General features: G+C 66.3%; 54 protein-coding genes and 1 tRNA gene (2 of these 55 running past the window's edge). 18 read left to right on the forward strand and 37 right to left on the reverse strand.

Annotation, left to right across the window (positions count from 1 at the left end; translation table 11 throughout):
* Positions 1-1,198, forward strand: the 3' portion of a protein-coding gene (gene bglX / locus AC07O3_RS10320; RefSeq protein ID WP_495339228.1) for a beta-glucosidase BglX. The gene continues 1,088 nt to the left of window position 1, outside the view; only the last 1,198 of its 2,286 coding nucleotides appear in the window; the start codon falls outside the window, past its left edge; its stop codon occupies positions 1,196-1,198.
* Between the two features lie 28 nt (positions 1,199-1,226).
* On the opposite strand, the gene AC07O3_RS10325 is transcribed toward bglX, so the two are convergent.
* Positions 1,227-1,604 carry a hypothetical protein gene (locus AC07O3_RS10325; protein WP_093055871.1) on the reverse strand — a complete coding sequence of 126 codons (378 nt, stop codon included), beginning with the start codon at positions 1,602-1,604 and terminating at the stop codon, positions 1,227-1,229.
* Positions 1,605-1,791: 187 nt separating this feature from the next.
* On the opposite strand from AC07O3_RS10325, the gene AC07O3_RS10330 reads away from it, so the two are divergent.
* The 4 genes from AC07O3_RS10330 to AC07O3_RS10345 are packed head-to-tail and all read left to right on the forward strand — an operon-like array spanning position 1,792 to position 3,638.
* Positions 1,792-2,475, forward strand: a complete 684-nt coding sequence (locus tag AC07O3_RS10330; RefSeq protein ID WP_495339229.1) for a class I SAM-dependent methyltransferase — start codon at positions 1,792-1,794, stop codon at positions 2,473-2,475.
* Positions 2,476-2,515: 40 nt separating this feature from the next.
* Complete coding sequence (locus AC07O3_RS10335) at positions 2,516-2,992, forward strand: GNAT family N-acetyltransferase (protein ID WP_495339230.1); 477 nt, start codon at positions 2,516-2,518, stop codon at positions 2,990-2,992.
* Entirely contained in the window at positions 2,989-3,291 is a 303-nt protein-coding gene (locus AC07O3_RS10340) for a hypothetical protein (RefSeq protein ID WP_495339231.1), read from the forward strand. The genes AC07O3_RS10335 and AC07O3_RS10340 overlap by 4 nt, the downstream gene beginning before the upstream one ends.
* Positions 3,288-3,638, forward strand: coding sequence for a VOC family protein (locus tag AC07O3_RS10345; protein WP_495339232.1), 351 nt, complete (start codon positions 3,288-3,290; stop codon positions 3,636-3,638). Before AC07O3_RS10340 ends, AC07O3_RS10345 begins: the two co-directional genes overlap by 4 nt.
* Positions 3,639-3,660: 22 nt before the next feature.
* Here AC07O3_RS10345 and AC07O3_RS10350 read toward each other — a convergent pair whose 3' ends face one another.
* The 9 genes from AC07O3_RS10350 to urtA form a co-directional block, all read right to left on the reverse strand.
* Positions 3,661-4,956 carry an aspartate carbamoyltransferase gene (locus tag AC07O3_RS10350; RefSeq protein WP_093055863.1) on the reverse strand — a complete coding sequence of 432 codons (1,296 nt, stop codon included), beginning with the start codon at positions 4,954-4,956 and terminating at the stop codon, positions 3,661-3,663.
* Between the two features lie 124 nt (positions 4,957-5,080).
* On the reverse strand, positions 5,081-5,431 hold the full coding sequence (locus tag AC07O3_RS10355) for an alpha/beta hydrolase (protein ID WP_093055861.1): 351 nt from the start codon (positions 5,429-5,431) through the stop codon (positions 5,081-5,083).
* A 157-nt stretch (positions 5,432-5,588) separates the two neighbouring features.
* Positions 5,589-5,930, reverse strand: a complete 342-nt coding sequence (locus AC07O3_RS10360) for a zinc ribbon domain-containing protein (RefSeq protein ID WP_093176044.1) — start codon at positions 5,928-5,930, stop codon at positions 5,589-5,591.
* 14 nt (positions 5,931-5,944) lie between these two features.
* The gene (gene fmdA, locus AC07O3_RS10365) at positions 5,945-7,177 is read right to left on the reverse strand and encodes a formamidase (RefSeq protein WP_093055859.1); all 1,233 of its coding nucleotides are present in this window, start codon (positions 7,175-7,177) and stop codon (positions 5,945-5,947) included.
* A gap of 38 nt (positions 7,178-7,215) precedes the next feature.
* Complete coding sequence (gene urtE / locus AC07O3_RS10370) at positions 7,216-7,905, reverse strand: urea ABC transporter ATP-binding subunit UrtE (RefSeq protein WP_093075114.1); 690 nt, start codon at positions 7,903-7,905, stop codon at positions 7,216-7,218.
* Between the two features lie 209 nt (positions 7,906-8,114).
* Positions 8,115-8,858, reverse strand: coding sequence for an urea ABC transporter ATP-binding protein UrtD (urtD, locus tag AC07O3_RS10375; protein ID WP_093055857.1), 744 nt, complete (start codon positions 8,856-8,858; stop codon positions 8,115-8,117).
* A gap of 25 nt (positions 8,859-8,883) precedes the next feature.
* Complete coding sequence (gene urtC / locus AC07O3_RS10380) at positions 8,884-10,083, reverse strand: urea ABC transporter permease subunit UrtC (RefSeq protein WP_093176050.1); 1,200 nt, start codon at positions 10,081-10,083, stop codon at positions 8,884-8,886.
* Positions 10,084-10,115: 32 nt separating this feature from the next.
* Positions 10,116-11,030, reverse strand: coding sequence for an urea ABC transporter permease subunit UrtB (urtB, locus tag AC07O3_RS10385; protein WP_093055853.1), 915 nt, complete (start codon positions 11,028-11,030; stop codon positions 10,116-10,118).
* Between the two features lie 85 nt (positions 11,031-11,115).
* Positions 11,116-12,381 (reverse strand): urea ABC transporter substrate-binding protein, encoded by a 1,266-nt coding sequence (urtA, locus tag AC07O3_RS10390; protein ID WP_093055851.1) that lies wholly within the window; start codon positions 12,379-12,381, stop codon positions 11,116-11,118.
* A 257-nt stretch (positions 12,382-12,638) separates the two neighbouring features.
* Between urtA and AC07O3_RS10395 the strand changes: the two genes are divergently transcribed.
* The 3 genes from AC07O3_RS10395 (at position 12,639) to AC07O3_RS10405 (ending at position 17,772) form a co-directional block, all read left to right on the forward strand.
* On the forward strand, positions 12,639-16,034 hold the full coding sequence (locus AC07O3_RS10395) for a hybrid sensor histidine kinase/response regulator (RefSeq protein WP_256330784.1): 3,396 nt from the start codon (positions 12,639-12,641) through the stop codon (positions 16,032-16,034).
* Positions 16,012-16,911 carry a response regulator transcription factor gene (locus AC07O3_RS10400; protein ID WP_093055847.1) on the forward strand — a complete coding sequence of 300 codons (900 nt, stop codon included), beginning with the start codon at positions 16,012-16,014 and terminating at the stop codon, positions 16,909-16,911. Before AC07O3_RS10395 ends, AC07O3_RS10400 begins: the two co-directional genes overlap by 23 nt.
* Positions 16,912-17,001: 90 nt before the next feature.
* Positions 17,002-17,772: a TIGR04325 family methyltransferase gene (locus AC07O3_RS10405; RefSeq protein ID WP_093176055.1), complete on the forward strand. Its 771-nt coding sequence runs from the start codon at positions 17,002-17,004 to the stop codon at positions 17,770-17,772.
* A gap of 24 nt (positions 17,773-17,796) precedes the next feature.
* Here the strand turns inward: AC07O3_RS10405 and AC07O3_RS10410 are convergent, their stop codons facing one another.
* Positions 17,797-18,276, reverse strand: a complete 480-nt coding sequence (locus AC07O3_RS10410) for a Spy/CpxP family protein refolding chaperone (RefSeq protein ID WP_495339233.1) — start codon at positions 18,274-18,276, stop codon at positions 17,797-17,799.
* A gap of 210 nt (positions 18,277-18,486) precedes the next feature.
* Between AC07O3_RS10410 and AC07O3_RS10415 the strand changes: the two genes are divergently transcribed.
* The 4 genes from AC07O3_RS10415 to AC07O3_RS10430 all read left to right on the forward strand — a co-directional run bounded on the left by AC07O3_RS10415 (position 18,487) and on the right by AC07O3_RS10430 (position 21,312).
* A complete protein-coding gene (locus tag AC07O3_RS10415; RefSeq protein WP_495339234.1) occupies positions 18,487-19,383 on the forward strand; it encodes an SPFH domain-containing protein in 897 nt (298 codons plus the stop codon).
* Positions 19,384-19,407: 24 nt separating this feature from the next.
* Entirely contained in the window at positions 19,408-19,608 is a 201-nt protein-coding gene (locus tag AC07O3_RS10420; RefSeq protein ID WP_093073590.1) for a type II toxin-antitoxin system antitoxin, read from the forward strand.
* Between the two features lie 99 nt (positions 19,609-19,707).
* Positions 19,708-20,538 (forward strand): substrate-binding domain-containing protein, encoded by an 831-nt coding sequence (locus AC07O3_RS10425; protein WP_495339235.1) that lies wholly within the window; start codon positions 19,708-19,710, stop codon positions 20,536-20,538.
* Positions 20,539-20,577: 39 nt separating this feature from the next.
* The gene (locus tag AC07O3_RS10430; protein ID WP_495339236.1) at positions 20,578-21,312 is read left to right on the forward strand and encodes a transporter substrate-binding domain-containing protein; all 735 of its coding nucleotides are present in this window, start codon (positions 20,578-20,580) and stop codon (positions 21,310-21,312) included.
* 19 nt (positions 21,313-21,331) lie between these two features.
* On the opposite strand, the gene AC07O3_RS10435 is transcribed toward AC07O3_RS10430, so the two are convergent.
* From AC07O3_RS10435 to alaS, 22 genes are all read right to left on the reverse strand, one after another.
* Positions 21,332-21,745 (reverse strand): hypothetical protein, encoded by a 414-nt coding sequence (locus tag AC07O3_RS10435; protein WP_093055835.1) that lies wholly within the window; start codon positions 21,743-21,745, stop codon positions 21,332-21,334.
* Between the two features lie 69 nt (positions 21,746-21,814).
* Positions 21,815-24,052: a M1 family metallopeptidase gene (locus AC07O3_RS10440; RefSeq protein WP_093176063.1), complete on the reverse strand. Its 2,238-nt coding sequence runs from the start codon at positions 24,050-24,052 to the stop codon at positions 21,815-21,817.
* Between the two features lie 653 nt (positions 24,053-24,705).
* Positions 24,706-26,040 (reverse strand): MFS transporter, encoded by a 1,335-nt coding sequence (locus AC07O3_RS10445; RefSeq protein ID WP_495339237.1) that lies wholly within the window; start codon positions 26,038-26,040, stop codon positions 24,706-24,708.
* A 42-nt stretch (positions 26,041-26,082) separates the two neighbouring features.
* Positions 26,083-27,189, reverse strand: a complete 1,107-nt coding sequence (locus tag AC07O3_RS10450; RefSeq protein ID WP_495339238.1) for a porin — start codon at positions 27,187-27,189, stop codon at positions 26,083-26,085.
* Positions 27,190-27,226: 37 nt separating this feature from the next.
* Entirely contained in the window at positions 27,227-28,195 is a 969-nt protein-coding gene (locus tag AC07O3_RS10455; protein ID WP_495339239.1) for a PDR/VanB family oxidoreductase, read from the reverse strand.
* Positions 28,196-28,214: 19 nt separating this feature from the next.
* Entirely contained in the window at positions 28,215-29,252 is a 1,038-nt protein-coding gene (locus tag AC07O3_RS10460) for a Rieske 2Fe-2S domain-containing protein (protein WP_495339240.1), read from the reverse strand.
* Positions 29,253-29,264: 12 nt separating this feature from the next.
* Positions 29,265-29,489, reverse strand: coding sequence for a recombinase-like helix-turn-helix domain-containing protein (locus tag AC07O3_RS10465; RefSeq protein ID WP_093055826.1), 225 nt, complete (start codon positions 29,487-29,489; stop codon positions 29,265-29,267).
* A 35-nt stretch (positions 29,490-29,524) separates the two neighbouring features.
* Entirely contained in the window at positions 29,525-30,682 is a 1,158-nt protein-coding gene (locus AC07O3_RS10470; RefSeq protein WP_093073573.1) for an FAD-dependent monooxygenase, read from the reverse strand.
* A 26-nt stretch (positions 30,683-30,708) separates the two neighbouring features.
* Positions 30,709-31,704, reverse strand: coding sequence for a Bug family tripartite tricarboxylate transporter substrate binding protein (locus AC07O3_RS10475; protein WP_093073571.1), 996 nt, complete (start codon positions 31,702-31,704; stop codon positions 30,709-30,711).
* Positions 31,705-31,727: 23 nt separating this feature from the next.
* The gene (locus AC07O3_RS10480; protein WP_495339241.1) at positions 31,728-32,699 is read right to left on the reverse strand and encodes a VOC family protein; all 972 of its coding nucleotides are present in this window, start codon (positions 32,697-32,699) and stop codon (positions 31,728-31,730) included.
* Between the two features lie 13 nt (positions 32,700-32,712).
* A complete protein-coding gene (locus AC07O3_RS10485; RefSeq protein ID WP_093176076.1) occupies positions 32,713-34,188 on the reverse strand; it encodes an aldehyde dehydrogenase in 1,476 nt (491 codons plus the stop codon).
* Positions 34,189-34,196: 8 nt separating this feature from the next.
* Positions 34,197-34,991 carry an aspartate dehydrogenase gene (locus AC07O3_RS10490; protein WP_495339338.1) on the reverse strand — a complete coding sequence of 265 codons (795 nt, stop codon included), beginning with the start codon at positions 34,989-34,991 and terminating at the stop codon, positions 34,197-34,199.
* A 14-nt stretch (positions 34,992-35,005) separates the two neighbouring features.
* Positions 35,006-36,724, reverse strand: coding sequence for a thiamine pyrophosphate-binding protein (locus AC07O3_RS10495; RefSeq protein WP_495339242.1), 1,719 nt, complete (start codon positions 36,722-36,724; stop codon positions 35,006-35,008).
* Entirely contained in the window at positions 36,717-37,550 is an 834-nt protein-coding gene (locus tag AC07O3_RS10500; RefSeq protein WP_093075104.1) for an SDR family oxidoreductase, read from the reverse strand. Before AC07O3_RS10500 ends, AC07O3_RS10495 begins: the two co-directional genes overlap by 8 nt.
* A 5-nt stretch (positions 37,551-37,555) precedes the next feature.
* A complete protein-coding gene (locus tag AC07O3_RS10505) occupies positions 37,556-38,392 on the reverse strand; it encodes an IclR family transcriptional regulator (RefSeq protein ID WP_093055816.1) in 837 nt (278 codons plus the stop codon).
* 42 nt (positions 38,393-38,434) lie between these two features.
* Positions 38,435-39,295 carry an alpha/beta fold hydrolase gene (locus AC07O3_RS10510; protein WP_495339243.1) on the reverse strand — a complete coding sequence of 287 codons (861 nt, stop codon included), beginning with the start codon at positions 39,293-39,295 and terminating at the stop codon, positions 38,435-38,437.
* An 11-nt stretch (positions 39,296-39,306) separates the two neighbouring features.
* Positions 39,307-39,855, reverse strand: a complete 549-nt coding sequence (locus AC07O3_RS10515; RefSeq protein WP_093073561.1) for a cupin domain-containing protein — start codon at positions 39,853-39,855, stop codon at positions 39,307-39,309.
* 25 nt (positions 39,856-39,880) lie between these two features.
* The gene (locus AC07O3_RS10520) at positions 39,881-40,696 is read right to left on the reverse strand and encodes an SDR family oxidoreductase (RefSeq protein ID WP_093073559.1); all 816 of its coding nucleotides are present in this window, start codon (positions 40,694-40,696) and stop codon (positions 39,881-39,883) included.
* A 22-nt stretch (positions 40,697-40,718) separates the two neighbouring features.
* On the reverse strand, positions 40,719-41,702 hold the full coding sequence (locus tag AC07O3_RS10525; protein WP_093073557.1) for a Bug family tripartite tricarboxylate transporter substrate binding protein: 984 nt from the start codon (positions 41,700-41,702) through the stop codon (positions 40,719-40,721).
* 177 nt (positions 41,703-41,879) lie between these two features.
* Entirely contained in the window at positions 41,880-43,139 is a 1,260-nt protein-coding gene (locus AC07O3_RS10530) for a D-amino acid dehydrogenase (protein WP_495339244.1), read from the reverse strand.
* A gap of 53 nt (positions 43,140-43,192) precedes the next feature.
* Positions 43,193-44,209 (reverse strand): 2-dehydropantoate 2-reductase, encoded by a 1,017-nt coding sequence (locus AC07O3_RS10535; RefSeq protein WP_495339245.1) that lies wholly within the window; start codon positions 44,207-44,209, stop codon positions 43,193-43,195.
* Positions 44,210-44,236: 27 nt separating this feature from the next.
* Positions 44,237-46,861 carry an alanine--tRNA ligase gene (alaS, locus tag AC07O3_RS10540; protein ID WP_495339246.1) on the reverse strand — a complete coding sequence of 875 codons (2,625 nt, stop codon included), beginning with the start codon at positions 46,859-46,861 and terminating at the stop codon, positions 44,237-44,239.
* 262 nt (positions 46,862-47,123) lie between these two features.
* Here alaS and AC07O3_RS10545 point away from each other — a divergent pair, with 262 nt between their 5' ends.
* Positions 47,124-47,948: a ferritin-like domain-containing protein gene (locus tag AC07O3_RS10545; protein ID WP_495339247.1), complete on the forward strand. Its 825-nt coding sequence runs from the start codon at positions 47,124-47,126 to the stop codon at positions 47,946-47,948.
* Positions 47,949-48,416: 468 nt separating this feature from the next.
* Here AC07O3_RS10545 and AC07O3_RS10550 read toward each other — a convergent pair whose 3' ends face one another.
* The gene (locus tag AC07O3_RS10550) at positions 48,417-48,704 is read right to left on the reverse strand and encodes a hypothetical protein (protein ID WP_093055798.1); all 288 of its coding nucleotides are present in this window, start codon (positions 48,702-48,704) and stop codon (positions 48,417-48,419) included.
* 274 nt (positions 48,705-48,978) lie between these two features.
* A complete protein-coding gene (locus tag AC07O3_RS10555) occupies positions 48,979-49,416 on the reverse strand; it encodes a hypothetical protein (protein ID WP_495339248.1) in 438 nt (145 codons plus the stop codon).
* A gap of 88 nt (positions 49,417-49,504) precedes the next feature.
* Between AC07O3_RS10555 and AC07O3_RS10560 the strand changes: the two genes are divergently transcribed.
* The 3 genes from AC07O3_RS10560 (at position 49,505) to AC07O3_RS10570 (ending at position 50,664) form a co-directional block, all read left to right on the forward strand.
* Positions 49,505-49,578, forward strand: a tRNA-Gly gene (locus tag AC07O3_RS10560).
* A gap of 143 nt (positions 49,579-49,721) precedes the next feature.
* Entirely contained in the window at positions 49,722-50,006 is a 285-nt protein-coding gene (locus AC07O3_RS10565) for a hypothetical protein (protein ID WP_093055786.1), read from the forward strand.
* A gap of 37 nt (positions 50,007-50,043) precedes the next feature.
* Positions 50,044-50,664 (forward strand): hypothetical protein, encoded by a 621-nt coding sequence (locus AC07O3_RS10570; RefSeq protein WP_495339249.1) that lies wholly within the window; start codon positions 50,044-50,046, stop codon positions 50,662-50,664.
* On the opposite strand, the gene AC07O3_RS10575 is transcribed toward AC07O3_RS10570, so the two are convergent.
* A complete protein-coding gene (locus AC07O3_RS10575) occupies positions 50,650-51,426 on the reverse strand; it encodes a Crp/Fnr family transcriptional regulator (protein ID WP_495339250.1) in 777 nt (258 codons plus the stop codon). The genes AC07O3_RS10570 and AC07O3_RS10575 overlap by 15 nt on opposite strands.
* 153 nt (positions 51,427-51,579) lie before the next feature.
* On the opposite strand from AC07O3_RS10575, the gene AC07O3_RS10580 reads away from it, so the two are divergent.
* Positions 51,580-53,745, forward strand: a complete 2,166-nt coding sequence (locus AC07O3_RS10580; RefSeq protein WP_495339251.1) for a DUF6351 family protein — start codon at positions 51,580-51,582, stop codon at positions 53,743-53,745.
* Here AC07O3_RS10580 and AC07O3_RS10585 read toward each other — a convergent pair.
* Complete coding sequence (locus tag AC07O3_RS10585) at positions 53,742-54,650, reverse strand: LysR family transcriptional regulator (protein WP_495339252.1); 909 nt, start codon at positions 54,648-54,650, stop codon at positions 53,742-53,744. The genes AC07O3_RS10580 and AC07O3_RS10585 overlap by 4 nt on opposite strands.
* A gap of 111 nt (positions 54,651-54,761) precedes the next feature.
* Here AC07O3_RS10585 and AC07O3_RS10590 point away from each other — a divergent pair, with 111 nt between their 5' ends.
* Positions 54,762-54,976 carry the 5' end (the start) of an SGNH/GDSL hydrolase family protein gene (locus AC07O3_RS10590; RefSeq protein WP_495339253.1) on the forward strand. It continues 1,060 nt past the right edge of the window, so only the first 215 of its 1,275 coding nucleotides appear in the window; the start codon lies at positions 54,762-54,764; its stop codon lies off the right edge, out of view.

Below are 54,976 nucleotides of genomic sequence, written 5' to 3' on the forward strand. Positions count from 1 at the left end.
CGTGCTGCGCGTCAAGCAGAAGCTGGGCCTGTTCGACGACCCGATGCACGGCCTCGACGGCCCACCCGCCTCGCAGCGCCCCGAGAACCCCGAATTCATCTCACTGGCCCGCGAGAGCGCGCGCCGCTCCATCGTGATGCTGAAGAACGAGCGCATGCTGCTGCCGCTGCCCAAGGCCGGCACGAAGATCGCGCTGATCGGGCCCTTCGCCGAGGGCACCGTCGACCTGATGGGCGCGTGGAGCCTGTTCCCCGGACAGTCGGCACCGGTGGGCATCGACCAGGGCCTGCGCGGGGCGCTGGGGCCCAACTCGTCGGTGAACGTGGTGCGCGGCTCGGGCATCGAGTCGACGCTGCCCGGCGGCATCGACGCCGCGGTGGCGGCCGCGCGCGATGCCGACGTGGTGGTGCTCGCCATCGGCGAGAGCGAGAAGATGTCGGGCGAGGCGCGCTCGCGCAGCGACATCGGGTTGCCGCAGGCGCAGCAAGACCTGGCCGAGGCCGTGGCCGCCACTGGCAAGCCCGTGATAGTGCTGTTGAGCAACGGCCGAGCGATGGCGCTCAAGGGCGCGGTGCGCAATGCGCGCGCCATCCTCGTCACGTGGTTCCTCGGCGTGCAGACCGGCAACGCGATCGCCGACGTCGTGTTCGGCGACTTCAACCCCTCGGGCCGCCTGCCCGTGAGCTTTCCGCAAACGGCCGGCCAGGTGCCCTACTACTACGCCCACAAGCGCACCGGCAGGCCGTCGCCCGAGAACGCGCCAGGCACGTCATTCAAGACGCGCTACCTGGACGCGACGAACGAAGCGCTCTACCCCTTCGGCTTCGGCATCGGCTATTCACCGGTGCGCTACGACAACGTCGAACTGAGTACAGAGCGGCTGCCGATGTCGGAAACGCTGCGCGTGCGCGCCACCGTCACCAACACCGGCCAGCGCGACGCGGAAGAAGTGGTGCAGCTCTACATCGGCCAGCGCGCGGCAAGCGTGACGCGGCCGGTGCGCGAGCTGAAGAGCTTTCGCAAGATCGGCATCGCGCCGGGAGCTTCAGCGGTCGTCGAGTTCACGCTCACGGCCGACGACCTCGCCTTCATCGGCCGCGACATGAAGTCGACCGTCGAGCCCGGCGAGTTCGACCTGTGGGTGGCGCCTTCGGCCGCAAGCGGCATCCGCAGGCGCTTCGTGCTCACGCGCGATTGACGCCGGGCGCGCGAGGCGCCGCGGCGGCTCAGTAGGTGGTCGCGCCAGTTGTGTTGGTGGCGTGTGTCATCGACGCATCCGGCTGGTTCGCAGAAGCCACCGGCGGCTGCACCTGCGATTCCAGAACTTCCGTCGGATGGATGCCGGTGTTCGCGCGAATCGCCTCGGCCTGCACCTGCGCACGGTCGGCGCCCGACACAGGCGCCTGCACCTGCGATTCCAGAACCTCTGTTGCGTGAATGCCGTTATTGGCGCGCATGGCGTCCTCGGCCACCGCATCGCGCGACTGGGTCGAATGCGAGATCTGCGGATAGTCGGGATCGGCCAGCCCGCCTGCGTGCGCGAGCGATGTCAACACCAGTGCCGGCACAGCGGCGATGCAGAGGGTTGCGATACGAAATCTCATGGTTGTCTCCTTGAGTGATGACGATGAATTCACTCTAGGACGCGGTACTTACCAGGCCATGAGAGGCCGCTTACACAGCAGTGAGAGTTTGCTTAGATGAGCGTGAGAAGGCGCGCAGCCGGCAAGGGCGCATACTGGCCCACCTTTGCTGCACCGGGGCCTCGCACGCGAGACCCTGCTCCCTTCGATGCCGGGCTATCTACTCAAGCTGGAGCGCATCGCCATCGCGGGTGCCGACGACCTCGTCATTCAATCGTTGCTCGATCGGCAACAGTTCTCCGACCCTTTGGGCACGGCTGCCGCGCAGGGAATCTCTTCCGCCTCGTGGCCAATGTTCGGGCTGCTGTGGCCCTCGGGCGCGCAACTGGCCGCGCGCATGGCATTGCACCCCGTGGTGCTGGGCGCGCGCGTGCTCGAAATTGGCTGCGGCCTTGCGCTAGCAAGCCTGGTCGGCCATCGGCGCGGCAACGACATGACAGCGAGCGACTGCCACCCGCTCGCTGGCGGCTTCCTGCTGGAGAACCTTCGGCTGAACGCCTTGCCGCCCATGAAATACAGGCGCGGCCACTGGGGCATGGAGGAGACCGGCGCCGACGGCGACGTGCACGGCCTGTTCGACCTCGTGATCGGCAGCGACCTGCTGTACGAACGCGATGCGGAAGGCCTGCTCGCCGCCTTCATCGCCCGCCACACCAGCCCCGCCGCCGAGGTGTGGATCGTCGACCCGGACAGGGGCAACCGGTCGGCATTCAACAGGCAAATGGCGGACGAAGGCTTCGGCATGTGCGAGGAGCGGCTGGACCAGATCGCAACCGTGAGCCGGGCGGCATACAGGGGGCGGTTGCTGACGTATCGGCGTGCGGCTGCTTGAGGCTCTATATTCGGCCGCTTCTGAATCGGAAGGCTGCCTTGTGGAGACAACGAACATCCGACGCGCCAGACCGGACGATGCCAAGGGCATCGAGGCGCTGTACTGCGAGCTGATCGGCGACACGCGCGTGTGCGTCCTGCCGGAGCACATCGCCGAACTGGCGAACGACTCTCGAACGGCGCTGCTTGTTCTGGAGCATGAGGGCGTGCTGCGCGCCACGGCCTTGCTGAACTTCTGCACCGATGTGATGTACAGGGCCCAGCCCTTCGCCGTGGTCGAGAACATCGTTGTCGGCGAGGCGTTTCGCGGCCAAGGCTCGGGAGCGGCACTCCTGCGGCACATCGAAGACGAATGCATCGTGCACGACTGCTCCAAGATCATGCTGCTCAGTTCAGTCGAGCGCGGCGAAGCACACCGGTTCTTCGAGCACTGCGGCTTTGCAGGCTCGAAGAAGAAAGGCTTCGTCAAGTACCGCAGAGACTTCCAGCGCGACGATGCGGGCATCCGAACACCATGACGATCACGCCGAACCACGCCCTGCCCATCGACCACTTCCTCGACCTCGTGTCCGACACGCTGGTCAACAGCTACTGCTTTCGATCGACGGGCCGAGTGACCGCGACGATCGGCAAGAAGAACGGCCCTCTGGCCGGGCCGCTGTTCAACTACCGCTTGATATCCGACGACAGCATCGAGATCATCCATTCGGACGGGCGCATCGAACGCTGGACCGGCATCCGCGTCGAAGGCGGCCTGCTGCACGTCGAGCGCGACGGCCAACTCCAAACCTTCACGATCAGAAAACCCGCCCCATGAAAGTCAAACGACTGGTCGCCAACTTCGCAACGCCCGAGCCCGCGCGTGCGGCTGTCTTCTACAAGGACATCCTCGGCCTCGATCTGCTCATGGACCACGGCTGGATCCAGACCTACGGCTCGCAGGCCGGGATGACGTTGCAGGTCAGCTTCGCATCGGAAGGCGGCTCGGGTACGCCAGTGCCCGATCTGTCCATCGAGGTCGACGACATCGACACGGCCTTCGAACGCATGAAGGCCGCGGGCTTCGCCATCGAATACGGCCCGACGGACGAACCCTGGGGCGTGCGCCGCTTCTACGTGCGCGATCCGTTCGGCAAGCTGGTCAACATCCTCGCGCACGCCTGACGGCCACGCGCTCTCGCGAGCCTCAATCGAGCCCGTGAAACACACTGTCGTCCGGCCCGATGTGCGAGGGTGGCGTCCAGGCAGCATCGCGCATCGAGCGGCTGACGAGTTTTTCAACGCCCAGCAGCGTGGCGAAGATCGCCATGCGCACCGGGATGCCGTTGTCGGTCTGGCGGAAGATGGCCAGGCGCGGGTCGTTGTTCAGGTCGACGCTCAGGTCGTGCGAGCCGGGGCGGCCATCGCGCGGCAGCGGGTGCATCACGACCACCTCGGGCTTGCAGGCCGATTCGATGAGCGCGCGGTTGATCTCGAATGCGTTGTCAAAGCCTTCCAGCACTTCGTCGTTCGCGAAGCGCTCTTTCTGGATGCGGGTGGCGTAGATGATGTCCGCGCCAGCAAGCGCCTGCGCGGGCGTGGCGGCAGTTTCGACCACGTGGCCGTTGCGGCTCACGGCCTCCACGATTTCCGCGGGCATTGCGAGCGACGGCGGCGAGATCAGCGTGAACTTCAGGCCCCGGTACAGCGCGAGCAGCTTGATGAGCGAGTGCACGGTGCGCCCGTACTTCAGGTCGCCGACCATCGCGATGTGCGCGCCGTCTACCAGCTTGCCCAGGCGCGAGAACTCGCGCTGGATGGTGTACAGGTCGAGCAGCGCCTGGCTGGGGTGCTCGCCCGGGCCGTCGCCGCCGTTGATGACCGGCACGTTGGTGGCGCGCGCGAATTCGGCGACCGAGCCCTGCTCCGGATGCCGCACCACGATCGCATCGGCATAGCCGCTGATGACGCGGCTGGTGTCGTAGATCGATTCGCCCTTGGCCATCGACGAGAAAGTGAAGCCCGTGGTGTCGCACACCGAGCCGCCCAGCCGGCAGAACGCCGCGCCGAAGCTCACGCGGGTGCGCGTGCTGGCTTCGAAGAACAGATTGGCCAGCACGGCCCCTTCGAGCACGCGGCTGACCTTGCGTCGGCGCGCGATGGGCTGCATCACGTCGGCCAACTGGAACAGTTCGTCGATGGCGTCGCGGTTGAACTGGCTGACCGACAGCAGGTGGTGCGAGCCTTCAGTGGCCAGCGCCTGGCGCAAGGCACCTTCATGTGCGCTTTGCGTATATTCACTGCGCCGCCCATCTGAAGCCAGGATCTCGCTCACGAAGCGCCGCGCGACTTCGGGCATGGCCCTGAATTCATTGGATTCGTCGGGCAGGAGCCAGGCGTCGAGCGCCCTTCTGCGGCTGCCGATGCGCTCTGCGAAAGCATCACGCGTCATGTTGAGTTGACGCATCGCGTCGCGAAGGAGCACCTGTTGCGGCATGTTCATGGGCCGCAAATATATACTCAATGCGTATATTTTGGCAACAACCACAAAGCGATCGGCCATGAAAAAACGGGCCCGAGGGCCCGTTCTTGCTCTTGCAACACCCGAAGGTGTCGTGGTCGGTTGCTTACAGGCCAGCTTGGCGCGTGAACGACACGCTGGGCTTCTTGTACGCAGCCGGCACTTCGTCGCGGTAGAACGCGCGGCGGTCGAGGCTGGCGAACGGGTCGTGTGCCTTGGCAACGGCTTCGGCTTGCACGGTCGCGCGGTTGGCGGTCGACGTGAAGGCTTGTGCGCCAGCGCCCGAGGCATCGCTGTATTCATTGCCAGCACGAGCGGCGGCAACGGCTTGCGGTGCGACTTCAGCGCGGGTCACAGAAGAGTTCACGACGTGCACGCCGTCGTAGGTTTCTGCGTGGGCTCCGGCAGCAGCCAGGAGCGAGAGGGCAGCAGCGGCGAGGATCTTCGAGGCATTCATTTCAATCTCCTTCAAGTGATGGGTTGGTGAGGAGAAGTTTGATCCTGAAGAGCCCTGAAAAACGCCGTCGAAATGAACCACGGCGTTCACAGGATTGAAACAATCAGGGCCTTGAAAAGAAGCCGGTCAATAGGGGTTGCCCCATGAAACGCCAGCCTCAGTGGCTGATCATCCACGGCCGCCTCGAAGGCGCGGACTTGGCCCCGTTGGGCGCCGTCACCGTCGCACCCCGCTTGCCCGAACTGCAGCAGCCGCAGCCCGCCGGATGCTTGAAGCGCGCGTAGTCGCGTGAACTGCCGGGCTCATGCCGTGCGCGCTCGTTGGTTTCCATGGCGCGGCGCGTGCCCGAGGCCATCAGCGCGAGCCGCGGTGCGGCTGAAAGTACACGCGGCGCGGCGCATCCGCAATCGGGGCATGCGGCAGGCTCGTCGCGCAGGCCCGAAGGCCGTAGCGCCTCGAAGCCGCCGCATTGCCCGCAGGCGTAGTCGTAAGTGGGCATGGCCAGGCTGTCTTTCAACGCAGGTCGTGCGACAGCGGCATGCTGATGCTGCCGTCGATCATCTTCACCGGGCCCGAGGCATTCGGGTTGATGTCGAAGTCGAAGATGCCCGTGGGCAGCCACAGCGTGGCGCACGAGTTGGGTACGTCGACCACGCCGCTGATGTGGCCCTGCACCGGCGCCGTGCCAAGAATCGAATAGGCCTGCGCACCCGAGTAGCCGAACTTCTTCAGGTACTCGATGGCATTCAGGCAGGCCTGGCGGTAGGCCACGTTCACGTCGAGGTAGTGCTGCTTGCCGCTCTCATCGACCGAGATGCCTTCGAAGATCAGGTAGTCGTTGTACTGCGGCGTGATCGGGCTGGGCTTGAAGATCGGGTTCTTGATGCCGTACTTGGCCATGCCGCCCTTGATGAGCGTGACCTTCATGTGCACCCAGCCGGCCATTTCGATGGCGCCGCAGAAGGTGATTTCGCCGTCGCCCTGGCTGAAGTGCAGGTCGCCCACGCTGAGGCCTGCGCCGTCGACGTACACGGGGAAGAACACTTTGGAGCCGCGCGACAGGTCCTTGATGTCGCAGTTGCCGCCATGCTCGCGCGGTGGCACGGTGCGCGCACCCTCGGCGGCGGCCTTCGCCCTCGCCTCGCCGGTCATCTTGCCCATGTGGGCGGTGCCGGCGAACGGCGGATTGGCAAGGCCGGGCACGCGATCGGGGTCGGTGGCAATGAGCGCCTTCTCGCGCTCGTTCCACATGTCGAGCATGGGCTTGTCGGGCAGGCAGCCGATCAGGCCAGGGTGGATGAGGCCCGCGAAGTTCACGCCCGGAATGTGGCGCGAACTGGTGAACATGCCCTTGAAGTCCCAGATCGATTTCTGCGCCTCGGGAAAGTGGTCGGTGAGAAAGCCGCCGCCGTTCTTCTTCGAGAAGAAGCCGTTGAAGCCCCAGAGGCTGTCCTGCTTGGCGCCGATGTCGAGCAGGTCGACCACCAGCAGGTCGCCAGGCTCGGCGCCCTTCACACCCACGGGGCCCGAGAGGTAGTGCACCGTGCTCAGGTCGATGTCGCGCACGTCGTCGGCGCTGTCGTTGTTCTTGATGAAGCCGCCGGTCCAGTCGAAGGTCTCGAGGATGAAGTCGTCGCCCGGGTTGACCCAGCAGGCCATCGGAATGTCCGGGTGCCAGCGGTTGTGAATCAACTCGTTCTCTGTGGGCGACTTGGTCAGATCGACCTTGATCAGCGTGTCCGTCATTTGCAGTGGCTCCTGGTTGGGTTGTGGTTGAACGGAAATCAAACGGAGAGGTAGGCCTTGATGTGGTCCACGTCGGTCTTGTCGCGCGCGGTCTCGTGCACGAGGCGGCCGCCTTCGATCACGAAGAGCCGATCGGCCACGTCCATCGCAAAGCTGAGCACCTGCTCGGACACGACGATGGTGATGCCGCGCAGCTTGCGGATCTCGTTGAGCGCCTTGGCGATGTCCTTGATGATCGAAGGCTGGATACCCTCGGTGGGCTCGTCGAGCAGCAGCACCTTGGGGTCGGTGACGAGGGCACGTGCAATCGCAAGCTGCTGTTGTTGGCCGCCCGAGAGGTTGCCGCCCTTGCGGCTCTTCATGTCCCACAGCACGGGGAACAGCGCGTAAATTTCTTCGGGAATGCGGCGGGTCTTCGAGTTCTCGAGCCCGGTCTGGATGTTCTCCTCCACCGTCAGCGTCGGAAAGATCATCCGGCCCTGCGGCACGTAAGCGATGCCCTTGGCCACTCGGCGAAAGCTCTCGTCGCGCGACACGTCCTGGCCCGCCACTTCGATGCGCCCACTCTTCAATGGCAGCACGCCCATGAGGCTCTTGAACAGCGTGGTCTTGCCCATGCCGTTGCGACCCATGATGGCGATGGTTTCGTTGGCATGGCCCTCGAAGGAGATGCCGTGCAGGGCCTCGCTCTGGCCGTAGGCTACGTGCAGGTCTTCTACCTTCAGCATGAGGTTGCTCATATCTTTGGACTCTCTCGGGTTGTGTTCGGGGTGCTTGCACAGGCCGTCGGTTCGCGGCCAATCAACAAGTGCTCTGAACGCTCACGACGGCGGGGTGCCTTGCGCAGCGAAATAAAGGAGGAGCCCGAAGGGCGGGGGACATTCGCGGAGCAAGGTACCCCGTCGTCGTGAGCGAGCCCTGAACGACAGCGCTTCATCTAGTGCCCCAGATAGACATCGATGACCTTGGGATCCGCCTGCACCTTCTCCATGGGCCCCTCGGCAAGGATCCTCCCCTGGTGCATCACGGTGACCTTGTGCGCGATCTGCTTGACGAAGGCCATGTCGTGCTCGATGACGATCACCGCGCGGTTCTGGCAGATGCGCTTGAGCAGGTCGGCCGTGAGCTCTCGTTCGCGCGCGCTCATGCCGGCAATGGGTTCGTCGAGCATCAGCAGCTCGGGCTCCTGCATCAGCAACATGCCAATCTCAAGCCACTGCTTCTGGCCGTGGCTCAGCAGGCCGGCCTCTGTGTCGAGGCGGTCGGCCAGGCCGATCTCTTCCGCAATCGCCTGCACCTTGGCCTTGACCTCGTCGTCGCACTTGAAAGCCAGCGCGCCGAACACCGAGCGGCCCTTCGGGAACGACACCTCCAGGTTCTGGAACACGCTCAGGTTCTCGTAGATGGATGGTGTCTGGAACTTGCGGCCGATGCCCAGCCGCACGCGCTTGTGCTCGGCCATCTTCGTGAGCTCGGTGTTCTTGAACTTGATGCTGCCGGCGCTTGCGCGCGTCTTGCCGCAGATCAGGTCGAGCAGCGTGGTCTTGCCTGCCCCGTTGGGACCGATGATCACGCGCAACTCGTTGCGGTCGATGTACAGCGTGAGGTCGTCGATGGCCTTGAAGCCGTCGAAGGAGACGGTGAGATCTTCCACGGCGAGCGCGAAGTCGGTGTTGCTCATGAGGGTGTGGCTCCGGGTTCAGTCGTCAGGCGCGCTGGCTGCCGACGCCTTCGGGCAGCGTGGGTTCGGGTTGTGCCGCGACTGGTGCCACGGGTGCAGGTGCAACAGCAGAGACCGGCGGCTTGACAGCTGCATCGCGCAGCGCCTGGCGACGCGACTTCCACCACGGCCGGATCTTTTCTTCCCACACTCCGGCAAGCCCCATCGGGAAGGCCATGGTCACGCCGATGAAGAGCCCGGCCATCAGGAACAGCCACAGGTCCGGAAAGCTCTCGGAGAACAGCGTCTTGCCCGCATTCACCAGCAGCGCGCCGTACACCGCGCCCACCAGGCTCATGCGCCCGCCTACCGCGCAGAAGATCACCATCTCGATCGAGGGCACGATGCCCACGAAGCTCGGCGACATGAAGCCCACCTGCAGCGCGAACATCGCGCCACCGATGCCCGAGAGCCCGGCCGCCAGGCAGAAGATGAAGACCTTGAAATTCGACACGTCGTAGCCCGAGAAGCGCACGCGGTCTTCCTTGTCCCGCATGGCAAGCAGCAGCGTACCCAGCTTGCTGGTCTGCACCCAGCGGCACAGCAGGATGCTCGCCACCAGCAAGCCGACGCAGACGTAATACAGCACGTACTTGGCGCTGTCGGTGCGCGTGTCCCAGCCCAGCATCGTCTTCAGGTCGGTCATGCCGTTCACGCCGCCCGTGTAGCCCTGCTGGCCGATGATGAGCACGGTGCAGATCAGCGCCACCGCCTGCGTGATGATCGCGAAGTACACGCCGCCCACGCGCCGCTTGAACATCGCAAAGCTCACGAGCCAGGCCAGTGCCATCGGCGCCAGCACTACCAGTGCAAGGCTCAGAGGCAGGCTCTTGAATGGCAGCCACAGCGTGGGTAGCTCGGTGATCTGGTTCCAGTCCATGAAGTCCGGAATGCCAGGCGTCGACTGGATCTTGGTCGTGATGGGGTCGGAGGCTTCGAGCTTGAGGAACATCGCCATCGCATACCCGCCGATGCCGAAGAACACGCCCTGCCCCAGGCTCAGCACGCCGCCGTAGCCCCACACCATGACGAGCCCCACGGCCACGAAGGCGTAGGTGAGGTACTTGCCCACGAGGTTGAGGCGGAAGATGTCGAGCGACAGCGGCAGCACCACCGCGAGCAGCAGCACCAGGAGCAGCAGGCTGCCGAGCTGGTAGCGCTGGATCGAGGCCTTGATGAAATTCATCGGAACGTTCTCCTGCAAGGGAATCGGGTTCATCAGCGGCGGACCTTGACGGCGAACAGACCTTGGGGGCGCATCATCAAGATCAGCACGATCAGCGACAGCGTCAGCACCTTGGCCATCGAGCCGGTCATGAAGAACTCGGAGATCGACTGCGTCTGCGCAATGCCAAAGGCCGAAACCACCGTGCCGAACAGGCTGGCCGCGCCGCCGAAGGTGACGACCAGGAAGGCGTCGACGATGTAGAGCGAACCCGAGGTCGGCCCGGTCGAACCGATGGTGGTGAAGGCCGCGCCCGCCATGCCGGCAATGCCGCAGCCGATGGCAAAGGTCAGGCGGTCGGTCTTCTTCGTGTCGATGCCGGTGGCGTTGGCCATCGTGCGGTTGGCCACTGTGGCGCGCACCCGCAGGCCCCAGCGGCTCTTGTGCAGAGCGATGAGCACGCCGCCCGTGACCAGCGCTGTGAGCGCCAGCACGAACAGGCCGTTGATCGGAATGTCGAGGCCTTCATGCGGCGTCCACGAGCCCATGAGCCACTCGGGCAGCGTGGGGCTCACTTCCTTCGGGCCGATGAAGGTGCGAAAGATCTGCTGCAGGCCCAGGCTCACGCCCCAGGTGGCGAGCAGCGTGTCGAGCGGGCGCTTGTACAGGTGGCGAATCAGCACCCACTCCACGATCCATCCGGTGATGAAGGCGAAGACGAAGGCCAGCCCGATGGCGATCGGGAAGTAGTACGGCATGAACGCCGGCGCCAGGCTTTCGGTGATGCGCGCGGCCAGGTAGATCGAATAGGCGCCGATGGTCATGAACTCGCCATGCGCCATGTTGATCACGCCCATCTGGCCGAAGATGATCGCCAGGCCCAGCCCCATCAGCAGCAGCACCGCGAAGAGGCTCAGCCCCGCGAAGCCCTGCATGAGGCCGATGTTCATCATGTCCGACAGAGTCATGGCGGGAAGTCCGGAATGTTGGAGTTGCCCCCTCTCCCGCTAGCGGGAGAGGGTTGGGGTGAGGGCCGACGGCCTGCTTGCTGGCTTACTGGTAGCCCTTCGGGAACGGATCCGGCTTGATCAGCTCAGCCGACTCCGCCACCACCTTGAACGTGCCGTCGAGTTGCCCCTGCCCGATGCGCGCCTTGCTCCACAGGTGATGGTTCGCATCCAGCTTCACGTAGCCTTCTGGCGCCGTCTTCAGCTCGATGCCCGGCGAGCCCGCCACCACCTTGTCCACGTCGAAGCTGCCGGCCTTCTCCACCGCCGCCTTCCACAGCCACGGACCGAGGTAGCCCGCCTGCGTCACGTCGCCGATCACCGCGTCCTTGCCGTACTTCGCCTTGAAGGCCTCCACGAACTTCTTGTTGTTCGCGTTGTCCAGCGTCTGGAAGTACTTCATCGACGAGTAGAAGCCCGCGAAGTTCTCGCCGCCCACGCCGGTCATTTCGTCTTCCGTCACGGCCAGCGTCAGCAGGAATTGCTTGTCGCCGGTGATGCCCGCAGCCTTGAGCTGCTTGTAGAAGGCCACGTTCGAGCCGCCCACCACGGCCGCAAAGATGCAGTCGGGTTTGGCCACCTTGATCTTGTTGATCAGCGAGTTGAAGTTGGTGTGGCCCAGCGGGTAGTACTCCTCGCCCTTGACCGAACCCTTCTGGAAGTTCTCGATGTGCTTGCGCGCGATCTTCATCGAGGTGCGCGGCCAGATGTAGTCGGAGCCCACCAGGAAGAAGGTCTTGGCCTTCTTCTCCTTCGCGCCCCAGTCCAGGCCCCAGATGATCTGCTGCGTGGCCTCCTGGCCGGTGTAGATCACGTTCTTGCTCTGCTCCAGGCCTTCGTAGAAGGTCGGGTAGTACAAGAGGCCGTTCTCTTTCTCGAACACAGGCAGCACTGCCTTGCGCGAGGCGCTGGTCCAGCAGCCGAACACGGCCGCGCAGTGGTCGTTGACCAGCAGCTTCTTCGACTTCTCGGCAAAGGTCGGCCAGTCGGAGGCGCCGTCTTCCTTGATGACCTTGATCTTGCGGCCCAGCACGCCACCCATGGCGTTGATCTGGTCGATGGCGAGCTGTTCGGCCTGGATGGAGCCGGTCTCCGAAATCGCCATGGTGCCGGTGGACGAATGCAGCTGGCCCACCGTCACCTCGGTGTCGGTCACGGCGAGCTTGGTGGTGTTGACCTTGGCCGTGGGGAACTGCCCCTGGCCGAAGCTCAGGCCGCTCAGGCCCATCACGGGCAGCGCGGCGGCGCCCTGCAGCAGACGGCGGCGGCGCAATGCCAGGGCATCGAGAGAAAGATCTGAATCACGCGACATCAGGAAACTCCAGGCAGGTTGTTGGAAAGTAGAGCCGCGCACCATCGCAGTGCATCGGACGGTGCCTCGAGCACCATGGCTGGTACTTTAGAAATCACCCGGGTTTGCGCGAATACGTCATTCAACGTAGCGGCGGGAGCCGGCCCTGCCCGCAGACTCGCGAGCCAGACATCGGTGGAAAACATCGAGGGGAAAGAAGCACAGGGAGCGCTTCTTGCTGTACCTGCCCCATGCCACCGCCGCCGCGAGAACCAGCCATGCAATCCGTCTCCGGACAGAAGATCTTTCGCATCCGCCGCGACTACAACGCCTGGGTCGCGAACGAAACGCTGGAGGACTACGCACTGCGCTACACGCCGCGCAGCTTTCGCAAGTGGTCGGAGTTCCGCGTGGCCAACGCGGCCTTCGGCGCCACCTCGTTCCTGGCGCTGGAGGCCATCGGCGGCGCCATCGCGCTGAGCTACGGCTTCTCGAATGCGCTGTGGGCCATCCTGGTGGTGGGGCTCATCACCTTCCTCACCGGCTTGCCCATCTCGTACTACGCGGCCCGGCACGGCGTAGACATGGACCTGCTCACGCGCGGCGCGGGCTTCGGCTACCTGGGCTCCACGCTCACATCGCTGATCTACGCAAGCTTCACCTTCATCTTCTTCGCGCTGGAGGCGGCCATCCTCGCGTTGGCGCTGCAGATGTACCTCGACTGGCCGCTATGGCTGCTGTACATGGTGTCGTCGATCGTCATCATTCCGCTGGTGGCGCGGGGCATTACGCTCATATCGGGGCTGCAGCTGTGGACGCAGCCGATCTGGATCGTGCTGTTCGTCTGCCCCTTCATCGCGGTGCTGGTGAAAAAGCCCGAGCTGTACGCCGACTTCACCAGCCTGGTCGGCCGCACCTCGGACAGCAGCGGCTTCGATCCGCTCATGTTCGGTGCCGCCGCCACGGTGGCCTTCTCGCTGGTGGTGCAGATCGGCGAGCAGGTCGACTACCTGCGCTTCCTGCCCGAGAAGACCGCCGCCAACAGCGGCCGCTGGTGGACCGCGGTGCTCATCGCCGGGCCGGGCTGGATCGTGCCGGGCATGCTGAAGATGATGGGTGGCGCGTTCCTCGCCTTCCTGGCCCTGCAGCACGAGATACCGGCCAACCACGCGATCGAGCCCACGCAGATGTACCTCACGGGCTTCTCGTACGTGCTGCGCGACCCGGCCTGGGTGCTGGGCATCACGGTGCTGTTCGTGGTGATCTCGCAGATGAAGATCAACCTGACGAACGCCTACGCAGGTTCGCTCGCGTGGTCTAACTTCTTCGCGCGGCTCACGCACAGCCACCCGGGGCGCGTGGTGTGGCTGGTGTTCAACGTAGTCATCGCGATATTGCTGATGGCGCTGGGCGTGTTCGCGGCGCTGGAGCACGTGCTGGGGTTCTACAGCAACATCGCCATCGCCTGGGTCGGCGCGCTGGTGGCCGACCTGGTCATCAACAAGCCGCTGGGCTGGAGCCCGAAGACCATCGAGTTCAAGCGCGCGCACCTGTACGACATCAACCCGGTGGGGCTGATGGCGATGCTGGTGGCGGCCGCGCTGGCCATGCTGGCCTACTCCGGCGTGCTGGGGCATTGGGCCCGCGCCTTCTCGCCCTTCATCGCGCTGGTGACGGCCATGGCCGTGTCTCCGCTGCTGGCCTGGCGCACGCGCGGGCGCTACTACCTCGCGCGCACAGACATCGACCGCTGGAAGCCGGGCCAGAGCGTGAAGTGCTCGGTGTGCGACAACAGCTTCGAGTCTGAAGACATGGCGCACTGCCCTGCGTACAGCGCGCCGATCTGCTCGCTGTGCTGCACGCTCGAATCGCGCTGCCACGACCGCTGCAAGACCAACTCGCGCGCGGCCGAGCAGATGAGCGGCTGGCTGCAGGCGCTGCTGCCGCCGGCGCTGTCGGCGCGGCTGAACTTCCGCGTGGCGCACTACCTGCTGATAGCCGCCTCGCTCATCGCGTTGCTGGCCACCGTGGTCGGCGTGGTCTACGCGCAGGAGGCGCTGGCGGGCACCAGCGATTCGGTCATGGCGACGGCCTTCCTGAAAGTGTTCGCGCTGCTCTCGGTCGTGGCCGCTGTGGCCGCGTGGTGGGTGGTGCTGGGCAGCGAGAGCCGGCAGATGGCGCAGGAAGAATCGAACCGCCACAACAATCTGCTGGCCCTCGAAATCGAGGCGCACCGCCGCACCGATGCCGCGCTGCAGACCGCCAAGGAAGCCGCCGAGGCCGCGAACCAGGCCAAGACGCGCTATGTGGCCGGCATGACGCACGAGCTGCGCACGCCGCTCAACAGCATCCTGGGCTACTCGCAGATCCTGCTCAAGGGCGACGCCGTGACGCCGCCGCGCGAGGCGGTGCAGACCATTCACCGCAGCGGCGAGCACATGCTGGGCCTGATCGACGGCCTGCTCGACCTGGCGCGCATCGAGGCCGGCAGGCTGCAGCTCGAACCCGCGCCGCTCGCGCTGCCGGCCTTTCTCGACCAGCTCGTGCACATGGTGCGGCCGCAGGCGGAGAACAAGGGCCTGGCCTTCGTCTTCACGCACGCCGGGCAGTTGCCGCCATGGGTGCATGCCGACGCGAAGTGGCTGCGGCAGATTCTCATCAACCTGCTGACGAACGCGGTGCGCTTCACCGACAGCGGCACCGTCACGCTGCATGTGGATGCGCGGCGCGAGGTGCTGCGCTTCGACGTGGTCGACACCGGCATCGGCGTGGCGGCGCAGGACCACCAGCGCATCTTCCTGCCCTTCGAGCGCGGTGCGGCGGGCCGCCGCCGCGGCGAGCCCGGCACGGGGCTGGGCCTCACGATCACCGGGCTGCTCACTTCGCTGATGGGCGGCGAGCTCAAGCTGGCCTCGACCTCTTCGCAAGGCAGCACCTTCAGCGTGCGGGTGTACCTGCGCGAGGTGGCCGACCCCGGCCCGCAGGCCAGCAAGGCCGGCGCGCTGCGGCAACCCGTGTCGGGCTACATCGGCGCGCGCCGCACGCTGCTGGTGGTGGACGACCAGCCCGTGCAGCGCCAGATGCTCGCCGGCATGCTCGCGCCGCTGGGCTTCGAGGTGCGCGAGGCTGCGAGCGGCACCGAATGCCTCGACAGCCTGCGCGAGGAGCTGCCCTCGGCCATCCTGCTCGACCTGACGATGGACGACATGGACGGCTGGCAGACCGCCGCGTCGGTGCGCGCCTCGGGCTTTCGCGACGTCCCGATCATCATCGTCTCGGCCAACATGTTCGAGAACCAGAGCGAGCGGCTGCGCGCGGCCGACTGCCAGGCCTTCGTGGGCAAGCCGGTGATCGAGTCGGCGCTGATCGCCACGCTGGAGCGGCACCTCGGCCTTGAGTGGCTGTCGGGCAGCGACGCATTGCCGCCCGTCGCTGCAGAAGACGCGCCGCAGCGCCCGCGCCAGCTTGCCCTTTCGGAAGACGACCGCGCCGAGCTCATGCGCCTCGTGCAGATGGGCCATGTGCGCGGCCTGCACACGGCGCTCGACCGGCTGGCGGCCGCCTCGCCCGCAGCGGCATCGACCTGCACCTGGCTGCGCGGCATGGTCACGCGCTTCGAACTCGACAACCTCCGCAACGCACTGGCCGAAGATGCAGACACCCTCACCCCCTGAATCGCCATCATCATCCGAACGCCCCGTGGTGCTGGTGGTGGACGACGCACCCAGCAGCCTCGGCATGCTGTGCGACACGCTGGAGGCCAGCGGCTACACCGTGCTGGTGGCGGCCGACGGCGAGGCCGCGCTGCAGCGGCTCGAACTGGTGGTGCCCGACGCAATCTTGCTCGACGGCCTGATGCCCGGCCTCTCGGGCTTCGAGACCTGCAGGCGCATCAAGGCCAACCCGGCATGGGCGCACATTCCCGTGCTGTTCATGACGGGGCTTTCTGAAACCTCGCACGTGGTCGAGGGCTTCGAGTGCGGCGGCGTCGACTACGTGGTGAAGCCGATCCGCGCGCAGGAGGTGCTGGCGCGGCTGCACACGCACGCGCGCAACGCGCGCATCACGCGCATGGCCCGCGACGCGGTTGACGTGGCCGGCATGGGCGTGGTGTTCATCGACACGCGCGGGCGCATCGCGTGGCGCTCGCCGCAGGCCGCGCTGTGGCTGCATGCGCTGGAAGACCCGGTAGCGCCGGGCCTGCTGCCTGCTTCGCTGGAACCGGCTCTCGCGCCGGGCGCGGCCATTGCCATCGGCACCGCCACGGGCATGCGGCTGTCGGTGCGCAACCTCGGCGCAGCGGCGCTCGGCGAGACGATGCTGCTCTTCGCCATCCAGCGCGAAGGGCCGGCGGCCCGCCTTGCCGACGCCGCCCTTACGCCGCGCGAGACAGAGGTGCTGTCTTGGCTTGCCAAGGGCAAGACCAACCGCGACATCGGCGAGATCCTGGGCACCAGCCCGCGCACGGTGAACAAGCACCTGGAACACATCTTCGAGAAGCTGGGGGTGGAAACGCGGGCGGCTGCGGCGGCGCTGGCGAGCGGTATGTAACCCCCATGGGGTAACCGCCCCAACGGCACTGGGCTATAGCCCTCGAATGCTCCGGTTGCACCCAGAATGGGCATGCCACCGGAGAAATAGATGCTTTCAGGCCTTCTGCAGTTTCCTCCCCGCGAAAGTGCGTACAGGCGCAAGTTCCTGAACAACACGGACGAGAACCTCTTCATGGGTTCGTTCGAGAGCTTCGCGGCGGCCGAGGCTGGCGCACCGCCCTCCAAGGCCGTTGGCTACGCCAATGCCGACGCGGGCGAGCTCTACAGCCCGCAGATCTATTTCTACGACTATCCCGGCCTCTTCTGGCTGGGCCGCTCCATCGATGCAGGCCTGACGCGCGTGTTCGACCTGGGCGGACACGTCGGCATCAAGTACTACGCCTTCCGCCGCGTGCTGAGCTACCCCGACACCCTGCGCTGGACGGTGTGCGACGTGCCTGGCGTGGTCGAGAGCGGCCGAGCGATGGCCGTCAAGCGCGAAGCGACCGAGCAACTCGGCTTCACCACCGACTACCGCGATGCGAGCGGCTGCGACGTGCTGTATGTGTCGGGCAGCCTGCAGTACCTGCCGACCCGCATGGACGCGATTCTTTCCGCACTGGCCGTGAAGCCCAGGCGCATCGTCATGAACACCACGGCCGTGCACCCCGAGCGCACGATCTACACGCTCAACAGCATCGGCGTGGCCGTGTGCCCGTACCGCATCCAGCACCACGACGAACTCCTGGCCGACCTCGCGCGCTCCGGCTACAGGAAGCGCGATGTGTGGCGCAACGAGGGCAAGCCTATCGAGGTGCCCTTCGTCGACGGCGGGGACAAGCCGTACTACGCGGGCTGCTGCTTCGACCTCATCACCTGATCGCCCGCCGATGCATCGGCCCGGTCAGGGAATGACGGCCGGCAGGTTCTGGTCGGCCGTGTGGCGCTGCTCGGGCGTCATTGCGTCGTAGAGCTTCGACAACGCATCGCTTACCGCCTGCGTGCGCCGGGCACGGTCTTGTGCCTGCATGGCGCGCTGCTGCGCGAACTGCACGGCGGTCAGGTCGTCTGGTGGCGCCGCGGCAGTCATGCCGGCGCGGCTGGCCATGTCCCACACCGCATCGGAGAAGCGGTCCCACAGCTGTGACTGCTCGGGCGTGATCATGAGTTGCACGCGCAAGTCATAGAGCTTGTCGCGGATCTTGCCCGCAGCGGTTGCCGGCGTGGACAGGCCATCGCCTGTGCGCGGGCTCGTCGTGCTGTCGGGCCGCGTGCCGCGCCGGCCTCCGCCCATGCCACCACCACCGCCGAACTGCGCAAAGCAATGGCCGCTCACGGCGACAAGGGCTGCGGCAAGCGCGAAGCGCTGCAGGGGTCGATTCATCATCATTGCGGGTTCCTTCGATGCCAGGCCCTCGAAGGACCACCGCGCATTTCAGGCGCGGCAGCTGTCCCGGGCGTTGCGAGCCCGTAAACCCGGGGTAAAGCAAGCCGTCTTTACTTCTAGATCGAGGCAGCGCCTCCATCGGCCTCGAAAACATCTTGACGGCCTTCAAAAAGATATTAAAGTGATATCACTTTTAACGGAGGCTACATGCAAGAGAAGACCCCCACAACACCGCGCAAGGTCCGCAAGGAGCGCCCATATCGGTCGATCAACGGCTACGGCGTGTCGGCCGTGGTGTTGCTGCTGATCGCTGTCGGCATATGGGCGCTGGTGCAGCGCCTGATGCCGCTGCCCATGAGCATTCTGCTGATCGTGATCGGCCTCGTGCTGATCCCCGGCCTCTACATGCTGCAGCCCAACGAGGGCATCATCCTCACGCTGTTCGGCGAGTACCAGGGCACCGACCGCGCCGAGGGCCTGCGCTGGACCAATCCGCTGCAAAGCGGCCAGAAGATCTCGCTGCGCGCACGCAACCTCAACACACCGCCGCTGAAAGTGAACGACAAGCGCGGCAACCCGGTGGAGATCGGCGCGGCAGTGGTGTGGAGGGTCTACGACACGGCGCAGGCCGTGTTCGAGATCGACGACTACAACAAGTTCGTCGCCATCCAGGCCGAAGCGGCCATCCGCCACCTTGCCACTCTCTATGCCTACGACAGCGGCGACGACCTGCAGAGCGAAGAAACCACGCTGCGCGCCGGGCTCGACACGGTGGCCGATGCACTCAAGGACGAGCTGAACCAGCGCTTTGCCAGCGCGGGAGTCGAAGTGCTCGACGCCAAGCTCACCCACCTCGCCTACGCCCCCGAGATCGCTCAGGTGATGCTGCGCCGCCAGCAGGCGGTGGCCATCGTCAGCGCGCGGCACCAGATCGTGGCTGGCGCGGTCGGCATGGTCGAGGCAGCGCTCAAGGGCCTGTCGGAGCGCAATCTCGTGGTGCTGGACGACGAGCGCAAGGCCTCGATGGTGTCGAACCTGCTGGTGGTGCTGTGCTCCGACCGAGAGACGCAGCCCGTGGTCAACACCGGTACGCTGTACACCTGAAGCCCGTCTCTCTACCCGCACCCGATGGCCAGTCCCGGAAAAAAATCCTACCCCCTGCGCATCGATCCGGCCCTGTGGGCCGAGATCGAACGCCTGGCGGCGCAGGAGCTGCGAAGCGCGAACGCGCAGGTCGAGTTCCTGCTGCGCGAAGGGCTGGCCAGGCGAGGAAGGCTGCCCGCCGCGGACGCGGGCAAGCCCGACGAGCCTGCGTCATCCCCTCAGTGATAACCCCGAATCCGCTGAAGGCCGAATGACAGCCACGGCTTCTACGATGGCAGTAGCAGGCGGCGCCCACGCCGCCGCTCCCTTCCTTCTGGAGACATCGTGACGAAGCCCATTCTTTTTTCTTCCTTTCGCACCCTCACCCGCCGCGCAGCCCTTCCGCTGATTGCGGCCCTCGCGCTCGCCGGCTGCGGCGGCCTCGGCGGCGGCAGCAAGCCCGCCGGTGGCGACATCCACGTCATGACCTCGGGCGGCTTCACCGCCGCCTACAACGACCTGCGCCCCGAGTTCGAGCGCAGCAGCGGCCGCACCGTGAAGACGGCATACGGCGCCTCGATGGGCAACGCCGACGACTCGATCCCCAGCCGCCTCGCACGCAACGAGCCGGCCGACGTTGTGATCCTCGCTCGCCCCGCGCTCGATGCACTCGTCGCACAGGGCAAGGTCGTGCCCGGCAGCCAGGTCGACCTGGTGCGCTCGGCCATCGGCTTCGCAGTGCGCAAGGGCGCGCCCAAGCCCGACATCAGTTCCGTCGATGCGCTGAAGCGCACGCTGCTCGCGGCCCCGTCCATCGCCTACTCGGCCAGCGCAAGCGGCACCTACTACGAGACCGAGCTGCTCAAGAAGCTCGGCATCGAAGACCAGGTCAAGCCCAAGAGCAGGCGCATCCTGAGCGAGCGCGTCGGCACAGTGGTAGCGCGCGGCGACGCGGCGCTCGGCCTGCAGCAGGTGAGCGAGCTGTTGCCCATCGCGGGCATCGACTACATCGGCCCGCTGCCGGCAGAAGTGCAGCAGGTGACGGTGTTCTCTGCCGGCGTGGCCACCGCATCGAAACAACCCGATGCGGCACGGCAACTGATCCGCTATCTCAACTCGCCCGCTGCCGCGCCCACCATCGCCAAGACGGGGCTAGAGCCGCTGACGGCACCGTAAACTGGCGCGCATCCCCCGCTCTCATCGACGAACCACGCCATGACGATCTCCCCCGCCCTCGTTTCCGCTTTCGCGCCCAGCGGCACGCTGCGCGCCTCGATCAACCTCGGCAACCCCATCCTGGCCAACAAGGACGCGGCCAGTGGCGAGCCGGTAGGCGTATCGATCGACCTGGCGCGCGAGTTCGCACGGCGGCTCGGCGTGGGCGTCGAGCTGGTGGTGTTCGAGAAGGCGGCGGCTTCGGTCGAGGCTGTCAAAAACGAAAAGGCCGACATCGGCTTCTTCGCCATCGACCCGGCACGCAGCGAAGGGCTGCTGTTCACCGCGCCCTATGTGCTGATCGAGGGTAGCTACCTCGTGCCCGAAGCTTCGGCGCTCGCCGACAACGCGCAGGTCGATGCGAAGGGCCATCGCATCTCGGTCGGCTCAGGCAGCGCCTACGACCTGTTCCTCACGCGCGAAATCAAGGCAGCCGAGATCGTGCGGCTGCAGGGCGCGGGGCCGGCGCTTGCTGCACTGCGTTCAGGCGAAGTCGAAGTGGCGGCCGGCATCCGCCAGATGCTCGAAGGCGAAGCGCAGCGCGCACCCGGCGTGCGCGTGCTGCCGGGCCGCTTCATGGTGATCCAGCAGGCCATGGGCACGCCGGCCAGCCGCGGCGCCGCGGCACAAGCCCTGCTCGCCGCCTTCGTCGAAGAGATGAAGGCCAGCGGCTTCGTGGCCGATGCGCTGAAGCGCCATCGCATCGAGGGCGCGAGCGTGGCGCCCGCGGCCTGACCTACCGGCGCTTCAGCCGTCAGAGCTTGTACGCCTCCACCGGCCCCCGCGAGTAGAAGAGAAAGTAGCCCGTCGAAGTCTGGAAGCCGTTCTTCTTCCAGCCCGCCGGCACTTTGAAGATGCCTAGCTGCTCGCTCGCCATGCCGACGAAGGCGGTGCTCTCCTTGTCGGTGGTGATGCGAGCCCATTGCTCGCGCGTGACCGGCTTCATCTGCATCTTCGGTTCGCTCCACTCGGGCGTGCGCACCTTGTCGCGCATCACGTAGCGGTCGCCCTGCTTCTCTATCTTGATCAGTTCCTTGAGCGCGCCGTTCTGCTTGACGGCGTAGGTGCCGACCAGTTCGGCCTCGGGGCCGCTGCTGCTGCTTGCGCCGCATGCGGCGAGCAGCAACGCCGATGCCCCGGCCGCCAGCCATTTCAATGCTGTGTTCATGTTGATCCTCGTGCGATGAGGCGCGCACCGACCGATATGCCGGGCGGCGCGCGCCGGTTCAAACAACGCTCAGCGCTTGTCGTTCTCGCGCAGCTTCAGGCTGCCCTGGAAGCGCAGCGCATGCGGGTACTCTTCCTTCTCGACCCCGGCATCTACCGCCGCCATCTTCTGCTGGCTCACCTGCGTCTTGGCCAGCAGGGTCGCCGGCAGGTTGACCACGCCCTTGATCTGGTCGTACTGCGCCTGCGTGATGCGCCCCACGCTCAGCAGCCGGAACGCATCGCGCTCGATATTCAGCAGCAATGGCTTGTTGCTCGCAAAGCTCTGCGCCTTGGCCAGCAGTGCGCTCCACGACTGCGCGCTGTAGTTGCTCACGTAGTAGTCCTGCCCGGTCGGCCCGGCCAGCACGGCCGTGCAGCCTGGTAGCTCGATCTGCGTGCTGTTGTTCGACATCACGAAGGTCTGGCGCTTTTCCATCGCGTCGCCGTATGCCAGCGTGACGGGAACGGTCCAGGTCGAGGCCGGGTACACGTTCTGGTTGGGGAACGACTCCTGCGTGATGTTCACGTAGGTGCTGTTGCCCGCGCACTGCGCATCGACCGTGAGCAGCGGAATGCCGGTCTGGCGGATGAGGCTGTCGCCGATGTCGCTCACCTTCTTGTCGGTGGCCTTCTCCAGCGAACTCCACAGCCGCGAAGGCGTGACGTTGCCGTACGCGTAGTCCTTCAGGTAGATCTGCAGGCCCTTCTGCATCGCCTCTTCGCCGATGTAGTTCTGGATGGTCTCCAGCACGTGGCTGCCCTTGTTGTAGACGAAGATCGACGGGCTGATGAAGCCGAACGAACCCGCGTCGTTGAGGTTGCGCTGCACCGGCACCGCCGTGTTCTTCAGGTCGGCCACGATCACGTTGTGCTTGTCCAGCACGTAGTCGGAGAAGCTGTAGTACTCAGGGTGGAACTTGATCGTGGTGCGCCTTTCGAACCAGCGCGCGAACGACTCGTTGAGCCACACGTTGTCCCACCAGTCGAGCGTGACCAGGTCGCCGAACCACTGGTGCGCCACCTCGTGCGTGACCACCGTCACCGAGTACAGCGTGGGCGTGTCGCCCGGCTTGGTGAGCACCGAATCGGCAAACTCGAAGATCGAGCCCCAGTTCTCCATGCCGCCGAAGCCGGTGTTGGGCTTGTTGTTGTAGCTGTCGTTAGCCGCGACGGTGTCGAACTTCTTGAAGGGCAGCGGGATGCCGGTGTACTTGTAGTAGTAGTCCATCGACACCTTGGTCCACTCCATCGCGAACTTGGCCCAGTCGGCGCGGCCTGGCGGCGTGAACCAGCGCAGCGGCATGTCGCTGCCGTCGAGCGGGTTCTTGAAGTTGTCGGCCAATATGTCGAACTTGCCGCCGCCGAAGAAGGTCAGGTACATCGGCATCGAAGGCGTCTTCTCGAAGGCCACGCGCTGGTAGCCGTCGGGCAGCTTCGTTGCCTCGGTCTGTGCGCCGTTCGACACCGTCTTCCAGTCGCCCGGCACCTCGGCCGAGATCTCGAAGGTGTGGCGGAAGGCCGGCTCGTCCCAACCCGGGAACCATTGCCGCGCATAGTTGGTTTCGCCCTGCGTCACGATGGCATCGCTGCTCACGCCCTCGGGCGTGGAGAGGCCCACCTTGAAGATGCCTGTGGCGGCCGAACAGAACGGGTTGCGCGCCACCTCCGCGGGCGGGCAGTACTCGGCGTCGGAGAACTGGATCTTGCCGTCCCACTCCATGTGCAGCAGGTACTTGCCCTTTGCGATCTGGCCGTCGTTCAGGCGCAGCTGCACGAAGTCGCCCAGCGTCTGCGGCGTGGGAATCAGCGGAATCGCCTCGGCAGGGCTCGACACCTTGCGCAGCGTGGTGCGGCCCTTTGCAAAGTTCAGGTTGTGCGCGGCAACGACGATGGCGTCGACCGGCTTGAGCACTTCGATCTCTACATCACCGCGGCCCACGAAAGTCTTGAGCGCCGCATCGGGACGGAACCATAGCTTGTAGTTGCTGGGCCAGACGGTGTCGGGCAGTTCCATCGGCTTGGCCGAACGATCGACCGCTGCAACGGCGGCATTCGCCGCGTTGGGCACGCCGTCGTCGGGCGTCTTCGAGGTGGGGTCGGACACGGGTGCCGAAACAACGGAGTCCGACGGTGCGCTGAGGCCGGTGCCGGCACCGCCGAGCGAAGCGCCGCCACTGTCTCCGCCGCCGCCGCATGCCGTCAGAACGGCAAGGGTCACTGCGGTGATGGCAAGATGATTGACCACCGGGGTACTGAATTTTTTCATGATCGCCTCTGAGTACTCTTGGTAAGAAGAAACATGCGCCGTCCCGCATGCGCCCGGCGGATAGCCGGCGATGCGCGTGACGCGCGCGGTGATGAGATGAACAACGGGGTTATCTGGGAAGAAAAACGGGCAACACACTGCCCTCCCGGCGAACGCTTTCGTTCGTCAGGACCACACAGTCATGCAAGGTCACACCGCGTGCGAGGCGGTGGTCCCAGGATGCGAGGCGTAAGAGGTTCCATTCCCGTCAGACGCGGGGTGATGGGATGCAAGCGCGGGGCTGTAGTGCGAAGGCTCGCGCTCAGTGCCGGCGCATCTGCGCGGTGCGTTTCCGCGAAGCGGAAGCGGCACGAACCATGTCGGTTATGGCAAGACTTTCTGCGGCTCTTGTCGTTGATTTCACGCGCATTCCCTCGTCCATTGATGTGCGCCAGTTTTAGCTGAACGAACAAGTCAGCTCAACGAATCGCGGAACTTTTCTCTCTCAAAATGTTCGCGCGCCATAGGCCGAATGGCGTCATGACATGCGGCGCACGCCGTGCGCTATGTAGATGGTTCTAGCGTCGAAACACCTGCTCACGCAGATGACAGAAATCGGCCCCATGCACTGTGACTGCGTGGCCACAGTACGAAGGTACAAGCCTTCGAAAAGCTCAGGAAAGCTGTGAACCTGAGACTGCTGCAGCGCCGTGCGTGCGGTCGCGCAGCCACAGCAAGAGGCCGCATGCGAACACCACGACCTGCGTGCCGATCAGCAGCGCAAAGCCCGCGAAGAAACCCGAGGCCGAAGCCGCCGATGCAGCGGCCGTGCTCGCGGTGCCCGAGACATGCGACACCGCGCTGATCACGCCGCCCATCAGCGCCGGCATGAAGCCCGCCACGAGGCTGCCCGCGCCATTGGTCACGCCGAACGCACTGGCCGTGTGCTCGGGCCGCGAGCAGTACTGCACCGTGCTCGGAATGGCTGGGCTCTGAAGGCCCCAGAAGAAGTTGGCTGCTACAAGGCAGCATGCCGCCGCATACGGATCGCGCGCGTTGATGGCCATCAGCACCGACAGCGCCACACCCGCGCTCGCGCCCATGAAGATGAATGGCACGCGCTCGCGTCCGACCTTGTCGATGAGCACGCCGCCCACGAACACCGCGAGCACCGTGGCGTATTGCGGCAGCGAGGCCAGCCAGCCCATCTCGCGCATCGAAAAGCCTCGCGCTTCGCGCAGATACGTCGGCAGCCAGTTGCTGCTGCCCCAGAGGTAGGCCAGCGCGGCCGAGGTCAGCAGCGTGATGAGGAACAGGTGCCGCGTGTGCAGCGCGCCCTTCACGATGCCGCCCACGCGCGCCATCGCCTCGCCGAACGACGAAGGCTTCACGCCATCGGCATGCACCGGCGGCATGCGCACGAAGGCCAGCACCAGCGGAATGCCGAGCACGATGTTCAGCACGCCGAGCACGTGGAACGATGTGTCCCACGCGAACTGCGTAAGCAGATAGCCAACCAGCGGATAGCCAATGGCCAGCCCCAGCCCCGTGCCCATGTTCACGAAGGCATTCGGCTTGCCGTTCTCGTCGCTGCGGAAATGTGCCTTGATGTACGCCGAGGCCAGCGAGAACAGCGGCCCCTCGGACACGCCCAGCAGGATGCGCGAGGCCAGCAACATGCCGTAGCTGTGGAACATCGGCGAGGCCCACGTCACCACGCCCCAGAGGATCAGGCCGTACACCAGGCTGCGCCGCACACCGAACAGCGCCGAGCAGAACGGCGTGAGCACGAAAGCCGACACGCCGTAGCCCAGCATGAAGGCCGTCGCCAGGAAGCCCTGGCTCACGCGGTCGGTGGCCGCGATACCCACATGGTTCAGGAACGCGGCATCGGTGATCAGCACCGCGATGTTGATGCGGTCCACGTAGGAGATCGCGACGATCACGAACAGCGTGATGACGCCGTACCAACGAAAGTTCTTGCTACTGCGGATGCTGTTGCTCTGCATGACCTGTCCTGCCGATGTGGGAGTGGTGACGCGCCCTTGCGCCTAGAACATGTGGCGCATGCCGAACTCGGTGCCGCTGGAGGCGCGGTTCGGCGCGGTGATAGCGCCCGAGAGGGCTTGCGACGCGCCATTGCTGTTGCTGATGCGCGCGATGGTCGCGTACAGCGCGGTGCGCTTCGACAGGTTGTGCACGTAGCCGATCGCCAGCTTCGACGAGGTGGGCTTCAGCGTTGCGCCGACAGGCTCCAGCCGGTAGCGCGCATACGAGGCCTTGATCTCGCCGGGCCCGATGGGCAGCTGCAAGCCGATGAGCGCGCCCTTGGCATCGGTCGTGCCCTTCGACTCCTTGTACAGCTCGCTCGTGAGCTTGAGGTTCATGAGCGACGCATCGAAGGTGTAGGACGCGCCGAGATTGGTCACGCGCAGGTCGCCGCTCGCATAACGCGTGCGGCCTGTGGCCAGTGCGATGTTGAGCCCGCCGCTCTGGTAGCCGAAGCGCGCGCCCGTGTGGTCGCCGTCATGCTCGTTCGACACCCGCGTGCCAGGCAGCACCGAGTTGGAATCGTTCTCGCCCATCGCGTACATCACCTGCCCGTAGAAGCCGCCGAGGCTGGCCGGCAGCAGGTAGCCGATGCTGTTCGAGGCACGCGTGCCCGTGGGCGCGACGAGGCCACCCAGGCCCGAGAAGTAGATCTGGTTCGCGCCGATGCCGCCGCCCGTGCCGAAGGGGTCGAAGATGGCGGTGTTCCAGAACGCCGGCACATAGTCGCGCCCCAGCCGCAGTTCGCCGAAGGGCCCTGCGAGGCTCACGGTGGAGCGGCGGTTGAAGCTCAGTACGCCCGCGGTGCCATTGCCGCTGGCCTGGTTGTTGGAGTTCGACGGAAAGCCCGTGCCGCTGTCGTTCTGCAGACCCATCTCCAGCCAGAAATTGGCCGAGTAGCCGCCGCCCAGGTCTTCCGTGCCTCGAAAACCGAGGCGGCTGAACATGTTGCCGCTGTTGGTCAGCTGCGTCCTGTGGGCCGAACCGTTGCCGCTGCCCTTGGTGTAGGTGACGGCTGCGTCGACCACGCCGAAGAGCGTGAGGGAAGATTGGGCCAGCGCTCCGCCAGCCGTGCTGGCCGCAGCCAGCGCGATCAAGTAGTTTTTCATTGGATTTTCGGGAGTGGTTTTTCTCTGGCCGCGGGCCTCAGATGTCGAGCACCAGCCTCTCGCCCTTGCAGCGGGAGACGCAGATCATCATGGTCTTGTTGGACGCACGTTCGATCTTGGTGAGGATGCCGTCGTGATGGTCGACCTCGCCTTCGAGCACAGCCGTTTCGCAGGCGCCGCAGACGCCCTCCTTGCAGCTGTGGTCGGGGTTGAGGCCGGCGTCGATCAGGCTGTCGAGAATCGACTTGCCCGCCGGCACCTCGACGCTCTTGCCGCTCTTCGCGCACTGCACCACGTAGCTCTGCGTGGCGCTTGGCGCCTCCGCATGCACGGCGGCGAAGCGTTCGATGTGCGCGTTGGCGTAGCCCAGTTGCTCGCAGCCCTTCTCGAAGGCATCGAGCATCGGCGTGGGGCCACAGCAGTAGTAGTGGCTGGCGCTGCCCTTACCCGACAACAGCTCGACGAGGTTGGGCGGCGCGCCCTTCTCGTCGTCGAAGTGCCAGGTCAGCTGCACCGATTTTTCTTTCGCCAGCGCTTCGATGCCGTCGCAGAAGGCAGCCTCCTTGCGGGTGCGTGCGCAGTACAGGATTTCAACTGGCTTGCCGATGGCCACCAGCCGCTGCAACATGCACCAGATGGGCGTCACGCCGATGCCGCCGGCCACGAGCACCGAGCGTTCCGCGCCCTCCTCCAGCTTGAAGTTGTTGCGCGGCGCCGAGATGGGCAGCGTCATGCCCACGCGCAGCTGCTGGTGCACGTAGCGCGAGCCGCCGCGGCTCTTGCGGTCGTTGAGCACGCCCACCACGTAGCGCTGGCGGTCGCTCGATGGGTTGCACAGCGAGTAGCTGCGCACAAGCCCGTTGGGCAGGTGCAGGTCGATGTGGGAGCCGGCCTCGAAGGCAGGAAAGTCCACGGCAGGCGTGGCCGGCCGGAACTCGACGCTCACGATGCCGTCGGCCTCGTAGCGCATGGTGTGCACGAGGGCGTTGAGCGTGGGAGAAGACATGGCTTCGCTCGCTTCCCGCTCAGGCCGCTGCGGCTTCCGCCAGCTGGGCCTGCGCCAGGTTGCGCATGTGGCGGCGCAGGCGAACGATGCCCAGGTCGTGCTGGTACAGGTTCTCGTGCTGGTTGGCGTCGGGCTCCATCTCTTCGAGCATCACGCGGTCCTGCTCCAGCACGTGCCAGTGGCGCGCTTCGAGACGGTTCTTGTAGAGGAAGCGCCAGGTGTCGCGCTGCCAGCCCGGCTCCAGCTTGCGCACGCGCCAGAAGAAGGTGGCCGTCATGCCCTTCACGATCGGCGAGAAGGCTCCAATGATGATGAAGTTGCCGCCAGGGCCGCCGGTCTTGGGGTACGGAATTTCCAGGCGCATCCAATGGATGCCGGTGTCAGCCCACTCGGTCCAGTCGAAGTTGACGTTGCGCTGGCCTTCCTTCTCGAACACGAAGCCGATGTCGGTCGGGCGAATGCCGAACTTCGCGCTCGAGTCGCCCTCGGCCATCGAATGCGACTGCTTGTGCAGGTACGTGCCGTGCATCGGGTCCATCACGTTGTCGAGCACGTAGCGGTAGTCGCCCTTCCACTCGGTGTAGCAAAGGAAGCTCGAATACCCGGCGTCGTCGGTCAGTTGCTCGGGCAGCATCAGCGGCGGCGCAATGTCGACCGGCTCCTTCGAGTTGTAGAGAAACACCGCACCCGCGCGCTCCTGCACGTGGAAGTGCCGAGTCGCCTTCGAGCCTTCGAGCTTGCAGCCGGGGCTGCCGGGCACGCGCGTGACGACGCCGTCATGCCGCACCTCGACGCCGTGATACGGGCACGAGAGGCGGTCGCCCAGCACCACGCCCTGCGACAGCGGCGCACCGCGATGCGGGCAGCGGTCTTCCAGCGCGTGCAGCACACCTTCGCCGTCGCGCCACAGGGCGATCTTGCGGCCGAGACGGCGCAGGGAGATGGGGTTCTCCTTGATGAAGTGCGAGGGGCAGATCGGATACCAGAGGTCCTTCAGGCCGATCTCGAGAAGATGATCGACCGGATCGGCGGGAACGGGTTGGATTGCGATGGTCATGGTGGGTACTCCTCAGGCGGCCAGCGCGGCCATTTCCTTGCGGTACAGCGCCTCGGTCCAGGGCTGGCCGCCCGGCGTGGCAAGGCCGCTGTCGTTGAGCCGCTGCACGAGCCCTGGCAGGTCGTGGATGCCGTCGCCGAAGGCGCGCTCGATCACGTCGCCCAGCAGGTCTTCGTAAGTGGTCGCGGGGCGCTGGCGCGCCTGGTGCGGTTGCAGGTAGCGGTCTTGGGGTTGCATCGTGAGCCTCCGTGGGGCGAGCGAGGTGAAGTGAATCAGGCGGCGGCCATGGCCGGGGTTGCGAGCGGCGCGGTCCAGGCGTCGTAGCCATAGACCCAGTCGGCATTGCCACCTTCGCGCAGCCAGTTGTTGCCGCGCGAGCCGAGCTGGACCTGGCTGGCGCGTTCGATGCGCGCCTTCTCGAAGCCTTGCAGTGCGGCCGGAACGTCGGCCATGGCCACGCCTTCGAGGTGGCGCGACAGCACCACCGCGTCTTCGATGGCCATGCCCGCGCCCTGCGCCATGAAGGGCAGCATCGGGTGCGCGGCGTCGCCCAGCAGCGCCATGCGGCCCTGCGCCCAGGCGGGCATGGGGTCGCGCTCGTACAGCGCGGTCTTCAGCACCGTGTCGCAGGCGTCGAGCAGGGCACGCGCCTCGGGGTGGTAGGCCACGTACTGCTCGCGCAGCTCGTCGACGCTGCCCGGCGCGGTCCACGACTCGAGATGCCAGGTGTCCTGCGGCGTGGTGGCGAAGATGAAGATGTCCTTGCCGCGGTTGAGCGGGAAGGTGACGATCTGGCTCTGCGGGTTGGGGCCCCACCACTTGGTGAAGGCGCCGAGGTTGGGCACGCCGGCCACGCGTTCGGCGGGCACCACGGCGCGGTACGCGACGATGCCGGTGAAGCGCGGGCTCTCCGCGCCGAACATCGCGGTGCGCACGCAGGAGTGGATGCCGTCGGCACCGATCAGCGCGCCGACGCGGGCGCTGGTGCCGTCGGTGAAGGCGATGGTCACGCCGGCTTCATCGGCGGCGATGGTCTCGGCGCGCTTGCCGAGCGCGACCTGCTCCGCCGGGAACATGTCGGCCAGCGCGGCCAGCAGGTCGGCGCGGTGGATGGTGAGCTGCGGCGCGCCATAGCGCTGCTCCGCCGAATCGGCCATCTCCAGGCGCGAGGTTTCTTCGCCGGTGTCGTAGGTGCGGCTGATGCGGTGCGACGGGCGTGCTGCCGTCACGCGGGCCGCCTCGCCCACGCCGAGGCCGTCGAGCGCGCGCACGGCATTGGGCGTGAGGTTGATGTCCGCGCCGACGCGGGCGAACTGCTTGGCCTGCTCGAACACGATCACGTCGTGGCCCGCGCGCCGCAGCGCAATGGCAGCCACGAGGCCGCCGATGCCGGCGCCGACGATGCCGATGGTTGATTCGCTTGTCTTCATGAGAGCTTCTTTCGCGTGCGGCCGGCTTATTCGGCAACGATGTTGCGGGCCTTGATGATCCTGGCCCATGTGGCCGTCTCATCGCGGATGTACGCGGCGAACTCGGCGGGCTTCATGGCCGCGTCGGTCATGCCCTGCAGCTTCAGGCGCTCGCGCACCTCGGGCTGCGACAGCATCTCGGCGGCGTCCTTCGCGAGCTGTTCGACCACGGCGGGCGGCGTGCCCTTGGGCGCCATCAGGCCGTACCACGAGGTCACGGTCACGCCCTGGATGCCCTGCTCCGCCAGCGTGGGAATGTCGGGTGCGGCGGGGCTGCGCTTGGCCTCCGTGATGCCGATGGCGACCAGCTTGCCCTGCTTCAGGAAAGGCAGCGTCGCGGGCAGGTTGCTGAACATCAGCGGCACCGAGCCGCCGAGCACGTCGTTGAGCGCGGGCGGCGTGCCCTTGTAGGGCACATGCAGCATGTCGATGCCGGCCTGCTGCTTGAACAGCTCGCCCGCCAGGTGCAGGCCACTGCCCACGCCGGGCGAGGCATACGACAGCGTGCCGGGCTTGGCCTTGGCCTGCGCCACCAGCTCCTTCGCATTCTTGATGCCCGATGCGGGCGACGCCACCAGCACATTGGGCGCCTTGGCCAGCATGGTGATCGGCACGAAGTCCTTCGCCATGTCGAACGGGAAGTTGGGCATCAGCGTCGGGTTGATGGTGACGTTGCCCGCGGGAATCACCAGCAGCGTGTGGCCGTCGCCCTTGGCGCGCTTGACCTTTTCCATGCCGATGTTGCCGGCCGCGCCGACCTGGTTGTCGACCACGGCCGCCTGGCCATAGCGCTTGGCAAGGCCATCGGAAAGCACGCGGGCCAGCGTGTCGACCGGACCGCCGGGCGGGAACGGCGAGATGATGGTGAAGCGCTCGCTGGCGAGCTGCTTCTGGGCCTCGCTCTGCTGCGCGTGCACGGGTGCGGCGAGCGTGAAGGCCGCCAGCGCGGCGAACAGGACGGAGAAGGAGAAACGTCGTTGCATGAGATTCGAGGGATTCGAGGGGTTCATTTCTTTTCGGTGAGGAAAGCGCCCTTCGGGCCTTCCGCGTTCTTCTGGCGTCGGGTGTTGCCGTCTAGGCCGCCGTCCACCGCCCATTCGGCGAACACCGTCGGGCCCGGCTCGAACTCGCGCGGCTGCCATTCGGCGGTGAGCTGGTCTTCGTCGGCGTAGTACTCGATGAGCCCGCCGGCCGGGTTCTTGAAGTACCAGAAGTACGCCGACGACACCGGGTGGCGGCCCGGGCCCAATTGCGTCTCCCAGCCACGGCGCGAGAAGTGCAGGCCACCGCCGAACACTTCGTGGATGTCGCGCACGGTGAAGGCCACGTGGTTCAGCCCGCGCTTGCCCGAGGGAATCTGCAGCAGGAACAGGTCGTGGTGGCCGCCCTCTGCCGCGCAGCGCATGAAGGCGCCGCGGTTCGGGTAGCTGTCTGACGCCACGAAGCCGAAGCGCTGCGCGTAGAACGCGCTGGTGGCCTTCACGTCGCTCACGAAGAACACGACATGGCCGACTTCGATGGGTGTCGCGCGTTCGTAGATCGGCGCGGCCTGGTTGATGCGCAGCTTGGCATTCCAGGTGTTCATGGCGGCGCAATCGACCTGCACCGCGCGCTTGCGGCTGACCTGCAGGCGCACGGCCAGGCCGTTGGGGTCGATGCAGCCGATGCGGCGCGCGCCGTCGATCGTGCTGTCGAAGAAGGCCGGGTCTTGCACGATGGCGGCGGCGTAGCGGTCGAGATCCGCATCGCTCTCGACGCCCCACACCACTTCGCGCAGCGTCGGGCCCTCTTCCATCGCGGGCGGCAGGCCCGGCTTGTCCAACGCCGCGACGACCACCTTGCAGCCGTTGAGGCATTCGAAGACGAGTTCGTCGGAGGCTTCCGACTTCAGCGTGAGGCCCCAGTCCTCGAAGAACTGGCGGCATGCGGGCAGGTCGTCCGCGCCGTAGGTGATCTGGTCGATGCCAAGTACGCTCATGGTGCGGTCCTCTTCAGTTCGCCCATGGGAGCGGTTGTTCGTTCGTGCCCCAGTACATGCTCTTCTGTTCCATGTACTGGAAGATGCCTTCGCGGCCCTTCTCGCGGCCCAGGCCGCTGTCGCGCCAGCCGCCGAACGGCGTGGACACGGAGAACTGCTTGTAGGTGTTGACCCAGACCGTGCCGGCCTGCACCGCGCGGCCGAGCTTCCAGGCGCGCTTGAAGTCGCGACTCCACACGCCGGCAGCCAGCGCGTAGACGCTGTCGTTGGCCTGCGCGATCAGCTCTTCCTCGTTGTCGAAAGGCATCGCGACGAGCACCGGGCCGAAGATTTCTTCCTGGCTGATGCGGGCGCTGTTGCCCAGGCCTTCGATGATGGTCGGCTTGTAGAAATAGCCCCGGTCATAGCCATCACCATGCGGGCGTACGCCGCCCGTGCGAATCCTGCCGCCTTCGGACACGCCGAGGTCCACATAGCGCTCGATACCCTCGCGATGCTTCGCCGTGATGAGCGGGCCCATCTGCGTGCGCTCCGAAGCCGGGTCGCCCACGCGCAGCGCATTGGCGCCTTCCGCGAGGCGCGTCAGGAACTCGTCGTAGATGCCACGCGCCACGAAGAGGCGCGAGCCCGCGATGCACGACTCGCCCGACGAACTGAAGATGCCGTACAGCACGCCGTTCACCGCGTGGTCGAGGTCCGCGTCGTCGAGCACCATGGTCGGCGACTTGCCGCCGAGTTCGAGCGACACCGGCATCATCTTGTCGGCCGCAATGTGCGCGATGTGCTTGCCCGTGGTGGTGCCGCCAGTGAACGACACGCGCTTGACCAGCGGATGCTTGGTGATCGCATCGCCAATCACCGAGCCCTTGCCCGGCAGCACGCTGACGATGCCCTTCGGCACGCCGGCCTGCTCGCAGATGCGGGCCAGTTCCAGCGCCATCAGCGGCGTCACCTCGGCGGGCTTCACGACCACCGCGTTGCCTGCAGCCAGCGCGGGCGCCAGCTTCTGCGCCTCGCTGGCAATGGGCGAGTTCCACGGCGTGATGGCCGCGACCACGCCCATGGGCTCGTGCACGCTCATCGTGACAAAGGCGCCGCGCGACGGCGTGATGGTTTCTTCCAGCGTCTCCAGCGCAGCGGCGAAGAACTGGAAGGTGCCCGCAGCGCTGGCCACGAGGTTGCGTGTTTCGGTGATCGGCTTGCCGTTGTCCAGGCGCTGCTTCTGCGCGAGCGATTCGCTCTCCTCGCGGATCAGTTGCGCCACACGGTGCAGCACGGCGGCGCGCTCGTGCGGCAGGCGCTGGGCCCAGCCGCTGGTGCGGAAGGCGTGGTCGGCGCGGGTGATGGCCTCCTCGACATCGGCGAGGCTCGCGGCCTTCAGGCGCGCGATCGGCTCGCCGGTGGCGGGGTAGAGGCTTTCGTAGACGTCGCCGCCGCCCAGGCGCCATTCGCCGGCAATGCAGATCGGAAGGAGTTCGGAAGAAATCATGGAGTGACTCAGATGGCGAGCGCGGCAACGCGGTTGCGCAGCGCGCGCACGGCGCTGTACACGGTGAGCGCGGATGTCTTGGGGTTGGCCGCGAGCGGCTTGTTGCGCATGGTCAGCTCGAAGCTGCCGAAGGCGCCTTCGGCTTCGACGGTGTGCACGTTCTCGGTGGTGGCGGGGTCGGCAATCAGGCGCACCTGTGTCCTGTCGAGCCCGAGCCCCGCGAGCGAGACGGTGGCGGCGACGTTGGCGTTCTTCGGATAGAGCAAGGCCGCTTCGCGCGCGCTGCCTTCGAAGATCACGGTGGGCTGCACCAGCGCATCGAGGTCGCGGCCCTGTTCGGCCGGCGTGCCCTTCCATGCCTGCGGCGGCTTGCGGCCGGTGTAGCGCACGCTGTCGAGGCCGCCGATGCGGGCTGCGGCGAGTGCATCGATTGCACCGATGGCGCCGGGAATCAGCTGCACCTGCGTCTTGCCTGCGATGGCGGCGGCTTCGAGCTTTTCGGCGAAGCCGGCGGTCGACAGCGCGCCGACCGAAGCGACCACGCAGGGCGTGCCGCGTGCCAGCGCGGGCAGCACATGCTCTTCGATGGCCGCATGGCCAGCCGTCTCGACCACGAGGTCGATGCCATCGGCAGGCACGCTACTGCCAACCTGCACGCCGGGCGCAACCTTCTGCGCCGCGGCCACGCCCTCGGCGGGCACGACGATGGCAACCACCTCCAGGGCGGCATCGCCCTTGAGCAGTTCGAGCACCGAGGTGCCGATGGCACCGCAGCCTACGAGGGCAATACGCAATGCGGGCAATGCGCTCACGTCCGTCACTCCACCGAAGCGGCGGCAGCCTTGCCGAGCGCCGGAATCTGGGTGACGGTGTTGGTCGGCGGGCCTGCGAAGGCGCTCTTGAAATCGCCGATGGAGAGCATGTCGATCTCCAGCAGGAACGGGCCCTTCTTCGCCAGCGCCTCGCCCAGCTTCGCCTTCAAATCGTCCATGCGCTGCACGCGGGCGTGCGGCAGCGACAGCGACTTGCACAGCAGCGCGTAGTCGGGCGTGTGCAGGTCGGCATAGCAGCGGCGGCCGCCGTACTGCGCGTCCTGGATGTTCTTGATGACGCCGTAGCCCTTGTCGTTCATGAGCACGATGACCATGTCGGCCTGCTCCTGCACGGCGGTCGCGAGTTCGCCGAGGTTCAGGATGAAGCCGCCGTCGCCGGCCAGGCAGAAGGTCTTGCGGCCCGAAGCGGTCTCGGCCGCGCCGATGGCAGCGCCAATGGCCATGGGCATGCCCTGCCCGATGCCGCCGCCCGTGGCGTGCACGCCGGCGCTAGGTTCGAAGATGCGCAGTTCGCGGTTGCCCCAGGTGCTGTTCGACACGGTCACGTCGCGCACCCAGTTGAAGTTGCGGCCGGCGGTGGACTGCAGCGCCTTTACAAGCTCGGCATACGGGCCGAGGCCGTCGGTGAGCGAGGCCACGGCCTGCTCGTGCGCGGCGCGCAGGTCGGCGAGCAGTTCGGGGTCGGCCTTGTACTTCGCGGCTTCGAGGCGATCGGCCAGGCCTTCGAGGGCCAGAGCGGAGTCGCCGCAGACGAACAGGTCGGTGGCGTAGCCACGGCCTTCGGCGGCAGCATCGGCATCGATGCGCAGCAGCGGGCGCGGCAGCTTCAGTTCGTACTTGAGCGTTTCGTTGCCGCGCAGGCGCGAGCCGACAACCAGCATCGCGTCGCAGCGCTGGTACAGCGCCTCGACCGGCTTGTGGATGTTGTACGAGCCGAGCGAACCGGCATCGTCTTCGGGCACCGTGCCACGGCCCTGCGTGGTGGTGACCACGCCGAAGCCGAGCTTCTGCAGGCGTTGGATGGCGGCTCGGGCGTGGCGCGCGCCGCCACCGACCCACAGCATCGGGCGCTTGGCTGCAGCAAGGCGCGCAGCCAGTGCGTCGAGCGAAGCAGCAGAAGGCACCGGCCGCTCGATGGGCAGCGGCGACAGGTCGGCCGGCATGGTCGTCAGCGCGGACTGGATGTCGATCGGAATCTCCACGCTCACCGGGCCGGTCGGCGCCGTCATCGCAAGCTGCACCGCGCGCTTGAGCGTGCCGAGCACCGTCTCGACGCTGCGCACGCGCAGGGCCGCCTTCGACACGGCCTTGAGCATGGTGAGCTGGTCGGGCGCCTCGTGGATGTACGACATGCCCTTGTCGAGGTACGGCGTCTCGATCTGCCCCGTGATGTGCAACAGCGGCGCGCCGGCGGTCAGTGCCTCGACCATGCTGCCCGCGATGTTGCCGGCGGCCGGGCCGGTGCTGGTGAGGCACACGCCGAGGCTGGCCGTGGAGCGCGCATACGCATCGGCCATGTTGCCGGCTCCGGCCTCGCCGCGCGCCGGCACGAAGCGGATCGCACCGCGCTGCGCGAAGGCGTCGAGGATCGGCATGTTGTGGATCGAGATCACGCCGAAGGCCGCCTTGACGCCGCACTGTTCGAGAAAAGCGGCGACGACTGCGCCGACGGTGACCGTATTGTTGTTCGTGGGGTTATGCATGGCGCGAGAGGCCTCCGGAAATGTCGATATGGCTGCCCGTCGTGTACGACGCGAGCGGGGAAGCAAGAAAAAGAATCGCGCGCGCGGCTTCGGTCGGAAGCCCCAGGCGACCCAGCGGGATGTGTTTGTTCTTCGCGAGCTGCCCGCTCCATGCGGCCCAGTCTTGCGACTTGTCTTCGCGCGCCTCGAAGCGGCGGCGCCATTGGCCCGACTCGACCAGGCCGATCAGGATGCCGTTGACGCGCACGCCCTGCGGAGCGAATTCGGTGGCCATGGAGCGCACGAGGTTCAGCAGGCCGGCGCGCGCGGCCGAGGTGGCAACCATGTGCGGCTCGGGCTGGCGCGCCAGCAGCGAGTTGGCGCAGACGATGGAAGCATCGCCCAGCACCACGCGCTGCGCCGCGAGTTGCGGCAGGAAGGCGCGCGTGGGGTTGATGACGGAGAAGAACTTCAGGTTGAGCTCTTCGGTCCAGGCTGCATCGTCGGTGTCGGCGAAGGTGGAGACGCGGCCCTGCCCTGCGTTGTTGACCAGCATCGATGCCGGGCCGAGCGCGGCTTCGCTGGCGGCGGCGAAGGAGCGGACCGAGGCACCGTCGAGCACGTCGCATGGCTGGGCGAAGAGCTTGGCGTTCGGGTACCGCGCGTGCAGATCGGTCACGGCGTCGTCGAGCCGCTCTGCATTGCGGCCGCACAGCGCGACGGATGCGCCGCAGCCGAGCAGCAGCTCGACGGTGGCCAGACCGATGCCCGACGAACCGCCCGTGACCACGGCCACGCGGCCGGCCAGCGCCTTGGCTGCAAAGAAGGAGGAAGTCTGCTGTGCCATGACCGTCATGCGCTGCGAAGCGGCACCACCTTGGCGGCGCGCGCTGGGGAGTAGTTGAGCAGCCCCGAGATCTCGTCGGCCGTGCCGCGCACGCGCAGCACCATCTCGTCCATGCGGCTTTCTTCGATGTGGTCCGAGGTGATGGTGGCGCCCAGCGCCGCCACGATGTGGCCGCTGTGGTCACGCACCGGCGCAGCGATGCTGGAGATGTTCGACTCGAAGAAGCCCTCGCCCAGCACATAGCCGCGCTGGCGGTCGGCCTGCACCATGTCGAAGAGTTCGTTCACGGTCTTGGGCGTGCTCGGCGAGAAGGTTTCGAGCTTGTCCTCGGGGTAGAGCGCGCGCAGCTGCGGCAGCGTGAGGTCTTCGAGCAGGATGCGGCCGAGCACGGTGGCATGGGCCGGCAGACGCGTGCCGACGGTGACCGAGCTGGCAAAGGGCGTGGGCGGTGCGACCTTGGCAACGTAGACGATGGAGCGGCCATCGCGCACCACCAGGTTGCAGGGCGTGCGCAGTTCGTCGCACAGGCGGTTGAGCAGCGGTGTGCCGAGCTGCGTGAGTTCCAGCGAGGCGAGGTATTCGAAGCCAAGGCGCAGCACGGCCAGGCCCAGGCGGTAGTCGCGCCCACCCTCGGCGCGCTCGAGGAAACCCATGTTCTCAAGCGTGGTGAGCAGGCGGAAAACGGTGGAGCGCGGCAGGTCGAAGCGGCGGGCCAGTTCGGGGGCGGAGAGCGTGCGGCTTTCGCGGCTGAACTCGCACAACACGCGCAGGCCGCGCTCCAGCGCGGGCACGTTGTAGCGGTCGGCGCCCTCTTCCATCGTCTCGTTGTCGTTGTTGGCCATGCCTCTTTTTCCTTCCTTGGATGTCTTGTGTTTGTGTTGCGGTCAGCCGGCGAGCGATTCGCGCAGCAGTGCGGCGACGGCCTGCGGTTGTTCCACATAGCCGGCGTGGCCCGCATCGTCCACCAATTCAAGCGGCACGCCGCACTGGCGCGCGACTTCTTCGCAGGCGGCCGGAGGCGTGACCACGTCGAGCGCGCCGCAGGCCACGCGTACGGGCATGGGCGGCGGCAGGTCGGCCAGCAGGTCGGCGTTGCACAGCAGCTCGACGGCCTGGCGGTAGCCGCGGTCGTTCAGCCGGGCCATGTTCCAGCGCACCCATTGGCGAGCATGGTCGCTGGCCTTGTCGGAGACGAGCCGGCCCGCGCGCTTCGCGGCCATGCCGGCGATGCCGAGTTCGTCGAGCGTGGCGAGGCGCTCTGTGCGCACCTTGGCACGAGCCTCCGCGCGGGACGGAGCGCCGTAGCCGATCGCCGGGCTGACGAGCACGAGTCGGCGGATGCGCGAATCGGTGCGCGCAACCGATGCAGCGGTGATCGCGCCGAGCGAATGGCCGACCAGCACGCACGACTCGATGTCGAGTGCATCAAGCAAGGCGCTGAGACGTGCCGCGTAGTCGGCTGCGGTCGGTGCGGCGGCTTCGAGCGGCGTCGATTCGCCGTAACCCGGAGCGTCCCATGCAATCACGCGGGCCTGCGGCGCGAGCAGCGCGGCGGTGTCGATCCACGACGCCGCGCCCGAGCCGATGCCGTGCAGGCACACGACGACCGGGCCCTGGCCGCATTCGCGCACCGACACCACGGCCCCACCGGCGACCGCGACATTGCGGGCCGGAAAGCGTGCGTCGAGCCGCGCCAGCTCGGAGGCCGGCAGCGTCAGCGCGTCGGTGGCGATGGCGTCGTTCATGGATTGTTCGCTCAGCGCTTGATCTTGGCGAGCGGGTGATCGGCCGGATACGTCGGCGTCACGGGCTTCTTCGCGCCGAGCATCACGCACATCAGCGCGTCTTCGTCGCCGATGTTGATCTCTTCGCGGTACACGCCGGGTGGCACCGAGATCAGGTCGCGGTCGGTCATGATGGTTTCGAAGCGCTCGCCGTCTTTCTCGATCACCACCTTGAGCTTGCCGCGAATCAGGAAGAACACTTCTTCCACGTCGGTGTGCAGGTGCGGCGGGCCTTCGTGGCCGGCCGGGATGACCATGGTCGAGAAGGTGAAGTGCTCGGCAGGCACGGTGTTGACGTCTTTCGCGACGCCGGTGCCGCCCGTGCCCACGTAGCGCATCTGCGCGCGGCGGAACTTGGGGTCGAAGTCGGACTGGAACTTCAGCGCGTCCCAGTCGTACTTGCGGGTTTCGTAGCGCGCGATGCGGGTGTTCATCCACTCCGCGAGGCTGCTGCCTTCGGGCTGCGCCAGGCTATTGGTGCCGGCTTCGTTGATCTTCTGCTGTTCGGACAGATCGCTCATCGGGTGTACTCCTTGGTCGGAAAAATCAGTGCATCGCGAAGCCGCCGTTGACGGCCAGCAACTGGCCCGTCACGAAGCGTGCGAGGCCGGAAAGCAGGAACAGGGTCGCGCCGCACACGTCGGCGGCTTGCTGCTCGCGGGGAATGGCGCGGCCTTCGAGGTACTTCTGGTGGCGCGCCATCGGCACGTATTCGGTGGCCTCGACCAGCGTGAGGCCGGGCGCGACGGCGTTGACGGTGATGTTGTCGCCGCCCCACTCGCGCGCCAGCGAGCGCGTCATGGAAATGACGGCTCCCTTGCTCGATGCGTAGGCCAGCAGGTTGGGCGCGCCCCACAGCGCCGTGTCGGACGCGAGGTTGACGATGGCGCCGCGGCCGCTTTCGGCCAGCGCGCTGCGGCAGGCGCGGCCCATGAGCCAGCTGCCGCGCACGTTGACGTTCATCACGCGGTCCCACATGTCGATTTCGAGCTGGTGCGCGTCGCGGCCGCCCGAATTGGTAATTGCGGCGTTGTTGACGAGGCCGTCGAGTCCGCCGAGCAGGCGGATGGCTTCATCGGCGCAGGCCACGATGGAGCCAGGGTTCGACAGGTCGACCGGCAATGCGTGGGCTGTGTGGCCCGCTTCGCGCAGCGCCTTCGCCTCGGTCTCGGCCAGTTCGCCCAGGATGTCTGCCAGCACCACGCTCGCACCTGCCGCGGCAATGCACTGCGCGAAGGCAAGGCCCAGGCCGCGCGCGCCACCGGTCACGAGGACGCGGCGGCCGGCCAGCAGGTTGGCCGGCAGTTCGGCCAGCAGTGCCTGCAGGCTCGATGGATCGGGAATGGCTTTGAGTTCGGTCATGGGGATGCGGGCTTCAGTCGGTTCAGTCGGCCTGGATGCCGAGCTCCTTGATGACCTTGCCGAAGCGCGTGTAGTCGGCGGCGTTGGTCTTGCCGAGTACATCGGCGTCGCCGCCCACGGGCGTGGTGCCGAGCACCGCCATGCGCGCAACGATCTCGGGCATCTTCAGGATTTCGTTGAAGTGGCCGTTGAGCGTCTTCACGATTTCGGGCGGCAGGTTGCGCGGGCCCCAGAGGCCGTTCCAGGCCGTCACTTCGACGTCCTTGTAGCCCTGCTCCGCCAGCGTCGGCACGTTGGGCGCGAGCGGCGAGCGCTGGGCCGAGGCCACGGCCAGCGGGCGCAGCTTGCCGTTGGCGAAGTACGGCGACACCGGGCCGAGCGTGATGAAGGTGACGGGCACGTGGCCGCCGAGCACGTCGTTGACGGCGGGCGCCACGCCCTTGTACGGCACGTGCGCGAGGCTCGTGCCCGAGGCGCGGGCGAACATCTCGCCGAGGATGTGCATCGGCGAGCCGCTGCCCGGGCTCGCATAGCTCAGCGACTTGCCGCCCTTTGCTGCGGTCACGGCGTCCTTCAGCCCGGCGAAGCCGCTGCCGCCGCTGGCCACGAGGAACAGCGGCTGGCTGCCCGTCTGCACGATGGGCGTGAAGCCGTTCAACACGTCGTAGCCCGACGAGCCATTCGTCTTCAGCACCAGCTGCGCGATGGAGAAGGTGCTGGGCGCGAGCAGCAGCGTGTAGCCGTCGGGCGCGGCCTTCGACACGTAGGCGCTGCCGATGATGCCGCTGGCGCCGGGGCGGTTGTCGACCACCACGGGCTGGCCGACGCGCGTCGAGAGCTTTTCGGCGAAGAGCCGCGCCAGCGCGTCGGTGTCGCCACCGGCCGGATAGGCAACGACCAACGTGATCGGCTTGCTCGGGTAGCTGTCTGCCCAGGCGAGTCCGGTGGCGCAAGCGGCGGCCAGGGAAATGGCAGCGGCGATGGCATGGCGGCGTGTCTGTTTCATCGGGTCCGTGTGATCGTGGTTTTGTTTCACCAAAGAAACAACGATTTATTAATGGAACGCCGTGAGAATACCGAGGAAGACAACTTCGTGACTAAGTAGAAACCCTGATTTTTGTGACTCAACGAAAACAGGGCGGCCTTTTCGGGCCGCCCTGCAGGGGTGGGAGCGTCGGGCTCTTCAGCCGCCGTAGCGCGCCACGGTGAGGCCTTCCATGTCGATCTCGGGCGCCTTGCCCGCAATCAGGTCGGCCATCACGCGGCCGGTGCCTGCCGCCATGGTCCAGCCGAGGGTGCCGTGGCCGGTGCTGAGCATCAGGTTGGGAATGCGGGTGGCGCCGATCACGGGCGTGCCGTCGGGCGTCATCGGGCGCAGGCCGGTCCAGAAGGAGGCGTCGCGCACGTTGCCGCCCTTGGGGAACAGGTCGGTCACGACGTGTTCGAGTGTGTCGCGACGGCGCTCGTTGAGCTGCAGGTCGAAGCCCGAGAGCTGGGCGGTGCCACCCACGCGGATGCGATCGCCGAGACGCGTGACCGCCACCTTGAAGGTCTCGTCCATCACGGTCGATTCGGGTGCGCCGCCAGCGTCGGTGATGGGCACGGTGATCGAGAAGCCCTTGACCGGATACACCGGCAGCCGAATGCCCAGCGGCTTGACCAGCGCGGGCGAATAGCTGCCCAGCGCAACCACGTAGCGCTCTGCGGTGAAGCTGCCGGCATCGGTGCGCACAGCCGTCACGCCCTTGGCTGCATCATGTTCGATGGCCTGGATGTTGATGCCGAACCTGAACTTGACGCCCTCGGCTTCCGCCAGCCTGGCCAGCGCCTGCGTGAACTTGAAGCAGTCGCCAGTCTCGTCACCGGGCAGACGCAGGCCACCGACGAATTTGTCTTTCACGGCCGCGAGCGCGGGCTCGTACTGCACGCAGCCTTCGCGGTCGAGCACCTGGTACGGCACACCGGAAGCCTTGAGCACTTCGACATCCTTCGAGGTGCCCTCAAGCTGCTGCTGCGTGCGAAAGAGTTGCAGCGTGCCCTGCATGCGCTCGTCGTAGGCGATGCCGGTGTCGGCGCGCAGTGCCTTCAGGCAGTCGCGGCTGTATTCGGCCAGCCGCACCATGCGGCCCTTGTTGATCTCGTAGCGCGCCTGCGTGCAGTTGCGCAGCATCGACAGGCCCCAGCGCCACATGGCCGGATCGAGCATGGGCTTGATGACCAGCGGGCTGTGCTGCATGAGCATCCACTTGATGGCCTTGACCGGCACGCCGGGCCCGGCCCACGGCGCCGAGTAGCCGGGCGAGACTTCGCCCGCGTTGCCGAAGCTGGTTTCGAGCGCGGGCGCCGGCTGGCGCTCCAGCACCGTCACCTCGTGCCCGGCGCGCGCCAGGTAATACGCCACCGAGGTGCCGATGACACCGCTGCCGAGAATCAAGACCTGCATGAGAACAACCCTTTGAAAGCTGCTGCAACGCAGCCGAGGGTACAGGCTAAGCGCTACAGGCCGAGAGCATCCTGCAATTGCCGTGCCGTCCAGCGCTTGGGCTGTTGCGGCCAGGCATCGAGCAGCGCGACCATGCGCGCGTTGCGCGGTGCGCTCAGGCCGTGCTCCTGCGCGAGGCGCACGACCTCGCCGCTGAGCGAATCGATCTCGGTGCGGCGGCCGAGCGCGAGGTCGTCGGCCATGCTGGAGCGCGCCTTGGCATCGATGCGCAGCATGCGTCCCGCGATGATGCGGAACAGCCAGTCGGGCAGGCGCAGCAGGCTGACCAGCCGATGCGCCGGAACGGCAGCCACCTGCGCCGGCGCAATGCCCGCGACGTTGAGAATGCCCAGCGCTTCCTCGATCAGCGACGCGAAGCAGCGGCGGTAGCCGCGCAGCATCAGCTCTTCGCGCAGGGGCAGGCCCGAGAGCGCGTTGACGGGGTTGTTGAGGTTGAGCATCAGCTTGCCCCACTGCACGGGCAGCAGGTCGGCATGCAGGTCGAGCGGCACGCCGGCGCGCTCGAACACGGGCAGCCACGGGCGCAGCGCCGCGTCGTCTTCCGCGGCCAGCCGGCCGGGAGTGCCGCGATGGAAGGCGCCAGGGCCGATCTCGGCCACGTTGTAGGGCACCATGCCGGCGCGCACATTGAGCGAAGGGCCGGTCTGCGATGCGGCCGCGCAGTTGGAAATACCGTTCTGCAGCGAGACCACCGTGGTGCCCGCAGGCAGCGCGAAAGCCAGCTCGCCCGCCGCCGCGGCCGTGGCGCCACTCTTCACGCACAGGAGCACCAGCGAAGGCCGTGCACCGACGGGGACCTGCTCACCCAAGCGCAGCTTTTCAGCGGGCAGCTTGCGCGTTGCGCCGTCCATGTCGGTGAGCGTCAGGCCGTGCTTGGCGAGCTTTTCGAGCACGCGCGGACGGCCGACGAAAGTAACGGGCACTCCGGCCGCCGCGAGGCTGCCGCCTATGAAGCACCCGATGGTGCCCGCCCCCATCACAAGCACTTCACCGGGGGTAGCGTCGGGCATGAAGTGCTTGTTCCTGATGCGTGTCTGTCAGGCGCGTTCCGCGACCCAGGCCTGCACCGATTGCAGCGCGGCCGGAAGGCCCGCCGCATTGGTGCCGCCGGCCATGGCCATGTCGGCCTTGCCGCCGCCCTTGCCGCCGACCTGCTGGGCCACGAAGTTGACCAGCTCGCCGGCCTTGACCTTGCCCACGCTGTCGGCCGTGACACCGGCTGCGATCTGCACCTTGTCGCCGTCGACTGCGGCCAGCACGATGGCGGCGGTCTTGAGCTTGTCCTTCAGCTTGTCCATGGTGTCGCGCAGCGTCTTGGCGTCGGCGCCGTCGAGCTTGGCGGCCAGCACCTTGATGCCCTTGACGTCCACGGCCTGCGACACGAGTTCGTCGCCCTTGGACGATGCGAGCTTGCCCTTGAGCGCACCCACTTCGCGCTCGAGCGCCCTCACCTGTTCCAGCACCTGCGTAAGCCGGCCCTGCAGCTCGGCGGCCGGCGACTTGAGCGTGGCGGCCACGCTGTGCACGGTCGATTCGAGGTCCTGCAGGTACGACAGCGCATTGGCGCCCGTGACGGCTTCGATACGGCGCACACCAGCGGCCACGCCGCCTTCGCTGACGATCTTGAAGAGGCCGATGTCGCCCGTGCGGCCCACGTGGGTGCCGCCGCACAGCTCGCGGCTGGTGCCGATGTCGAGCACGCGCACGGTCTCGCCGTACTTCTCGCCGAACAGCATCATCGCGCCGGTCTTCTGGGCCGACTCCATGTCCATCACGCGGGCGTGCGTCTCGGAGTTGGCGAGGATCTCGGCGTTGACGCGCTTCTCGATCTCGAGGATCTGCGCGTGCGTGACGGGTGCGTTGTGCGCGAAGTCGAAGCGCGTCTTGTCGGCGTCGACCAGCGAGCCCTTCTGCTGCACGTGATCGCCCAGCACTTCGCGCAGGGCCTTGTGCATCAGGTGGGTGACCGAGTGGTTGCGCATGGTGGCGGCGCGGCGGGCGGTGTCGACCGCGGCCTTGACTGCGTCGCCGACCTTCAGCGTGCCCTGGGTCTGCGTGCCGTGATGGCCGAACACGTCGGCCTTGATCTTCTGCGTGTCTTCCACGCCGAACTGCACGCCTTCTGCAACGAGCACGCCCTGGTCGCCGACCTGGCCGCCGCTCTCCGAATAGAAAGGCGTGGTGTCGAGCACGACGATGCCGGGCTGGCCTTCCTTCAGCTCTTGAACAGCCGCGCCTTCGAAGTACAGCGCCACGACCTTGGCGCTTTCTTCGAGGTGGTCGTAGCCGGTGAAGGTGTTGCCCGCGCCGGCGTATTCGACGTTGCGGTCCATCTTGAACTTGCCGGCAGCACGGCCCGCGGCCTTCTGCTTTTCCATGGCGGCATTGAAGCCCGCCTCGTCGACGCTCACGCCGCGCTCGCGGCATACGTCGGCCGACAGGTCGAGCGGAAAGCCGTAGGTGTCGTGCAGCTTGAAGGCCACTTCGCCCGGCAGCACCTTGGCGTCGCCGGCCAGTGCCGCATCGAGGATTTCCATGCCGTTGGCCAGCGTTTCGAAGAAGCGTTCTTCCTCGGCCTTCAGCGTGTCGGTGATGCGCTTTTCGTCGGCCACAAGCTTCGGATATGCGTCGCCCATGAGCTTCACGAGGTCGGGCACGAGCTTATGGAAGAAGGGTTTCTTCTGGCCCAGCTTGTAGCCGTGGCGAATGGCGCGACGGATGATGCGACGCTGCACATAGCCGCGGCCTTCATTCGACGGGATCACGCCATCGGCCACCAGGAACGAGGTGGCGCGGATGTGGTCGGCGATCACCTTGAGCGAGTTGTTGGCCAGGTCTTGCGTGCCGGTTTCGCGGCCAGCGGCCTTGATGAGCGCATCGAAGATGTCGATTTCGTAGTTGCTGTGCACGTGCTGCAGGATCGCGGCCAGGCGCTCCAGGCCCATGCCGGTGTCGACGCAGGGTGCGGGCAGTTTCTTGACCGAGCCGTCGGGCTGCATGTCGAACTGCATGAACACGTTGTTCCAGATCTCGATGTAGCGGTCGCCGTCTTCGTCGGGGCTGCCGGGCGGGCCGCCGGGAATCTCGGGGCCGTGGTCGTAGAAGATTTCGGAGCACGGACCGCAGGGGCCCGTGTCGGCCATCATCCAGAAGTTGTCGGACATGTAGCGCCCGCCCTTGTTGTCGCCGATGCGCACGACGCGTTCTGGCGGCAGGCCGATTTCCTTGGTCCAGATGTCGTAGGCCTCGTCGTCCTCGATGTAGACGGTGGCCCAGAGCTTCTCGGCCGGCAGCTTGTAGACCTTGGTCAGCAGCTCGAAGGCCCAGGTGAGCGATTCGCGCTTGAAGTAGTCGCCGAAGCTCCAGTTGCCCAGCATCTCGAAGAAGGTGTGGTGGCGCGCGGTGTAGCCCACGTTCTCGAGGTCGTTGTGCTTGCCGCCGGCGCGCAGGCAGGCCTGGACCGAGGCGGCGCGCACGTAGTTGCGCTTGTCTTCGCCGAGGAACACGTCCTTGAACTGGACCATGCCCGAGTTGGTGAACATGAGCGTCGGGTCGTTGCCCGGCACCAGCGAACTCGAGGCCACGACAGTGTGACCCTTGGAGGCGAAGAAATCGAGAAAGGTCTTGCGGATGTCCGCGACCGTGAATGTGGGCTGGCTCATCTTTGGATTCGTCTTCTGTCGAGGGCGGCGCGGCGATGGCGACCCTCTTGTCGAACCCACTGCGGCGAACCGGCCTAACTGCTTGATTTGCTTGAACAAACGATTATAGGTTTGGCCATGGCGCCCGCGCCCGGATCGGGCCGCACCGGGAAAACTGCACGATCCGGACTCCGCGGCTAATATGTGACTTGGCGCAAAAAACGAGAACCAAATACGGTCTGCGCCATCCGTACTTGTACGGACAAAAGATCAAGGAGTTCGCATGGCAAGCCAAGAGGCGGGACAACACTGGCAGATCGAAGACCTGGATTTCTCGCGCATCGCGCTCGACAAGGTACGCCCGGACGAGAACCTCTTCTACCTGGTGACGTCCGCCTCCTTCATAGAGAGCGGCTCCGACCTCTACACGCAGAACCTGGTCGACTTCTTCCGGGGCGACGACGAAGTCACCGACTGGCTGTCGAACCACTGGGAGCAGGAAGAATTGCAGCACGGCAAGGCCCTGCGCGCCTACGTTCGCCACGTGTGGCCTGAGTTCGAATGGGACACCGCCTACCAGGGCTTCCTTGAGGAATACGCGACCTACTGCAAGGTAGAGCTGCTGGCGCCGACCCGCGCCCTCGAAATGACCGCCCGCTGCGTGGTCGAGACCGGCACCGCCACCTACTACCGCGCCATGGCCCGCAGCACCGACGAGCCCGTGCTGCAAGACCTGGCCACCCGCATCGCGACCGACGAGGTCAACCACTACAAGCATTTCTACCGCTTCTTCCGCCGCTATCGCGAGCAGGAAAAGCTGAGCCGCTTCCGCGTGATGGGCACCATCGGCCGCCGCACGCTCGAACTCAAGAGCGAGGACGCCGACTGCGCGATCCGCCACGTGGTGAAGGCGCGCTCGCCCGGCCGCGCCAGCGACACGGCCTACGTGGAGCGGCTGAGCGCGGACATGAACAGCACCATCCGCACAAACCTGAGCCCCGGCAACACGCTCAAGATGCTGATGCGGCCGCTGGAGCTGCCGGCGAAGGTGCAGGCGGTGATCCAGTACCCGATCAGGCAGTTCATGCAGCACGTGTTCCTGCGCTGAGGGATGGCTGGATAGATAGATGTGCGGGTTGCCGGCGCCGCACAAAAAAAACCCAGCACAGGGCTGGGTTGAACCTCTTGAGTGCTGTCACGCACAGAGAACTCGCACTTCGAAGCGAGTCCGCAAAATCTAGGGCCTCATGCCCCGGCGCCTTGTCGGACAGGACCGACACTTCAGATCGATGGGTCTGACCACGTGAGCGCCAGCGGTCTGCCAACCGCACAAAACTGCCAAATAGTTCACGTTTTAATAAGTGTCCTACGGCGACTGCCTGTTTCCGGCTGACACCGGCGTCCGGGGCGACCACAGACCATACCGATGCTGTCACGCAACAGGGCCGCATAAAAGAAGAGCTCTCTGTCAGTGCTTAGAGCCGGCCCACCAGGGTCACTCGGACCCGCTTCGGCGGGTATTTTTTTGGCGCGACGCCGCACAGACCGAGCCAACGCCCCGGCCCCCTTGCTGCTTTCAGTTCGCCGAGGTCAGCCCCGGCTTGCGGGTTCCGTCCAGCGAATACAGCTGCGGCCGGTCTTCCGCGGTGCCTTCCGCCACCAGCCCATGCGCCACCGCCTGCGGCTGGCGATACAGCTCGTTCTCGAGGCGCCTGACCCGTTCGGCGTACATCCGGGCCAGGGCACTGTGATGCTCTGCCGCCGCCTGATGCTCGATGCGCGCCATTTGCGCCTCTTCAAGAAGTGCCGCCGCGCGCCGGAGGTACGCGGTGTGATTCGGGCGAAACAAGAAGTCGAACGTCATTTCACGCTCCTTTCCGCAAGGGTGCGGTGGAGTCATGTTCCTCCGCGCCCGCCTTCAAGTCTGTCGGAACGCGCCTACCCTCGGGCTACCCATTTTCTCTTGACTTGCCCATACCACACGGCCGTGACACGTTGTTCCTTCTTGACGGGGACAACGTTGTGGAAAACTGTGTGCGCATCGCTCGAAAGCCTTGCCTGGCGTGGCCTGCAACGCGATGCCTGCGAAAGAGGCAGTGCGCGAAAAAAATTTCTGAGCGCAGCCAACCGCTGCCGGACTACCCCATATCCGACCGCTTGCAATTGAAGACCGTGCCCGGATCGACCGCCCGCAGCACCGGCACCTTGCCCACGAACGTCACCCCGGCACTTATCAGACGCCACTCCCCTGCCTTGAACAGCTTGAAAAGGTTCGTGACTTCATCGCCCGCGGCAGGAATGGCATTGAAGACGTAGACCGGCTCGCCGCCCTGGGTCTCGTCCATGCTCAGCAACTCGGCCCGCATCTTGCCCATGGTGTCCGTGTCTTTGGTCCTCTGGCGCACGATGTCCATGTTGACGGTACGAGAGTGCTCGTCGATCGAGATCCTGCGGATCCAGGGCGCCGGCCCCGCGCTGTTGTGAGCTGGCACGCATGCGATCGTTCCGGCTGCGGCCGAACCTGCTGCTGCGGCGAAGAACAAGTGAAGGGCGAGGTGAGTGGGCTTGAGTTTCATGCTCGGTTGAGGCTCCTGGGTCGAAGGACATGCATCTATACTCCCGCCTGTCGTCGCTCGCAGGCATGCAGTCGGCGACTTGCCAGATGCGGGTGTAGTTCAATGGTAGAACGGCAGCTTCCCAAGCTTCATACGAGGGTTCGATTCCCTTCACCCGCTCCAACAGCTCCCGCGAATTCCTGCGTGTCTTCCTTCAGGCACCTGCCGTACTGCTCCCGGCACCAGCAAGACCGTGTCGAAACGGTCGGGGCGCTGTGGCAAAGGTGCCTCCATACGGCCTTTGCGATCACGTAGCATCCCGGCCCATGAGCTACACCGTGAAACTGGTCGATTTCCCCGACGCCCCGGCCGACGTCATCGCCACTGCGGAGTCGCGCTTCCGCCGCGAACTCGACAAGCTGCTGGGCGAGAGCGTCGAAGCCGCGCTGAAGGCATTCGAGAACGCCAGCGAGTCCAGCGCCGACGAACTCAGCAAGGACGAACTTGCGCTGGCCGCCACCTGGGCCAAGGCCTACGAAACCGCCAAGACTGCCGGCTTTCGCGCACTCGGCGAAGCCGACGAGGCCTACTTCGAGATCCGCCTCGACTGACCTGCCCGTTCTTTCCCCCCGACTCCAGGACCAGCCCATGAAACTGCTGTTCGCCCTGCTTCTCTGCGCCCTGCTCTGCGCCTGCGCGAGCGCACCGAACACGGCGCCGGCCGCAGGAACAACGGCAGCAACGCCGCCCGCCACCGAGTCGGCACCGGCCCCGCCCACGGGCGTGCAGTGGCGCTACATCAACTCCAAGTCTTACGAGGCACTGAATGCGGGCCTCGGCAACAGTCACCGCTTCGAGAGCAGCGTCGGCTGGATCGATGTCTACGTGTACGACATGAAGCGCGCCTGGCAACCAGGCGTGGACGACCCGCAATTCGACGAGCACTTCAAGAGCACCATCGCCGAGGTGCAGCGAGCCACCGCCCAGGGCATGTACGCAAGCGCCAGGATCGGCCCCACCCGCGACGTGCGCATCGAAGGGCTGACCTTCCGCACGGTCTCGTTCCGCCTCGTGCATGCAAAGGACGCCAAGGCCTACGACTCGTTCACCTACCTCGCGGTGCGCAACGGCAAGCTGCTGAAGTACCGCATGTCCTTCAACGCGCCAGCGCCGGCCAACGTGGAAGCCATTGCGCGCGAGTTCATCGAGCGCAATGTGCGCACCGGCCCCGACACGCCAGTCGGCACGCGCCAGCTACGCAGCACCTGAAGGGCGCAGCGGCAAGACGCCTTCTGCCTTGTAGCCGCGCAAGCCGCCAAGATCGAGCACCGTCAGCCCGCGCTTTTCGAGGCGGATGAGTCCCAGCGCCTGAAAGCGCTGCAGCGCAACATTCACGCGCTGCCTCGACACGTTCGCGAGCAGTCCGATCTCCGTCTGCCCCACCTCCAGGAAGCGCGGCGCATCGGGATACAGATCGGGATTGAAAAGGCTCGCCAGGCAGTTCGCGACCCGCGCGTCGGTGTCGAGCAGGCGCTCATGCTCCAGCGCGCCGATGAAGAGGCTGAGCCGTGCGTTGAGCAGTTCCTGCAGGTAGTGGTTGAACGGCACGCTAGTGTCACGCAGCCATTCGAAGGTGCGCCGCGGCATCAGCGCCACGCGCGTGGGCCGCAGCGCGAACACGTCGTAGCGGCGCGCCTCGTGCTTGAACAACGAGCCTTCGCCGAACCACACGCCGGCCGATACGCCCGTGAGTGTCGAGACCCGTCCGTCTTCGGATGCGACCGACATCTTTGCGAAGCCATCGATCAGCGCCATCCAGTGCTCGACCGGCTCGCCGGCGCGCGCAATGCAGCCGCCGCGCGCGAACTGCCGTTCCTGCATGCTGCCGAGCACATGTTCGAGGTCAGCCGGCGACAGGGCCGACGCCCATTTGGAACGCCGCACCGTCTCTTCCAGCACCTGCGCAGCGGAGGAAGAAGAAAAAGGCTCGCTGGGTGAATCAGGGATTACCTGTAGCAATTCGCGCGTCATGTGTCGTCGCAACGACCGCGCCCCGGAACGTCCATTCGTATTCTTTCAAGACATACAACACAGGAGACGTCCATGTTCGCTACACCCCGTCGCCCGCACAAGCGGGTTTTTCCGTGGCCGCGCCGGCCCCGCGCCCTTGCCGCGGGTCTCGCTATGGCAGGAGCTCTGCTCGTCGCGGGATGCGGCGGAGGCTCCGACGGCGGATCGGGGTTTTCGTTCATTCCCGGCGCCAGCCCACCGCCCGCGACGCAGACGCCGGCCGCGTTCCAGGTGAAGACGCTCTCGTCGTCGCCCGACATGGTCAGCGGCGGCGACTCACTGATCGAAATCACCGCGCCCGTTGGCGTGGCGCTCGACAAGGTTCGCGTAAGCCTGAACGGCAAGGACGTGAGTTCGCAGGTGCCGGTGGCCGACAGCACGGCCCGCGTGCTGCGCGGCCTCGTCACCGGGCTCACGACGGATGCTTCCAGCACCACGGGCAGCAGCAACACGCTGGTGGTCAGCAACGCCGACAACACCGCGCAGCGCACTGAGACGAAGCTGGTCAACTACCCCATCACCGGGCCCATTCTTTCGGGCCCGCACATCTCGCCCTATGAATGCCGCACGGTGCAGAACGGCCTGGGTTCGCCGCTCGACGCCGACTGCTCGGCCGCGACGCAGGTGGTCTGGTACTACCGCAGCACCTCCAATACTTTCAAACCGCTTTCAGACCCCACGGGCACGCGCCCCGCTGACCTCGCGACCACCACCACCAACGACGGCAACACCGTGCCCTACATCGTGCGTGTGGAGTCGGGCACCATCAACCGCGGTGTGTACCGGCTCGCGGTGCTCGACAACCCGACCAAGGACGCACCCGCCACCTGGAAGCCCGGCGCGGGCTGGAACAAGAAGCTCGTCGTGTACTTCGACTGCTGCGGCTCCGCCCAGTACAACCAGGGCGTGCATCCCATCGAGACGATCCTCGGCGATGTGGGCCATATCCAGCTGTCGCGCGGCTTCGCCTTCATGAACTCGACCGAACTCTGGAACAACCAGCACGCCAACCCGCACCTGCAGGGCGAGACGCTGATGATGCTGAAGGAGCACATCATCGAAGAATTCGGCGCCGTGCCCAAGTGGACGGTCGGCTTCGGCGGCTCGGGCGGCGCCATCCAGCAGTACCTGATCGCGCAGCTCTACCCGGGCCTGCTCGACGGCATTCAGCCCATCGTGTCCTTCCCCGAGACGCTGATGCCCGAGGTGATGGAGTGCCGGCTGCTCAACAACGTCTACAAGCTTGACACCACCACCTGGACCACGGCCAAGCAGAACGCGGTGAACGGCTTCAACACCAACACCTGCACGAGCTGGGACCTGTCCTTCGCGAGCATCATCAAGTCCGACAACGCGGTGGGCTGCGGCTTTCTCGAACCGGCCAACGTGTCGAACGTGTTCAACCGCACGACCAACCCCAACGGCATCCGCTGCGACCTGTTCCAGACCAACGTGAACCTGCTCGGCAAGCGCGCCGGCACGCAGGAGGCGCGGCGCCCCATCGACAACGTCGGCGTGCAGTACGGCCTGGCCGCGCTGAACAGCGGCGCCATCTCGGTGACGGAGTTCCTCGATCTGAACGAGAAGGTCGGAGGCTACGACGGCGACGGCAACACGCAGGCCGCGCGCTCCGTGGCAGACCCCGATGCGCTGAAGCTCACCTACGCGGGCGGCTTCAAGAACAGCTTCAAGGGACCGGGCCTTGCGAACATTCCGATCATCACGCAGCGCGGCAATGCCGATGCCGTGGGCGACATCCACGACACGATGCAGGACCTGATCATCCGGGCCCGCCTGCAGCGCGCCAACAGCCGCAGCGACAACCAGATCATCTGGACGCTGGGATCGAAGTCGCCCGTCGACTACATGTCGGCCTCGCTCGACCTCATCAACAAGTGGCTGGACAACATGGCCGCCGACACGGCTGCACCGTCCATCGACAAGGTGGTGCGCAACAAGCCCGTTGGCGCGAACGATGCCTGCTGGGACGCGAGCGGCACGCGCATCGACGAAGCCGCGTCGACCAATCCGGCGGCCAGCTGCAACGTGGTGTACCCGCGCTTCAGCACGCCGCGCCTCGTTGCCGGTACGCCGCTGGTGAACGACGTGCTCAAGTGCCAGCTGAAGCCGGTCAATGCGGCTGACTACTCGGTGACCATTGCAGGCGCCGACCTGGCGCGCCTGCAGACCATCTTCCCGAGCGGCGTGTGCGACTGGAGCAAGCCGGGCGCGGGCCAGGAGGCGCTGCGGGGCACCTTCTTGCGGCTGCCGCTGAACTAGCGCGTAACCGGGCGGGAGGCGCCCGGCAGCTTCGCCACCCGCTCGGCCAGGAAGTCCACCAGCACGCGCACGCGCAGCGGCTGGTGGCGGCGCGGGGCATACAGCAGGTGCACCTCCTGCGCCGGGCCGGTGTGGCGGCCAAGCACGCGCACCAGTCGGCCTTGTTCGAGCAGGTCGGCCACCATCCAGGTGGGCTGCAACGAGATGCCGGCGCCGCCGAGCACGCTGTCGAGCAGAGCCACCGCGTTGTTCACCCGATAGCGGCTGCGCACCGGCACGGTGACGGGGCCATCGGGGCCTTGCAGCAGCACGCCGTCGTCGCCCGCCGCGTAGCGCAGGTAGTCGTGCGCCAGCAGGTCCTGAGGCTTGCGCGGCTTGCCGCGTGCCGCGATGTAGTCCGGTGAAGCGACCAGCACGCGCGGCCACGTGCCCAGGTGGCGAGCGACCAAGTCGGGCGGCAAGGCGCCGCCGACGCGCAGCGAAACGTCGATGCGCTCCTCCAGCGGATCGACGAAACGGTCGTCGAGCACCAGCTCCAGTTCGATGTCCGGGTACAGGCCCAGGAACTCCACCGCCATCGCGTTGAGATGCCGCTGGCCCATGGTCACCGGCGCGCTCATGCGCAGCAGGCCGCGCGGCTGCTGGATGCCTTCGCGCACGTCGGACACCGCGTCGCCGTAGTCCTCCAGCATGCGCCGTGCGCGCTCGTGAAAGCGCTGGCCTTCCTCGGTCAGGCTCAGGCCTGCTGCGGTGCGCCGCAGCAGGCGCACGCCGAGCGAACGCTCCAGCCCCGCGACCAGCTTGCTGACGGTGGGCTGCGTGGTGTCGAGCGCGCGGGCCGCGCCCGACAGGCTGCCCAGCTCCACGCTGTGCACGAAGGCTTCGAGGGCGCGCAGGGTGTCCATGGTGTATTCGTATTTGGAATGGTCTGGATGCCATTCTGCCGTCTACCCATCCGGATACGCATGAAAGAAAGTCAGGCCGTTGCTTCAGCTTTCATCCAAGGACCTCTTCTCATGACCACATCGACACTCGCATCGATCCTGCGCCACGGCGCCCTCGCGCTCACCCTGGCCGCCACAGCCGCAACTTCAACAGCAGAACCGGCCGCCTACTGGAGCCCCAGCTGGATGGCCAGCACGCAACCCATATGGAACGGCGACTTCGTGCTGCCCACCGGCCTGCCCTTCCAGTTCAACCGGCAGACCGTGCGCCAGGTGGCGCGGCTGAG

The sequence above is a fragment of the Variovorax sp. GW821-FHT09D05 genome (assembly GCF_059416325.1).

Excerpts from the sequence above, each read along its gene's own strand:
- AC07O3_RS10325 (WP_093055871.1), bottom strand. The coding sequence starts at position 1,604 with ATGAGATTTCGTATCGCAACCCTCTGCATCGCCGCTGTGCCGGCACTG.
- AC07O3_RS10330 (WP_495339229.1), top strand. The coding sequence starts at position 1,792 with ATGCCGGGCTATCTACTCAAGCTGGAGCGCATCGCCATCGCGGGTGCC.
- AC07O3_RS10340 (WP_495339231.1), top strand. The coding sequence starts at position 2,989 with ATGACGATCACGCCGAACCACGCCCTGCCCATCGACCACTTCCTCGAC.
- AC07O3_RS10345 (WP_495339232.1), top strand. The coding sequence starts at position 3,288 with ATGAAAGTCAAACGACTGGTCGCCAACTTCGCAACGCCCGAGCCCGCG.
- AC07O3_RS10350 (WP_093055863.1), bottom strand. The coding sequence starts at position 4,956 with ATGAACATGCCGCAACAGGTGCTCCTTCGCGACGCGATGCGTCAACTC.
- AC07O3_RS10355 (WP_093055861.1), bottom strand. The coding sequence starts at position 5,431 with ATGAATGCCTCGAAGATCCTCGCCGCTGCTGCCCTCTCGCTCCTGGCT.
- AC07O3_RS10360 (WP_093176044.1), bottom strand. The coding sequence starts at position 5,930 with ATGCCCACTTACGACTACGCCTGCGGGCAATGCGGCGGCTTCGAGGCG.
- fmdA (WP_093055859.1), bottom strand. The coding sequence starts at position 7,177 with ATGACGGACACGCTGATCAAGGTCGATCTGACCAAGTCGCCCACAGAG.
- urtE (WP_093075114.1), bottom strand. The coding sequence starts at position 7,905 with ATGCTGAAGGTAGAAGACCTGCACGTAGCCTACGGCCAGAGCGAGGCC.
- urtD (WP_093055857.1), bottom strand. The coding sequence starts at position 8,858 with ATGAGCAACACCGACTTCGCGCTCGCCGTGGAAGATCTCACCGTCTCC.
- urtC (WP_093176050.1), bottom strand. The coding sequence starts at position 10,083 with ATGAATTTCATCAAGGCCTCGATCCAGCGCTACCAGCTCGGCAGCCTG.
- urtB (WP_093055853.1), bottom strand. The coding sequence starts at position 11,030 with ATGACTCTGTCGGACATGATGAACATCGGCCTCATGCAGGGCTTCGCG.
- urtA (WP_093055851.1), bottom strand. The coding sequence starts at position 12,381 with ATGTCGCGTGATTCAGATCTTTCTCTCGATGCCCTGGCATTGCGCCGC.
- AC07O3_RS10395 (WP_256330784.1), top strand. The coding sequence starts at position 12,639 with ATGCAATCCGTCTCCGGACAGAAGATCTTTCGCATCCGCCGCGACTAC.
- AC07O3_RS10400 (WP_093055847.1), top strand. The coding sequence starts at position 16,012 with ATGCAGACACCCTCACCCCCTGAATCGCCATCATCATCCGAACGCCCC.
- AC07O3_RS10405 (WP_093176055.1), top strand. The coding sequence starts at position 17,002 with ATGCTTTCAGGCCTTCTGCAGTTTCCTCCCCGCGAAAGTGCGTACAGG.
- AC07O3_RS10410 (WP_495339233.1), bottom strand. The coding sequence starts at position 18,276 with ATGAATCGACCCCTGCAGCGCTTCGCGCTTGCCGCAGCCCTTGTCGCC.
- AC07O3_RS10415 (WP_495339234.1), top strand. The coding sequence starts at position 18,487 with ATGCAAGAGAAGACCCCCACAACACCGCGCAAGGTCCGCAAGGAGCGC.
- AC07O3_RS10420 (WP_093073590.1), top strand. The coding sequence starts at position 19,408 with ATGGCCAGTCCCGGAAAAAAATCCTACCCCCTGCGCATCGATCCGGCC.
- AC07O3_RS10430 (WP_495339236.1), top strand. The coding sequence starts at position 20,578 with ATGACGATCTCCCCCGCCCTCGTTTCCGCTTTCGCGCCCAGCGGCACG.
- AC07O3_RS10435 (WP_093055835.1), bottom strand. The coding sequence starts at position 21,745 with ATGAACACAGCATTGAAATGGCTGGCGGCCGGGGCATCGGCGTTGCTG.
- AC07O3_RS10440 (WP_093176063.1), bottom strand. The coding sequence starts at position 24,052 with ATGAAAAAATTCAGTACCCCGGTGGTCAATCATCTTGCCATCACCGCA.
- AC07O3_RS10445 (WP_495339237.1), bottom strand. The coding sequence starts at position 26,040 with ATGCAGAGCAACAGCATCCGCAGTAGCAAGAACTTTCGTTGGTACGGC.
- AC07O3_RS10450 (WP_495339238.1), bottom strand. The coding sequence starts at position 27,189 with ATGAAAAACTACTTGATCGCGCTGGCTGCGGCCAGCACGGCTGGCGGA.
- AC07O3_RS10455 (WP_495339239.1), bottom strand. The coding sequence starts at position 28,195 with ATGTCTTCTCCCACGCTCAACGCCCTCGTGCACACCATGCGCTACGAG.
- AC07O3_RS10460 (WP_495339240.1), bottom strand. The coding sequence starts at position 29,252 with ATGACCATCGCAATCCAACCCGTTCCCGCCGATCCGGTCGATCATCTT.
- AC07O3_RS10465 (WP_093055826.1), bottom strand. The coding sequence starts at position 29,489 with ATGCAACCCCAAGACCGCTACCTGCAACCGCACCAGGCGCGCCAGCGC.
- AC07O3_RS10470 (WP_093073573.1), bottom strand. The coding sequence starts at position 30,682 with ATGAAGACAAGCGAATCAACCATCGGCATCGTCGGCGCCGGCATCGGC.
- AC07O3_RS10475 (WP_093073571.1), bottom strand. The coding sequence starts at position 31,704 with ATGCAACGACGTTTCTCCTTCTCCGTCCTGTTCGCCGCGCTGGCGGCC.
- AC07O3_RS10480 (WP_495339241.1), bottom strand. The coding sequence starts at position 32,699 with ATGAGCGTACTTGGCATCGACCAGATCACCTACGGCGCGGACGACCTG.
- AC07O3_RS10485 (WP_093176076.1), bottom strand. The coding sequence starts at position 34,188 with ATGATTTCTTCCGAACTCCTTCCGATCTGCATTGCCGGCGAATGGCGC.
- AC07O3_RS10495 (WP_495339242.1), bottom strand. The coding sequence starts at position 36,724 with ATGCATAACCCCACGAACAACAATACGGTCACCGTCGGCGCAGTCGTC.
- AC07O3_RS10500 (WP_093075104.1), bottom strand. The coding sequence starts at position 37,550 with ATGGCACAGCAGACTTCCTCCTTCTTTGCAGCCAAGGCGCTGGCCGGC.
- AC07O3_RS10505 (WP_093055816.1), bottom strand. The coding sequence starts at position 38,392 with ATGGCCAACAACGACAACGAGACGATGGAAGAGGGCGCCGACCGCTAC.
- AC07O3_RS10510 (WP_495339243.1), bottom strand. The coding sequence starts at position 39,295 with ATGAACGACGCCATCGCCACCGACGCGCTGACGCTGCCGGCCTCCGAG.
- AC07O3_RS10515 (WP_093073561.1), bottom strand. The coding sequence starts at position 39,855 with ATGAGCGATCTGTCCGAACAGCAGAAGATCAACGAAGCCGGCACCAAT.
- AC07O3_RS10520 (WP_093073559.1), bottom strand. The coding sequence starts at position 40,696 with ATGACCGAACTCAAAGCCATTCCCGATCCATCGAGCCTGCAGGCACTG.
- AC07O3_RS10525 (WP_093073557.1), bottom strand. The coding sequence starts at position 41,702 with ATGAAACAGACACGCCGCCATGCCATCGCCGCTGCCATTTCCCTGGCC.
- AC07O3_RS10530 (WP_495339244.1), bottom strand. The coding sequence starts at position 43,139 with ATGCAGGTCTTGATTCTCGGCAGCGGTGTCATCGGCACCTCGGTGGCG.
- AC07O3_RS10535 (WP_495339245.1), bottom strand. The coding sequence starts at position 44,209 with ATGCCCGACGCTACCCCCGGTGAAGTGCTTGTGATGGGGGCGGGCACC.
- alaS (WP_495339246.1), bottom strand. The coding sequence starts at position 46,861 with ATGAGCCAGCCCACATTCACGGTCGCGGACATCCGCAAGACCTTTCTC.
- AC07O3_RS10545 (WP_495339247.1), top strand. The coding sequence starts at position 47,124 with ATGGCAAGCCAAGAGGCGGGACAACACTGGCAGATCGAAGACCTGGAT.
- AC07O3_RS10550 (WP_093055798.1), bottom strand. The coding sequence starts at position 48,704 with ATGACGTTCGACTTCTTGTTTCGCCCGAATCACACCGCGTACCTCCGG.
- AC07O3_RS10555 (WP_495339248.1), bottom strand. The coding sequence starts at position 49,416 with ATGAAACTCAAGCCCACTCACCTCGCCCTTCACTTGTTCTTCGCCGCA.
- AC07O3_RS10565 (WP_093055786.1), top strand. The coding sequence starts at position 49,722 with ATGAGCTACACCGTGAAACTGGTCGATTTCCCCGACGCCCCGGCCGAC.
- AC07O3_RS10570 (WP_495339249.1), top strand. The coding sequence starts at position 50,044 with ATGAAACTGCTGTTCGCCCTGCTTCTCTGCGCCCTGCTCTGCGCCTGC.
- AC07O3_RS10575 (WP_495339250.1), bottom strand. The coding sequence starts at position 51,426 with ATGACGCGCGAATTGCTACAGGTAATCCCTGATTCACCCAGCGAGCCT.
- AC07O3_RS10580 (WP_495339251.1), top strand. The coding sequence starts at position 51,580 with ATGGCAGGAGCTCTGCTCGTCGCGGGATGCGGCGGAGGCTCCGACGGC.
- AC07O3_RS10585 (WP_495339252.1), bottom strand. The coding sequence starts at position 54,650 with ATGGACACCCTGCGCGCCCTCGAAGCCTTCGTGCACAGCGTGGAGCTG.